This is a genomic window from Pseudomonas sp. FSL R10-2189 (genome assembly GCF_009600325.1).
Classification (GTDB): Bacteria; Pseudomonadota; Gammaproteobacteria; order Pseudomonadales; family Pseudomonadaceae; genus Aquipseudomonas; species Aquipseudomonas helleri.
In genome coordinates this window covers 1-54,812 of sequence record NZ_WIVZ01000035.1, presented here as the reverse complement: position 1 = coordinate 54,812, position 54,812 = coordinate 1, and the positions used below count along the sequence as shown (strand labels likewise).

Below are 54,812 nucleotides of genomic sequence, written 5' to 3'. Positions count from 1 at the left end.
ATATCACCGACAACTCACGCATCGTCATCATCGAAGCCGACAGGCAAGTGGTGGGCATTCTGGTCGACAGCGTGGCGGAAGTGGTGTATCTGCGTCAGTCTGAAATCGAAACGGCGCCGAACGTGGGCAACGACGAGTCGGCCAAGTTCATTCAAGGCGTGTGCAACAAGAACGGCGAGTTGCTGATTCTGGTTGAGCTGGACAAAATGATGAGCGAAGAAGAGTGGTCAGACCTGGAGAACATCTGATTGATCCTTGAGGTGGCGGTAATCGTGCTGGCCCTGCTGTGGGCCGCGAGCGTGTGTGCGTTTGTGCTCTACGTGCGCAAACAGCGCGTGGCCGCCGCACAGCAGGCCGAGGCCGACGCCCGCCGCGACCGCCGCCTCAAGGAGCTCAGCCGCCGCCTGGACACCTACCAGAACGGCAACGTGCAAATGGGCGAAGAGCTGCACGAAATGCGCTCGGTGGTGGCCCCCTTGCCAGAAAAACTCACCCGCCTTGAACAACGCGACCCCACCAGCCTGTCCTTCGACCAGGCCGCGCGTCTGGTCGGCATGGGCGCCAGCGTCGACGAACTGACCCAGTCCTGCGGCCTGACCCAGGCCGAGGCCGAGTTGATGAGCAAGATGCACAAGGGTTGAGCCCCTTTTTCGGGAACTCAACACAACCCCTGCACAAACTCCAGAAACGCCCGCACTTTGGCCGCCGGTAAATGCCGCGACGGGTAGAACGCGTACAGCGGAAAACGCTCATCGGGCCAGTCCGGGAACACGTCCACCAGTCGCCCGTCCTTGAGCGCGGGCGCCAGCCCCAGATCGAGCATTTGCGCCACCGCGTGGCCGTGCTCGCACACGCTGTACAAGGTGCTGGCGTCATTGATGATCAACCGGCCATTGGTGGGCACGATGAGTATTTGCCCGTCACGATGAAACTCCCACGCAAACGGCCGCCCGGTTTGTGTGTCGCGAAAGTCGATGCACACGTGCTGGCCGTGTTCAAGGTCCTGCGGCAGGGCAGGGCGCCCGTAGCGCTGGAAATACGCAGGTGCGGCAACCGTCAGTACGCGAACTTCCATCAGCTTGCGCGCCACCAGCGAAGACGACTGCGGGTGGCCAAAGCGAATGGCCAGATCAAAGCCGTCAGCCACCAGATCGCCCAATTGGTCTTTGGTGTGCAAGTCCAGTTGTAATTGCGGGTGGCGGCGCATGAACTCGCCCAATACCGGACCCAGTACCAGCCTTGAGAAATACGGGTCGATATTGACCCGCAAGCGCCCGCGTACGGTCAGCGCGCTGTCAGCCGCCGAGTTGGCCGCTTCTTCAAGCCCGGCCAGCAACGGGGCGACTTCCTGATAAAAGCGCCGCCCTTCATCGGTCAATTGCACCGAGCGCGTGGTGCGGTCGAACAGGCGAATGCCCAAGCGCTTTTCCAGCCGCGAAATCGCCCGGCTTACGCCCGAGGGTGTGATATCCAGCCTATCGGCGGCCTTGGCAAAACTGCCGCTGTCGACCACCGCGCTCAACACGCCCATGCCGCTGGCCAAACCCGGGTCAAAGCTCATTGGTGATTACCTGTCACGTATGCAATGACACTGATGCTATCGAAGTATCAAGCGTTCGCGCTGGATAATTTCTGCCAACACAACAGCCGTTGTTTGAGTTGAGGAGAGAAGCATATGTACGCAGTCACAGGCATTACCGGGAAAGTGGGTGGCGCTGTCGCGCGGGCATTGCTCGGTGCCGGGCAGCCGGTGCGTGCGGTGGTGCGCAGTGCCGAAAAAGGGCTGCCTTGGGCGCAACTGGGTTGTGAGGTGACGCTGGCAGAAGTCGACGATGCCCAGGCCATGGCGCAGGCGTTTAGCGGTGTCGACGGGGTGTTCATCATGTTGCCGTCCAACTTCGACCCTTCGCCGGGGTTCCCTGAGGCACGGGTGTTGGTCGACAACATTCGCCAGGCACTGCAATGCGCCCGGCCGGGCAAGGTGGTTTGCCTGTCAACCATCGGCGCTCAGGCCACACAGCCCAACCTGCTGAACCAGTTGCAGCTACTTGAACAGGCTTTGGGGTCGCTGGCCATGCCGGTGACGTTTCTGCGCCCCGGCTGGTTTATGGAGAACGCCTTGTGGGATGTCGCCCCGGCGATTGAGAGCGGGTTGATCCCAAGCTTTCTGCAGCCGTTGGACAAGCCGGTACCCATGATTGCCACGGCGGACGTGGGGCGGGTAGCTGCCGAGTTGTTGCAGGAGGCCTGGCAAGGGCAGCGCATTGTTGAACTGGAAGGCGCGCAGCGTATAACCCCTGACCAGATTGCCGAGACCTTCGCCCGCTTGCTCGACAAACCGGTGAGCATGCAGGTCGTGCCGCGTGATCGCTGGCAGGCGCTGTTTAGCGAGCAGGGCATGCGCAACCCGTTGCCACGCATGCAGATGATCGATGGCTTCAACGAAGGCTGGATCGAATTTGCCGGCACGCCGCGTAAAGGGCAGGTTGAGCTTGAAACAGTGTTGAAGGGGCTTTTGCTGTAGCTGTACCTGTAGCTGCAGCTCCGTCTTCGATGCCGCGCTGTCGCGCAGTAAACAGGCCACCGATAAACTTCAGCATCCCCCAATCAGTTCCCTCTCCTTCGGGAGGGCTAGGGGGCTCTTGATCTGGGTAGATAAAACCTGCGTTCGGCCAGCGTGATTTAACGGGGCCTCCTGGATCAACAGCCAGATCAAGATCAAAAGATCGCGAGGCAAGCTCGCTCCTACAGGTCGACAGTGCACTGAACGGTGGGCTTACGGCGGCGTGATGTCGCGCTCCACCGGCCCTGCATCCGGGTCAAATCCTTGTGGGTATTTGCCTTTTAGCTGCCAGGCAAAAGCAATGATTTCAGCCAGGGTTCGGTACAGCTCCTGGGGGATGCTGTCGCCCAGCTCCATGCGCGCCAATAATCTGACCAGCTCAGCATTCTCATAAATAGGCACTTCGTACTCGCGGGCCAGTGCGAGGATGGCTTCGGCCAGTGCGTCGTCGCCTTTGGCGGTCAGGGTGGGCGCCTGTTTGCCGTCGTACTTGAGGGCAATCGCCTGACGCGGTTCGGGGGGTGTGCTCATGCGGTTTCGTCGACCCAGCGTTGTTCAAGGGGAGTATGGCCATGGGCGGGCGGAGTGCCCTGATGGCAATCGAGATCGGTCACGCTGAGCCCCGCGTCCTTCAGGCGCTGGCGCAGCACGTCCAGTTGGCTGGCGATCAGTTCGGCGGTGGCGCTGTGTTGCGCCCACAACTGGCCGGACAGGTTGCCGCGCAGCAGTTGCGCCTGCACATGCAGCGGGCCCAGCGGCGTGAGGTCAAAGGCCAGTTCAACCCGCCACAGTTGATCTTTGCTTTCGCGGTGTTCGCGTTTGTCTTCAGGCCCTTGCTCGGGCGGATCTTCACGCTGGAACTTGACCTGCAACGGCACGATGTCGTGGGCGTTGCGCAGGGGGATTTCCAGCTGCCAAGTGGTCAGCAGGCTACCGTCGGCGGTGCGCCCGCTTTGCTCCAGGCTCGACAATTGATGGCTTTGCAGGCGCGAAATGGCGGCGGCGGCGAGCTTGAGCAGGTTTTCCAGGCTGTCTTCGCCTTCGCCCCGTTGCAGCAGGCGCGGCGGCAGCGGAAAACCGCCCGGCTGCGGTTTGGCGCTGACTTGCCCAAGCATGCCCAGCGCATTGCGCACAAACGTCGGCAGGGCTTGCGCCTGGGTGCTGGCGGCGACACCGGGGTTGAAAGTGGGGTTGGCCGGCACGCCGGGTACCATTTGCGCAATCAGCCGCAACAAGGTGGCTTTCATGTCGGGGGCGAGGTTCTGTAACTGCCCACCGAGCAGCTTGGCTTCGAGAAACGCGCCGCTGTTGAGCAGGGCATTACTGAGTGTGGCGGGGTTGCTCAGTTGTTGTGGCGTAGGCAAGCCGCTCAACAACTTGTCGATAGAGGCGCGCAAAGCGTCGGGCATGCTGTCGCTGGGTGGAAGTTTCTGCAGGGCGTTCAACAGGCCGTCGAGCGAGCCCTGGCGGCTTTGTTGGGCGGCCAGTTGCTGGGTAATCGCCAGTTGGTCTTGTCGGCCGCTCAGGGGCACGAAGTTCAGGCTCTGGCTCCCTTGCACTTGCGCGGTCAGCAAGCTGTCAACGCGCAAAGGTCGCGGGCTGTCGACGGTCAGGGTGCTGCCGCTCAAGGCGCTATTAAGCAAGGTCACCAGTGAGCGATAGACGGCCGGTTGCCCGGCAGCTTGCGCCAACACCTGGGTGCTCAGCACTTTGCCTTGTACTAACGTGCCCACCGGCAGTTGCTGCGGATCAAGGCGGGTGAGGGCGCTGGCATTGTTGCTCAGGGCTTGTTGCAGGCTGACCGCCAGGCTGGCGGGCGAAGGTTGTGTCACCGACAGCAGCGTGCCCAGCGGCAACGGCTGGTTGCTGCTGACCTGCACGTTGGTTTGGCGGCCGCTGTCCAGGGTCAGCTTGAGCAGCAGCTGAAACACCGCATCGCCCTGTTTAAGTGACAACACTTGCGCCTGGGCGCTTTGCCCCGGACTGATCAAACCCTCGAGCGGTTGCAGCAACTTGAGCACTTCACCGCCTGCTGCACCGGGGCGTACGGGATTGGACGCAGCAGGTGGGATGGGTGGAATATTCATGTCGCTTTTCATTGTTACAACCTTATGAATATGCCCTCTTTAGAGTAGGACATGGCATGTATAATGCTGCCCCATCGTTTAAGGTGCCTAAAAACAACACAATTCTTTGATCCAGCTCTCTTAAACAGGCCGCAAATGTATCTATCCTGCATCACTTTAACGGCCACGCCCGGGCCGACTTGAACCGTGAAGGCCTCAACGACGTGACCAGCCCTCTTTTAGAAACCGTATCGCTGACCTGTGAGCGTGACGGGCGTCTGTTATTTGAAAATCTCGAATTGCGACTCAGCGCCTGCGACATGCTACAGATCAGCGGCCCCAACGGCAGCGGCAAGACCAGCCTGCTGCGTTTGTTGGCGGGCCTGATGCAGCCGACCGAGGGCGAGATTCGGCTGAGCGGGCAACGGTTGAACGAGCAGCGTGCAGAACTGGCCAGCAACCTGCTGTGGATCGGCCATGCGGCCGGGATCAAAGATTTGCTGAGCGCCGAAGAAAACCTGCATTGGCTGTGTGCCCTGCATCGTCCGGCGAGCCGTGAGGCGATTTGGGCAGCATTGGCCGCCGTGGGGTTGCAGGGTTTTGAAGACGTGCCGTGCCACACCTTGTCGGCCGGGCAGCAGCGGCGCGTTGCTTTGGCCCGGTTGCACCTGGACAGCCCGGCGCTGTGGATTCTCGACGAGCCGTTTACTGCGCTCGACAAACAAGGCATAGCGGCCCTTGAAGAGCACTTGGCCAGCCACTGTGAGCAGGGCGGCATGGTGGTGTTGACCACGCACCATACCTTGACCCGCACACCTGCCGGTTATCGCGACATTGATCTGGGGCAGTGGGCCGTATGAGTGTGTTTGCATCGTTGTTGGCCCGTGAAGCGCGCTTGCTTTTTCGCCGCCCGGCCGAGTTGGCCAACCCGCTGGTGTTCTTCGCGATAGTGATTGCGATGTTCCCGCTGGCGGTTGGCCCGGAGTCTCAATTGTTGCAAACCTTGTCTCCCGGACTGCTCTGGGTGGCAGCGCTGTTAGCGGTTTTGCTCTCGCTGGACGGGCTGTTTCGCAGTGATTTTGAAGACGGTTCACTGGAACAGTGGGTCCTTTCGCCGCACCCTCTGGCGCTACTGGTGTTGGCCAAGGTGCTGGCACACTGGGCGTTTTCCGGGCTGGCACTGGTGATTTTGTCACCTTTGCTGGCGCTGATGCTGGGATTACCGGTGGCCTGTTTGCCGGTGCTGTTGTTGTCGTTGTTGCTCGGAACGCCGGTGCTGAGCTTGCTTGGCGCGGTGGGCGCCGCGCTGACCGTGGGGCTTAAACGCGGCGGCTTGCTGCTGGCGTTGCTAATTTTGCCCTTGTATATCCCGGTGCTGATTCTGGGCAGCGGGGCTTTGCAAGCAGCTTTGCAAGGCATGCCAGCAACCGGTTATCTGCTCTGGCTTGCCAGCCTGACCGTGCTGGCAGTCACCCTTACACCTTTTGCAATAGCGGCCGGCCTGAAGATCAGTGTCGGCGAATAAATAATGAGGTCTGGCCCTGCACAGGCCAGTAAAGACCCGCGCGTTGATGAGGCCGTGCACAGGCCGCGTCAAAGCACCGTGATGGAAACAGCGTGATGAACTGGACTTGGTTTCACAAACTCGGCTCACCCAAATGGTTCTATGCCATCAGTGGACGTTTACTGCCCTGGCTGAGCATTGCCGCCGTGCTGCTGATGATCGTCGGCGTGACTTGGGGCCTGGCTTTTGCGCCACCGGACTACCAGCAGGGTAATAGTTTCAGGATCATTTACATCCATGTTCCGGCCGCCATGCTGGCGCAGTCCTGCTACGTGATGCTCGCCGTGTGCGGGGTGGTGGGGCTGGTCTGGAAGATGAAAATCGCTGACGTCGCGCTGCAATGCGCCGCCCCCATCGGCGCGTGGATGACCGCCGTGGCGCTGGTGACCGGGGCCATCTGGGGCAAACCGACCTGGGGCTCGTGGTGGGTCTGGGATGCGCGTCTGACCTCGATGCTGATTCTGCTGTTTCTGTACTTCGGCCTGATTGCCTTGGGCAACGCCATTACCAATCGCGACAGCGCGGCCAAGGCCTGCGCGGTGCTGGCGATTGTGGGCGTGATCAACATCCCGATCATCAAATACTCGGTGGAGTGGTGGAACACCCTGCACCAGGGCGCCACCTTTACCCTCACTGAAAAACCGGCGATGCCGGTAGAAATGTGGCTGCCGTTGCTGCTCACCGTGCTGGGTTTTTATTGTTTTTTTGGCGCGGTGCTGTTGCTTCGCATGCGTCTCGAAGTGCTCAAGCGCGAAGCGCGCAGCAGTTGGGCCAAGGCTGAAGTGTTAAAAGCGCTGGAGGGTACGCGATGAGTTTTGCTTCTTTCAGCGACTTTGTCGCCATGGGCCAGCATGGCCTGTATGTGTGGTCAGCCTATGGCATTTGCCTGGCGGTGCTGGCGCTTAACGTGGCGCTGCCGCTGACGGCGCGTCGGCGTTATCTGCAACAAGAGGCGCGTCGTTTGCGCCGGGAGAATTCGAAGTGAATCCGCAGCGCAAGAAACGTTTGATCATCATTTTGGCGATTCTGGTGGGCATCGGCGCGGCCGTTGCCCTGGCCCTGAGCGCGTTGCAGCAGAACATCAACCTGTTTTACACGCCGACCCAGATCGCCAATGGCGAAGCGCCATTGGACACGCGTATCCGCGCGGGCGGCATGGTTGAAAACGGTTCGCTGAAACGCTCTGGCGACTCGCTGGACGTCGAATTTGTGGTCACTGACTTCAACAAGGGCGTGACCATTCAATACCGTGGCATCTTGCCGGACCTGTTCCGCGAAGGGCAGGGCATCGTTGCGTTGGGCAAGCTCAACGCCCAGGGTGTGGTGGTGGCCGACGAAGTGCTGGCCAAGCATGACGAGAAGTACATGCCGCCCGAGGTGACCAAGGCGCTGAAGGAGAGCGGTCAATCCGCCCCGGCACCGGCTAACGAGGTTAAGTGATGATGTCTGGACTGTTTATTCCTGAATTGGGCCACCTGGCCATGATTCTGGCGCTGTGCTTTGCCATCGTGCAGGCCATCGTCCCGCTGCTCGGCGCCTGGCGCGGCGACAAGCTGTGGATGGGCCTGGCCCAGCCAGCGGCCTGGGGGCAATTCGCCTTTATGCTGTTTGCTTTCGGTTGCCTCACCTACGCCTTTATGGCGGACGATTTTTCGGTCCGCTACGTGGCCAGCAACTCCAACAGCGCCTTGCCGTGGTACTACAAATTCAGCGCCGTGTGGGGCGCCCACGAAGGTTCGCTGTTGCTCTGGGCGCTGATTCTGAGCGGCTGGACATTCGCCGTGTCGGTGTTCTCGCGCCAGTTACCGCAAGTCATGCTGGCCCGCGTGCTGTCGATCATGGGCATGATCAGCGTCGGCTTTTTGCTGTTTCTGATCCTCACCTCCAACCCGTTCGCACGCCTGCTGCCGCAAATGCCTGCCAATGGCAACGACCTTAACCCGCTGCTGCAAGACATCGGTCTGATCGTGCACCCGCCGATGCTGTACATGGGGTATGTCGGTTTCTCGGTGGCCTTTGCCTTTGCCATTGCGGCCTTGCTCGGCGGTCGACTGGACGCGGCATGGGCACGCTGGTCGCGGCCGTGGACGATTGTCGCGTGGGCCTTTCTGGGGATCGGCATCACCTTGGGTTCGTGGTGGGCGTATTACGAGCTTGGCTGGGGCGGCTGGTGGTTCTGGGACCCGGTTGAAAACGCCTCTTTCATGCCATGGCTGGTCGGCACGGCGCTGATTCACTCGTTGGCAGTAACCGAAAAACGCGGTGTGTTTAAAAGCTGGACCGTGCTGCTGGCCATTGCCGCGTTTTCGTTGAGCTTGCTCGGGACCTTCCTCGTGCGTTCAGGGGTGCTGACGTCGGTGCATGCGTTTGCGGCCGACCCGGAGCGCGGCGTGTTTATCCTGATCTTCCTGCTGTTTGTGGTGGGCGGTTCGCTGACGTTGTTTGCGCTGCGTGCGCCCGTGGTGAAAAGCCATGTCGGTTTTAACCTGTGGTCCCGTGAGACGTTGCTGCTGGGCAACAACCTGATTCTGGTGGTGGCCGCGTCGATGATTCTGCTCGGCACCTTGTACCCGCTGATTGTTGACGCGGTGAGCGGGGCGAAAATGTCGGTCGGCCCGCCGTACTTCAATGCGCTGTTTATCCCGTTGATGGCCTTGCTGATGGTGGTCATGGCGGTGGGTGTGCTGGTGCGCTGGAAAGACACCCCGGTCAAATGGCTGCTGGGCATGTTGACCCCGGTGTTGCTGGGCAGCGCGGCGCTGTCGGTGATTGCCGGTGTGGCCTATGGCGACTTCAACTGGGCGGTGATCGCGACCTTTATGCTGGCGGCCTGGGTGTTGCTGGCCGGGGTGCGCGACATCGGTGACAAAACCCGTCACAAGGGCCTGGTCAAAGGCCTGCGCAGCCTGACCCGCAGTTATTGGGGCATGCAGATCGCGCACTTGGGTATCGCGGTGTGCGCGCTGGGTGTGGTGCTGTCGAGCCAAAACAGTGCCGAACGCGATCTGCGCCTGGCGCCGGGCGAGTCGATGGAACTGGCCGGTTACCAGTTCATTTTTGACGGTGCCAAACATTTTGAAGGGCCGAACTTCACCTCGGACAAAGGCACCGTGCGGGTGCTGCGCAATGGCAAGCAAGTGAGCGTGCTGCACCCGGAAAAGCGGTTGTACACGGTACAAAGTTCGATGATGACCGAGGCCGGTATCGATGCCGGTTTCACCCGCGACCTGTATGTGGCGCTGGGTGAACCGCTGGGCGATGGTGCTTGGGCGGTGCGGGTCCACGTTAAACCGTTTGTGCGCTGGATCTGGCTGGGCGGGTTGCTCACCGGCTTTGGCGGTTTGCTGGCGGCGCTGGACCGACGTTATCGAGTCAAGGTTAAAACCCGCGTGCGCGACGCGCTGGGCATGAAAGGAGAAACAGCATGAGACGCTGGCTAATGCTGGCCCCGCTGGCGGTGTTTTTGGGCATGGCGTGGTTTCTGTACAAAGGCTTGTACCTGGACCCGACCGAGCTGCCGTCGACCCTGATCGACAAGCCATTCCCGGCGTTCAGCCTGCCAGCGGTCGAGGGCGGCAAAACCCTGACCGAAGCCGACCTCAAAGGCAAACCGGCGCTGGTCAATGTCTGGGCCACCTGGTGCATCTCGTGCAAGGTTGAGCACCCGGTGCTGACCAAACTGGCCGAGCAGGGCGTGGTGATTTATGGCGTCAACTACAAGGACGTCAACGAAGACGCGAAAAAGTGGCTCAAGGAATTCCACAACCCGTACCAGTTGGACATCAACGATGAGGCCGGTTCGCTGGGCTTGAACCTGGGCGTGTACGGCGCCCCGGAAACCTTCCTGATCGACAGCCAGGGCATCATCCGCCACAAGTTTGTCGGCGTGATCGACGAGCGCGTGTGGCGCGAACAACTGGCCGGCAAGTATCAGGCGCTGGTTGATGAGGCCAAGCCATGAAGCGCTGGTTAGCAACCGTGGTGTGCGGGCTGGCCTTGACCGGCATCGCCCATGCGGCCATCGACACCTATGAATTTGCCAATGACGCCGAGCGCGCGCGTTTTCGCGAGTTGACCCAGGAACTGCGTTGCCCCAAGTGCCAGAACCAGGACCTTGCCGACTCCAACGCGCCGATTGCCACCGACCTGCGCCGCGAAATTTTCCGCATGCTGGGCGAGGGCAAGGACAACCAGCAGATCATCGACTTTATGGTCGACCGTTACGGCGACTTCGTGCGCTACAAACCGGCGTTGACCAGCAAGACCGTGGTGCTGTGGTTCGGCCCGCTGGCTTTGTTGGTGGGCGGTGTAGTGGTGATCGGGGTGATTGTGGTGCGTCGCCGTCGTACAGCGCGGGCCGAAGCTTCGAACACTCTTTCTGCCGAGGAGCGTCAGCGCCTCGATACCTTGCTGGATAAAAACAAAGATGATTGATTTCTGGCTTGCAGCGGGTTTGCTGCTACTGATCGCCCTGAGTTTTTTGCTGATCCCGGTGCTGCGTGGTCGTCGTGCCCAGCGTGAAGAAGATCGCACCGCCCTCAACGTGGCGCTGTACCAAGAGCGCGTGGCGCAATTGCAGGCCCAGCATGAAGAGGGCGTGCTGACCGAACAACAATTGCAAAGCGGTCGCGACGAAGCCGCGCGTGAGCTTCTGGCAGACACCGAAGGCGTGGCGCCGGGGCGCAGTTCCAGCTTGGGCAAGATAGTGCCGATACTGGCGGCGTTGATGGTGCCGGTGCTGGGTGTAGGCCTGTACCTGCACTTTGGTGCCAGTGACAAGGTTGAACTGACCCAAGAGTTCGCCACGCCACCGCAATCGCTAGAGCAAATGATCTCCCGTCTTGAGCGGGCCGCTGCTGCCCAGCCGGACTCGGCTGAGAGCTGGTACTTCCTGGGGCGTGCCTACATGGCACAAAATCGTTCGGCAGAGGCCGCCAAGGTGTTTGAACGCGCCGTAGCGCTGGCCGGGCGCCAACCTGAGCTGTTGGGCCAGTGGGCGCAGGCGCAGTACTTTGCTGACGATAAAAAGTGGAGCGACAAGACCCAGGCCCTGACCGACGAAGCCTTGAAAGCCGACCCCAACGAAGTCACCAGCCTGGGCCTGCTTGGCATTGCGGCGTTTGAGGGCCAGCGTTATCAGGAGGCCATCAATTACTGGCAGCGATTGCTCAATGAACTGCCTATAGGCGACCCGTCCCGCGAAGCGCTGGAGGGCGGCATCGAGCGCGCCCGCGGGCAATTGCTGGCCAGCGGCGGCAAGGTTGAAAGCGCCCCCGTGCCTGCGGCGCAGGCGTCGATCAAAGTCAGCGTCGATTTGGCTGATGCTGTCAAAGCCAGTGTGTTGCCGGGGGACAGCGTGTTCATCTTCGCTCGCGCCGTGTCGGGCCCGCCGGCCCCGTTGGCGGTCAAACGCGTGACCGTGGCGGACCTGCCGATCACCGTGGAACTGAGCGATGCCGACGCAATGATGCCGCAGTTGAAACTGTCCAACTTTCCTGAAGTCCAACTGGTTGCGCGCATCTCCCGTGCAGGCCAGCCCACCGCTGGCGAATGGGTAGGGCGCGGCAAACCGCTGCCCAACAGCACCCAGACGTTGCAACAGCTGACAATCGACAGCCCGGATAAATAAATTTATCAGGGCTTAATCTGTGGGAGCGGGCTTGCTCGCGATGAGATCGGCAAGGTGTAACAGATACACCGCGTCGTTTGCATCGCGAGCAAGCCCGCTCCCACAGGTCCTTAGGACTTGCACGAGACCCCGTTATGGCCGCACTTGCTCGAATCACCCTGCTTAGCCTGGCCATCGGCCTGAGTGCTTGCTCGGTTCATCAACCGTACGAATCCACGCCGCCTACGCCACCCAGTCCGATCCCGCAACCGCAACCCTCGGACAAGCCGCTGCCGGACATGCCCATCCCGCAGCCGCCCAAACCGTTGCCGCGCACCTCGGCCACCTTCGCCCCGCCACCGGGCGGCCCGAGCCACTGGGACGCCCGCTTGGGCGTGTATGTGCTGGATGACCAGAGCAACATATTCTATCGCCAGCGCACCTACTACCGCTGGGACAACGGCTGGAGCCGCGGGATCAGCCCGAACGGGCCTTGGGAAGAAACCGATACCAGCGGCGTACCGCCGGGGTTGAGCCGCCAGTTCAAGTAACGCCTCGGATTACCTACCTTTTGTAGGAGCTGCCCCCAGGCTGCGATCTTTTGAAAAAACGCGCCTGCATAGCGGTAGGATGGCCCCACTCACAACACAAGGAACCCGCCATGAGCCTCTTCGATTTCAAGCAAGTTGATGTGTTTAGCACGGTGGCCCTCAAGGGCAACCCGGTAGCGGTGGTGTTGAATGCCGACGGCTTGAGCGATGAGCAAATGGCCGATTTTGCGCGCTGGACCAACCTCAGTGAAACCACGTTTGTGCTGAAGCCACAAAACCCCGAGGCGGATTATCGGCTGCGGATTTTTACCACGCTGCGCGAGTTGCCGTTTGCCGGGCATCCTACGTTGGGCAGTTGTCATGCCTGGCTGGAAGCCGGTGGCAAGCCACGTGGTGAGGAGATTATTCAGGAGTGTGCGGTAGGCCTGATCCGGGTCCGCCGCAACGCTGGGCAATTGGCCTTTACCGCGCCGCCTCTGCTGCGCACTGGGGCGGTCGATGAGGCGTTGTTACAGCGTGTGTGCCAAGGCTTGGGCATTGAGCCGCACGCCGTGCAGCAAGCGCGTTGGGTCGATAACGGGCCGGGCTGGTTGGCGCTGCTGCTGGCGGATCGCGAGCAGGTGCTGGCGATTAAGCCGGACTACTCGCAATTACACGGTCTGGCCTTGGGTGTGGTGGCGCCTTGGTCGGCTGAGCGTGATGGCGCTGAGGCGCAGTTTGAAGTGCGGGCCTTTCTGGCGGGCGACGGGATGCAGGAAGACCCGGTCACCGGCAGTTTGAACGCAGGCTTGGCGCAATGGTTGATCGCTGACGGCCTGGCACCGCAGCGCTATGTGGCCAGCCAGGGCACGGCCCTGGGGCGGGCAGGGCGGGTGTTCATTGAACAGCTCGGCGAGGACATCTGGGTCGGTGGCGCGGCGGTGACGTGTATTTCTGGCACGCTGAGCCTTTGACCCTCGTCAGGCACTTTTAGCTTTTGTGACGCGCTTGGGTTTGGCCTTGCTGGCCGGGCTTTTGCGTTTTTTCTTCCAGGGCGGTGTGACGCCCGCCGGGCTGGCCGGGCCGCTGATGGTCATGCTCATACCGCTGCAGCGCTCGATGTGTTTGCTCATCCAGGCGGCCTGCTTGGCGACGAAGATCTCAAGGGGCATTTCGCCGCTTTGCACCATGTCCAGGGCCTGTTCCCAGATGGCGGTGGTGCCGGGGTCGGCGATGGCGCGGGGCACTGCGTCGATCAGGCTGAAGGCCGGGGGCGTGGCGGCCAGCGCCTTGCCGTTTTTGATCAGGTAGCCGCGGTCGAGCAAGCCTTGAATGATCCCGGCGCGGGTGGCTTCGGTGCCGATGCCGGTGGTGTCTTTGAGCTTTTGCTTGAGTCGCGGGTCCTGGACCAGTTTGGCGACGTTTTTCATTGCCTTGATCAGGTCACCTTCGGTAAACGGCTTGGGCGGTTGGGTCCACAGGTCTTTGAGGTTGACGTTGGCAACCGCGCAGTCGAGCCCTTCGCGCAAGACCGGCAAGGGTTGCGGGGCCGGGGCTTCGCGACCTTTGGCCGGGGCCAGTGCTTCGGGCAGGGCGCGCTTCCAGCCGGGTTCGACGATTTGCTTGCCGACTGCCCGCAAGTGCTGGCCCGCGCAGTCGAAATCAGCCTGGGTGCGGTCGTATTCATGGTTAGGCAGAAACTGCGCCAGGTATCGGGCACGAATCAAGGTGTACACAGCGCGGTGTTTGCCGCTCAGGCGTTCGAGGTTCTTCGCCGCTGCCGTGGGGATGATGCCGTGGTGGGCGCTGACCTTGGCGTCGTTCCAGGCCCGTGAACGGCGTTGCGGGTCGAGGTGCCCGGCCAGTGGCGCAAGGCTGGGGTCGGCCTGGCGCAGGGCGGCCAGTATGGAGGCCGCCTCGCTGTGCTGGCTGAGCGGCAGGTAGCCGCAATCGCTGCGCGGGTAAGTCACGACCTTGTAGGTTTCGTACAGCGCCTGGGCGACGTCGAGGGTTTCTTGCGCGCCGAGGCCGAGTTTTTTTGAACACACTTCTTGCAGGGTGCCGAGGTCGAAGGGCAACGGCGCGACTTCGCGCATGCGCTCGGTGTGCAATTTGCTGACCCGCGCGTGGCTGGCGTTGCTGATGGCGGCAGCTGCCTGTTGCGCGTGGACCTGGTTGAGGCAGCGGTCCTGATCGTCACAGGTGTCAGGGTCGGCCCGCCATTGCGCGGTGAACAGTTGCTCGTCGTGCTTGAGTTGCACGTCGATCGCCCAGTACGCCACCGGCACAAAGTCGCTGATGCTGCGATCACGGTCGACCACCAGACGCAGGGTCGGGGTTTGTACCCGACCGACCGGCAACACCCCCTGATAGCCGGACTTGCGCCCGAGCAGGGTGAACAGGCGGCTCATGTTCATGCCGATCAGCCAGTCGGCCCGCGAGCGGCCCAAGGCCGAGTGATAGAGATTAAAGGTTTCGGCGCCGGGCTTGAGTGCTGCCAGGGCTTTGCGAATGGAGGCGTCGTCCAGTGCGGATAACCACAGGCGCTGGATGGGCCCGCGATAGCGGCAATGCTCGACCAGTTCGCGGGCGATCATTTCACCTTCGCGGTCGGCGTCGGTGGCAATCACCAGTTCGCTGGCTTCACCCAGCAGGCGTTTGACGGCTTTGAACTGGCTGGCGGTTTTGGGCTTGACCCGCATCTTCCATTTGTCGGGGATGATCGGCAGGTCGGCCAGTACCCAGCGCTTGTAGCGCTCGTCGTAGGCGTCTGGCGGGGCGGTTTCGAGCAGGTGGCCAATGCACCAGGTGACGGTTGCAGTGGCGCCCACCCAGCAGCCATCACCGCGTCGGCTGGCGCCGAGCACGGCCGCAATATCTTTGGCCTGGGAAGGTTTTTCACACAGAAACAGCCGCATAGCTCCACTCATTCATGCATCGCAGAAGAGGTGCAGCATGGGCAGTCATTGGCTGGAGATCAAGCGTTTTTACTGTGTTTTTGTACAGGTGGTGAGGGCGGGCTTGCTTCGCGAGCTTTTAGAACGTCAAAAGATCGCGAGGCAAGCTCGCTCCTACGCGGGTGTGGGGTTATTGGCCGCTGTAAATCTGATCGAACACGCCGCCATCGCTGAAGTATTTTTTCTGCACTTCACGCCAGTCGCCGAAGGTTTTCTCAACCGACAGGAAGTCGACTTTCGGGAAGCGGTCGTTGTACTTGGCCAGGATCGCCTGGTCGCGTGGGCGCAGGTAGTTTTTGGCAGCAATTTCCTGGCCTTCTGGCGACCACAGGTACTTGAGGTATTCCTCGGCCACGGCGCGGGTGCCTTTTTTGTCGACGACTTTATCGACCACGGTTACTGGCGGCTCTGCTTCGGCAGAAACGCTTGGGTAGATCACTTCGAACTGGTCACGACCAAACTCGCGGGCAATCATTTCTGCTTCGTTTTCGAAAGTCACCAGCACGTCGCCGATCTGGTTGGTCATGAACGTGGTGGTGGCAGCACGGCCGCCGGTGTCCAGCACAGGCGCTTGCTTGAACAGTTTGCCGACAAACTCTTTGGCTTTTTCTTCATCGGCGCCGTGTTTTTGCGCATAGCCCCAGGCCGAGAGGAAGGTGTAGCGGCCGTTACCCGAAGTTTTCGGGTTGGGCACGATCACTTGTACGCCGTCCTTGAGCAGGTCAGGCCAGTCGTTCAGGCCTTTCGGGTTGCCTTTACGCACGATAAATACGGTGGCGGAGGTGAACGGTGCGCTGTTGTCCGGCAGGCGGGTGACCCAGTTTTCCGGGACCAGTTTGCCGTTGTCAGCGAGGGCGTTGATGTCGGTGGCCATGTTCATGGTGATCACGTCAGCCTGCAGGCCGTCGATCACTGCACGTGCTTGTTTGCTGGAACCGCCGAAGGACATCTGCACAGGCTGCTTTTCGTTCTTTTCTTTTTCCCAGTGCTTTTGGAACGCAGGGTTGTAGTCTTTGTAGAAGTCGCGCATCACGTCGTAAGACACGTTGAGTATCGGTTTGTTGTCGGCGTGGGCCAGGCTGCTGAGTGCAAGGCCTGCGACTAATAAGGAGGCGCTAAAGAGTTTTTTCACTGCGTATTCCTTGTTATAGGGAGCAAAAGAGGCAATATGCCAGCGACTATAGCGGGTGGCGCATAGTCCTTAAAAGATTAAAAAGCACTTTGTTTATACGTTTTTGACGAACAGCGCATTACCACACCGGGAACAAAAAGACGCCGAGGCCTCGTGCTGGGCTTTTTTGCAGGTGGTGCAGGTGTGCTCCAGTTGTTCGCCGCGCATGGCGTTGGCCAGTTCGGCGGTAAAAATACCGGTGGGCACGGCGATGATTGAGTAGCCGGTGATCATCACCATGGCCGAGATCACTTGCCCGGGTATGGTCTGCGGGACGATGTCGCCATAGCCGACGGTGGTCAGGGTCACGATGGCCCAATAGATGCTGACCGGAATGCTGGTAAAACCGTGATCCGGGCCTTCAACCACGTACATCAAGGTGCCGAACACGGTGACCAGGGTGGAAACCCCGACCAGGAACACGATGATTTTCTGCTTGCTGCCGCGCAAGGCCGAGAGCAGGTAGTTGGCCTGGCTCAAGTAGGGCAACAGTTTGAGGATCCGGAAGATCCGCAGCATGCGGATGACACGAATAATCAACAGGTACTGCGCGTCGCTGTAATAAATCGCCAGGATCCCCGGCACGATGGCGAGCAAGTCCACCAGCCCATAGAAGCTGAACGCGTAGCGCAATGGTTTGGGCGAGCAGTACAGGCGCAGGCCGTATTCGATGGCAAACACAAAGGTGAAGCCCCATTCGATATAGGCCAGCAGGTCGCCGTATTGCAGGTGAATGCTGTTGATGCTGTCGAGGATGACCACCACCAGGCTCGCCATGATGATCAGCAGCAGGGTGGTATCGAAACGGCGCCCGGCGGGGGTGTCAGACTGAAACACCATCACGTACAGGCGCTGACGCCAATCCTGATTATTCATGTAGATCGCTCGATACCCAAAACCCAGAAGATTCGGGTATTAACGTTCGATGCGCAACCTGCTTTGCGCTTCACTGTCGGCGGACTTGCGGCTTAACAGACGAACACCGCCACCGATAACCCAGCAACTGAGCACAAAGGGCGCGGTTAAAAGAGGCAGCCCCAGCGCACTGAAGCCTGGCGCCAGGGCCAAGGTCACGACGATGCCCAGCAACGGCTTGCAGATTCGCCCCCCTTGCTGGCTCAAGGCCAATGCTGCCAGCGCCGGGTTGTAGCCAGCCAGCCCGTTGAGTGCGGCGCCCGTGTCCTGTTGGTAGAGGCTCCATAGTAGCCCGGCGAGTGAGCCGGTCAGCGCCCACAGGGCCGCCCGCCAGTGGCTCAGGCACAAGCCGATGACAATCAGCAGCCCGGCGACCGGGTGATTTAGCAGCATGACTTGGCTGATCCCTTTGAACAGGGCTTGCAGCAGTGTCCAGGCGTTGAGGGCGTACGGTTCAACGCTGTACTCCGGTATTCCTTGCAGGGTGAGCAAGACCCAGCCGATGGCGACAAAGGGAGCGGTGTAAATCATCAGGCTATGGGGATGCGTGGCGCGTTTGAGCCATTGATGCACCACCATGCTGCTGAGCCCGGCGCTGGCGATGATCAGCAGTGGCAGCATGGCTGACCACGGCAATTGATGGCTCAGCAGCAGGCCCAGCAGCACACCGTTGTAGCTGTAGAGCCCGGCCTGACGTTCGGTTTTGGCGTAGCCGCGACGTTGTGCGGTCAGCAAACCTGCGACCGCACCGAGCAACGCCCCGCCGAGAAGCTCAGGTGCGCTGACGACAATGGCCAGCAGGCACAACACACCGCAGAGTGGGTGGCGTTGCAGGAAGATTTGGCTGAAACCATTGCACAGGGCCGTGGCCCAGTCGGGGCAATGAGTCATGGCGCAATCAACTTTTTTGAGGGTGAACGAATGCCCCGCAGGGACCACGGTATCGATACAGCCTTTGGGCTTTGCGACATCTGTGTAGTCGCTGACGAGGCACGAGGCTGCGAAGCGGACCGCTTCGCAGCCTCATTCTTCGTCAGCGACTACAACACGTTGCGTGCAGAGGTTATTTGTCGCGAATGGAGAAGTTGGCCATGTGTTCCAGGCCTTTGATCAGCGCCGAGTGGTCCCAGTTGCCTCCACCGAGAGCGGCGCAGGTGCTGAACACTTGCTGGGCGCTGGCGGTGTTGGGCAGGTTGATCCCCAGCTCACGGGCGCCAGCCAGCGCCAGGTTGAGGTCTTTCTGGTGCAGGCTGATGCGGAACCCCGGATCGAAGGTGCCTTTGATCATGCGCTCGCCGTGCACTTCGAGGATTTTCGAAGAGGCGAAGCCGCCCATCAAGGCTTCGCGAACCTTGGCCGGGTCTGCGCCGTTTTTGGCGGCAAAGACCAGGGCTTCGGCCACGGCCTGAATGTTCAGGGCGACGATGATCTGGTTGGCCACTTTGGCGGTTTGGCCATCGCCATTGCCGCCGACCAGGGTGATGTTTTTACCCATGTTTTGCAGCAGGGGCAGGGCGCGTTCGAAGGTTTTTTCGTCGCCGCCGACCATGATGCTCAGGGTGCCAGCCTTGGCACCGACTTCACCGCCAGACACCGGCGCGTCGAGGTATTGCGCGCCTTTGGCGTTGATTTTTTCGGCGAAGGCTTTGGTCGCTGTGGGCGAGATCGAACTCATGTCGATCACCACTTTGTTCGGGCTCAGGCCTGCGGCAATCCCGTTTTCACTGAACAGGACTTCGTCGACCTGCGGGGTGTCAGGCACCATGATGATGATGAATTCGGCTTCCTGCGCGACTTCTTTCGGGCTGGCCAGGGCGATGGCGCCAGCCGACAGCAGATCGCTAGGTGCTGCGCCGCGATGGGTCGACAAGAACAGGCTGTGCCCGGCCTTTTGCAGGTTGCTGGCCATAGGCGAACCCATGATCCCAGTGCCGATAAATCCGATTTTAGCCATGACAAATCCTCTTGTTTTTATTGGATAAACAATTCTTACATCGCGTTATGCGTCTTGAGCCACACCAGCCCGGCTTCGGTGCTGGTCAGCGGCTTGTACTCGCAACCGACCCAGCCCTGATAGCCGATGCTATCGAGGTGATCGAACAGGAAGCGGTAGTTGATCTCGCCGGTGCCCGGTTCATGGCGGCCGGGGTTGTCTGCCAGCTGGATGTGGTTGATGTGCGCCAGGTGCGTTTGCATGGTGCGCGCCAGGTCGCCTTCCATGATTTGCATGTGATAGATGTCGTATTGCAGGAACAGGTTGGCGCTGCCGACCTTGTCCTGAATCGCCAGTGCCTGCGCGGTGTTGTTGAGGTAGAAGTCTGGAATGTCGCGGGTATTGATTGCTTCCATCACCAGCTTGATGCCCACCGCTTGCAGTTTGTCAGCGGCGTACTTGAGGTTGCTGATGAAGGTTCTTTCGACGGTGGCGTCGTCTACGCCTTGTGGGCGAATCCCGGCCAGGCAGTTGATCTGCGTGTTGCCCAGTACTTTGGCGTAGGCGATGGCCTTGTCGACGCCTGCGTGGAATTCTTCGACCCGGTCAGGGTGGCAGGCAATCCCGCGCTCGCCCTTGGCCCAATCGCCGGCGGGCAGGTTGAACAGCACCTGGGTCAGTTTGTTGGCTTCCAGGTGATGTTTGATTTCTTCAGCGCTGTAGTCGTACGGAAACAGGTATTCAACGCCGTGGAAACCAGCGTTGGCAGCCGCTTGGAAACGGACAAGGAAATCCTGTTCGGTGAACAGCATGGACAGGTTGGCGGCAAAACGCGGCATGGTGAACTCCTGCTTTTTTGTTCCCTCTCCACGCAGGAGAGGGCTAGGGCTTAGGGGTTAATCGAGCATTGAGATGGCGGTCGGTGCATCGTTACCCACCAGCGCCAGATCTTCAAATTCATTGACGGCGTTGATTTCGGTGCCCATCGAGATGTTGGTCACGCGCTCCAGAATAATCTCCACGACCACCGGCACGCGGAATTCTTTGAGCATGTCTTGCGCCTTGCGCAGTGCAGGCTGGATTTGAGCCGGTTCGAATACCCGCAGCGCTTTGCAGCCCAGGCCTTCGACCACGGCGACGTGGTCGACGCCGTAGCCATTCAGTTCTGGGGCATTAAGGTTTTCGAAAGACAGCTGCACGCAGTAGTCCATTTCGAATCCACGCTGTGCCTGACGGATCAGGCCAAGGTAGGAGTTGTTCACCACCACGTGGATATACGGCAGGTTGAATTGCGCGCCCACGGCCAGTTCTTCGATCATGAACTGGAAGTCATAGTCACCCGACAGGGCTACAACGTTGCGGTTCGGGTCGGCCTTGACCACGCCTAGCGCTGCCGGAATAGTCCAGCCCAATGGCCCGGCCTGGCCGCAGTTGATCCAGTGGCGTGGCTTGTAAACGTGCAGGAACTGCGCACCCGCAATCTGCGACAAACCGATGGTGCTGACATAGCAGGTGTCTTTGCCGAACACCTGGTTCATCTCTTCGTACACGCGTTGCGGCTTGACCGGCACGGAGTCGAAGTGAGTCTTGCGGTGCAGGGTGGCTTTGCGTTGTTGGCAGTCTTGCAGCCAGGCGCTGCGGTTTTTCAGCTTGCCGGCGGCTTTCCATTCGCGGGCCACTTCGAGGAACACAGCGAGGGCTGCGCCTGCGTCGGAAACGATGCCCAGGTCCGGGGTGAAAACACGGCCGATTTGCGTCGGCTCAATGTCCACGTGGATGAATTTACGGCCTTCGGTGTACACCTCGACCGAGCCTGTGTGGCGGTTGGCCCAGCGGTTGCCGATGCCCAGCACGACGTCGGATTTGAGCAGGGTGGCGTTGCCGTAGCGGTGCGAGGTTTGTAGGCCGACCATACCGACCATCAGCGGGTGATCGTCGGCAATGCTGCCCCAGCCCATCAAGGTCGGGATCACCGGGATGCCGGTCAACTCGGCGAACTCCACCAGCAACGCGCTGGCGTCGGCGTTGATCACGCCACCGCCGCTGACCAGCAGCGGGCGTTCGGCCTGGTCGAGCATGGCCAAGGCTTTTTCGACCTGTACCCGGGTGGCCGAAGGCTTGGCCAGCGGCAGGGGTTCGTAGGCGTCGATGTCGAATTCGATTTCAGCCATTTGCACATCAAACGGCAGGTCAATCAGCACGGGGCCAGGGCGCCCGGAGCGCATTTCATAAAAGGCTTTCTGGAAGGCGTAAGGCACTTGGCCCGGCTCGAGCACGGTGGTTGCCCACTTGGTCACCGGCTTGACGATGCTGGTGATGTCCACGGCCTGGAAGTCTTCTTTATGCAGACGCGCCCGTGGTGCTTGGCCGGTGATGCACAGAATCGGGATCGAATCGGCAGAAGCGCTGTAAAGGCCGGTCACCATGTCAGTGCCCGCAGGGCCTGAGGTGCCGATGCACACGCCGATGTTGCCGGCCTTGGTCCGGGTGTAGCCCTCGGCCATGTGCGAGGCGCCTTCCACGTGACGAGCGAGGACGTGATCGATGCCGCCCACTTTTTGCAAGGCTGAATACAGCGGGTTGATGGCGGCGCCCGGAATACCAAAGGCGGTGTCAACGCCTTCGCGACGCATCACCAAAACTGCGGCTTCGATTGCTCTCATTTTGCTCATTTGATTGTGCCTCTTACGTTTTATAATTGTATACAAGTGGCTGGTTGCTGAGTTTATTCATGGTCCGGCCTGGAGGTCAATGGCTTTTGTTTAATCCATGGCAAGACGGTTAGGAGGCTCTATTTCAGGAGGTTTTAGGTTTTTTGGAATTTGTTATCTGAAAAACTGTATACAAATAAACGTATTTTTGTGTTCTATTGCTCTCATTGGTTCTGCCTGAAGCAGGCGGGGCAAGGCTTCCAATAACAAAATAAGGACGGCAACCATGAGTGCTTTAACCTTGAAAGTCGCTTTAACCCTGGCGGCTCAAGCCTTGAACGCGGGTCGCAGCATCAACGCATCCCCGCTGACGGTCGCGGTACTCGATTCGGGTGGGTATTTGCTGGCGTTGCAGCGTGAAGACGGCGCCAGCCTGTTGCGCCCCAACATTGCGATTGGCAAGGCCTGGGGGGCGATTGCCCTGGGCAAGGGATCACGTGCACTGGCGCTGGACGCGCAGCAGCGTCCGACGTTTTTCGCGGCGCTCAACGGCATGGGCCAGGGCGATATCGTGCCGGTGCCAGGTGGCGTCTTGATCCGCGATTCTCAGGGCAAGGTACTGGGGGCGATCGGTATCAGTGGCGATACCTCTGACATTGATGAGCAATGCGCCATCAGTGCGATAGAAGGGCAAGGGCTGCGCGCGGATGCGGGAGTGGTGGCTTAATCACGTTTGAGCGGGGTTGCTTGCGATGGAGATTAACCGGTCTCCCTTGGGTCGAGGGGGGATTCTTTCGCGAGCAAGCCTGCTCCTACGTTTTTATGTGCGATGAGTGTGGGAAAGAGTTGCGGATGGAGTCCTGGTAGGTCCCCGATAATCGACCTGATCCCAATCGATCCTTCATTGTTTACGAAGAGTCATCAACTTGAAAATGCATATAATCGAATTCTCTTGAACTTTTCGCTTTAAGTCTTTCTATGACTCGGTTTGTGCTGACACGAATATTTCTCACAGAGCACGTCACGATCATGAATATCTGCATGTGTCGCGTAATTTAGCATCCCCTGCAGAAAGCCTGCGTGAGGTCAGCGTAGTTTGACGTCAGATTCTTGGGTCTAAAGCCAGATCAGAAGTTTGCCAGACAAAATTGGTCTGCTTGGGAAAAATATAAGCTTAGTGTGTTGGTGCGAGTAATAAAGCTTTAGGAATCAAGAGTTTGTTTCATGTTTTTGTATTGTGTGATTTTTTTGATAGCTTTTTATTGTTGATCCGGTTTTTTTAAAATCAGAAGTTTCCTACGGCTTGGTAGGTTATCTCGCATTGCTAAGTATTGCTCGGGATGATTATCTGAATTTAATTTGCATTGTGCAAATGATTGATTGATTTTTCATCCCGGGAGGGTGTTATGAGTAACGGTATTACTTTGCCTGCATTGAATATTAGGGCTGTATCTTCGGCGTTTTCTTCATTTAATACGGGAGGGGCTCCGCCAATGCAGAGTCCTGCGGCTGTTTTGGTTGCTCTGCATCCACGTAGATTGCAACACTACGCGCAAGGTTATTGGAGGGAAATGATTATAATGCATATGGAGGAGGTGGTAAGGCAGACAGAGATTGGGTGGCGTTACGCTCCTACATGGGACTTGCAAGTAGATATGTTGAAAGTCTCACTTGCAGATAAATATATGAGTTCAAACCCTCATGCTTTAGCCGCGCAAGCAATATCTCAAGCATTGTCGGGGTGGGGGTACAGAAAGAAAATTTCAGATGCTCGTGAATTGTCTGGAGGTGTTCTTACGCCATTTGCTGCGTGGTCGCACTATATGACAGGAGGTGGTGCTGCAGTCACCACGAACCTGAATCGGCTAGGGTTGAAATTATCGAGCACAAAAATTCCAGCTCTAGAAAGCTTATTCGCCGCAGCAATAGTGGGTACTTCGCCAGTTTCGTTGCAGAGGGTTGTGTATAACACTGGATTGGATTCTCATATAACTTGGGCATGGCTAGGGCATATCACACTAAAAATTGAAGGTACTCTGCATAAAACGGGCGGTGGTCAAATAACGTTTGATGGTGTTGCGCGAGCATATCATGATACCTATGATTTTAATGCAAGTGCTCACCGCTCTGAGATTGGTGAGAAAGCCACTGCTGGAGGTCGACAGCTAGACAGGATTATAAAAGGAACACCTTATGAAATTATCATAGAAGGAGAACTTCCAATTAATATTCAAAGGTAATTGGTTGGCGTTATTTGTTATGTGGGGGTGGCTATGTCGGCGACTAATGGTTTTTCGTTGGATAAAACATTTGTAAGTTTTGTAATGTTGTTCTGTAGTGTCTCATTGATTCCTTGGTTGGCATTTTATTTTCATGGGCAGAGCGAAGAAGGTTCTGGAGATGGTCCTGTAGCGATATTTCTGTTGAGTGCTACGGCTACGGCAATTCTGCTCATTCTTCTGATCTACAGTCTGGCTGTATATTTGGTCAGGTTTATCCAAGTGATCCATTTTATTAAATGGGTCATTGTGGTCTTGTTGGCAGTTGTTGTTTTATTCTGTTTAAGTTGTACAGCTGTGTGGGCAAGTTTTCTTGAGAGGAGTTCCATTCTTTTTTTATGTGCCGCTTTAGGATATGTCGCCTTAGCGGTGCATTTGATGTGGCAGATAGCTTCGGTAATAAAAGTTAAACAGACCCTCCCCATGAAATGACTATGAAGAAGTTACGTATAAAATGGTAAAGACTCGTCCTAGGCATCGATGCTTAATTCAAAAGCATCGAACCCTTGAGCTTAGGTAGCCTTTAATCCGGCGCACAGCCTTTAAGCACCAGCCGAATAATAGTCTGCGTTGCAGCTTCGTAGTCGCTGTCGTCGAGCTTGGCCTTGCCGGTGATGGCGGAAATCTGCCAGTCGAAGTCGGCGTAGGTCTGGGTCGCTGCCCAGATGCTGAACATCAGGTGGTGCGGGTCGATCGGGGCGATCAGGCCGCGGTGGATCCAGGTCTGGATGCAGGCGATGTTGTGTTTGGCCTGGTCGTTAAGCAGTTCGACCTGTTTTTCACTGAGGTGCGGGGCGCCGTGCATGATTTCGCTGGCGAACACTTTCGAGGCAAACGGCAGTTCGCGGGAAATCATGATTTTGGAACGGATGTAGTTGCTTAACACCTCGTTCGGCTGGCCATCGGCGTTGAACGGCGTCGATACACGAAGGATCGGCTCGATGATGCTTTCGAGCACTTCGCGGTACAGGTTTTCCTTGGATTTGAAGTAGTAATAGACGTTGGGCTTGGGCACCCCCGCCTTGGCCGCGATGTCGCTGGTTTTGCTGGCGGCAAACCCTTTGTCGGCGAATTCCTCGCTGGCGGCTCGCAAAATCAGTTCTTTGTTGCGCTCGCGGATGCTACTCATAAACCCGGTATTTCCTTGCCTGTTTTGGCGGTCGGGCATGGTAGCACCGTGATTGCAAACGTCTCAAGACAGCTGCTTGCAGGTGGTCATGCGCCAGCCATCAGGCCAGCGCATTACCGGGCTGCGAGGTGCTGTTTTGCAACAGCCGGTAGCCCGCGACGGCAAACAGCAACATGCCCAAACCTGCGATCAATGACACCCTGAAGCCTGCCGGTGCACCGTAAGCGTCGATCACCCAGCCACCGACCACCGCGCCGAGGGCAACGCCCATGCCCAGACCGGTAATCATCCAGGTCAGGCCTTCGGTCAGCTTGGCCGGGGCGACGATGTTTTCGATCAGCGCCATGGCGGTAATCAGGGTGGGGGCGAAGAACAGGCCGGCGACAAACATGGCAGCGGCCAAGGTGATGATGCTGTTGGCCCACATCAGCGGCACCATGGTGATGGCCGTGGCCAACGCGCCCAGCAGGAACAGCCGGGGCAAGGGCATGTTCAATTTGAGGCTGCCAAACACCAGCCCGGCCAGGCATGAACCCAGCGCATACACCGACAGGACGATACTTGCGGCCGCCGGTTCACCCTGGTGTTGGGCAAAGGCCACGCTGACCACATCCACGGTGCCGACAATGGTGCCCAGGCCGATCAAGGCCATCATCAGCACCAGAACCGCGCCCTGACGCAAGACTGTGACGTCATTCTCCAGGGTGCGCGGATGCACGGGCGGCTCGGTTTTGTGTTGCATGACAAAGACCGTTACGCCCACTGCCAACAGGATCGCGGCCGCCAGTGGCCCGGCCTGGGGGAACAGGGCAACGCTCAGGCCCACGGAAATGGGCGGGCCGATGATAAAGCAGACTTCGTCCAACACCGATTCAAACGAGAACGCCGTGTGCAGCTTGGGCGAGCCGCGATACAGCTCGCTCCAGCGGGCGCGGACCATGGCCGGCATGCTGGGCATGCACCCGGCCAGGGCGGCGCAGACAAACAGTGTCCAGTCGGGCGCGTTCAGGTAGCTGCACAGCAGCAACGCAAGCATGGCGCACACGCCAACCGCCGCCACACCCGGCAAGATCCGGCGTTGCCCGTAACGATCAACCGCGCGAGAAATTTGTGGTGCCAGCAAGGCCATGGCCAGTGCAAAGGTGGCCGCCACCGCGCCCGCCAGCCAATACGAGCCGTGCAACTGCGAAAGCATGGTGATGATGCCGATACCTGCCATGGATATGGGCATTCGGGCGATCAGGCCTGCGGCGCAAAACGCTTTGCTGCCGGGGGCGCTGAAAATCTCGCGGTAGGGGTTGGCCATACAAGCTCCGTGACGTTGCAGGTAAGAAAGGTGTTTTGACATACATGGCGTATGCAGAAATATACGCATGCGCGGCGTATGTCAAATAAAGGTGGCCAGTGAGAGGAGGGTGCTGCTCAGGGAGGAGGGCTTCAGCCACGCGAATGCAGTGGCTGAAGCGGGTGCATCAGAAGTGGTACTTGACCAACAGGCTCGCGGTGTCCTGGTTGGTTTTGAAGGAACCGCTGTCTTCGATGCCGTACTTGTTTTTCCAGTAGTCGTATTCGATACCGACGTACAGTTGCTTCGCGCTCCAGTTCAGCGCCTTGCCCAAGTCATATTTGATCTGTGGGTTGAAGTGCAGGTTGGCGTGGTAGGTGCCGCGCGCGTTCTGGTCGTTGTCGACCACCCAGTCCATGTAGCCGTCGATGACCACATCGGAGTTGCCCACGGGCTGGGTCCAGGACCACACCGGGGTGATCTGCCAGACGCCACGGCCTGGGCGGTTGCCCTCTGGGTAGCGTTTGTAGAAGTTCAGCTGGAAGAAGTCGAAGCCGGGCACATTCAGGTCGAAACCCGGGCCGATCAAGTAGGAGTCTGAATCGCCTTCGCCAAACTCGTACGTAAGGGCCAGCAACACGTCTTTGATAGGGCCAAACTCAAACTTCTGGTCGAAGATCTTGCCGAACGACAAGCGCGGCGTGAACTCGCCGTAGTAAGTGTTGGTGCCGAAGTTACTGTCTTTTTTGCCGTTGTAAAAAATACGGTCGACGAACAGAAAGTTATCACCGTATTTCCAGCTGTCGGCGTGCTCGAAGGTCAAGGTCTGCTGGATCTTGGGATTGACCTGAAAGTCCTTGCCATACAAGTACGTCAAGCTGTTGGTTTGCCACTGCAGCAAGTCTTCTGCGGCTGCCGTTGTACCGCCCAGCAGGCTCCCCGCAAGCACCAGGCCGGTCAGAATGCGCTTCATTCGGTTGCTCCAAAAATTAATCAATGCTGCATGAGTAGAACTCGGCGCTCTGAGCGGCACCTTGGTTCTTTTGTTTTAAAACTTGTCTTTGTGGTCAACTTAACGTCGTTTGAACACCCTGTTTTACGGCAAAGAGACATCGCTCGGCTGTCCGTGGACAGTTGAGTGGCGGGAGACTAATGCAGGCCGTAAACACTTGAGTTGAACGATAAAGTTGGCTTCAGAGTCAGCTTTAAAACAGCGCCCGTCTTTGAGCGGCCGCGCAGAGTACTGACTCTGGCGTCGGTACTCAAGCGCGCTGTTGTTGCCCGGGCGCAGCAAGGCTTAAAAGTGGACTTTGATCAGGGCGCTGGCCGTGTTTTGGTTGGTGTCCAGACGGCTGCTGCTTTCGATGCCGTATTTGTTTTTCCAGTAGCTGTATTCAAAGCCGACATACAGCTGCTTTTCGCCCAGGTTGAGGGCTTTGCCCAGGTCATATTTGACCTGCGGGTTGAAGTGCAGGTTGGCGTGATACGTACCGCGTGAGTTCTGGTCGTTATCGACCACCCAGTCCATATAGCCATCGATAAGCACGTTGGAGCGGCCCACTGGAATGGTGTAGGAGAACGACGGTGTGATCTGCCAAACCCCCGTGCCAGGGCGTGGCCCTTCGGTGTGGCGGCGATAGAAGTTGAGGGTGAAGTAGTTAAAGCCGGGCACCGCCAAGTCAAAGCCCGGACCAATGAGGTAGGCCTCGCTGTCGCCTTCGCCGTACTCGTAAGTCATGGCCAGGAGCACGTCTTTGATGGGGCCGTATTCGAGTTTTTGGTCGAAGATCTTGCCGAACGACAGACGTGGGCTGAACTCGCCGTAATAGGTGTGCGGGCCTTTATTGGGGTCGGCTTTACCGTTGTAGAAAATGCGGTCGACAAACAGGAAGTTGTCGCCGTATTTCCATTTGTCGGCGTGTTCAAAGGTGATCGTTTGCTGGATCGAAGGGTTGATCGCGAAGTTCTTGCCGTACAGGTAGGTGAGGCTGTTGGTTTGCCACAAGAACAGATCACCGGCCATGGCCTGACCTGCAGCCAAAAGCCCACCCGCGAGCGTGACGCCCCAGTGTTTGCAGTGCATGGGATGCTTCCTTTTTTATTATTGTTTTGATGCTGTTCAGAGAATCAAAAGCCCCTCACCCCAACCCTCTCCCGCAGGGAGAGGGGGGATGATTGAGGGCATGATCAATGCTGATGCACGTGACCGCTCATGGCTGCACGCTCGGCGCCGCCCAGTACGTTGAACAGCAGGTTCAGGGACACGGCGCTGACTGCCGCCATGGCGATGCCGCTGTGGGTGATCGGGCCCATCCAGAGGGGCAAGTGCGCGAAGAACTCGGGGCGCACCACCGGGATCAGGCCCATGCCGATGCTGACGGCCACCAGCAGTTGATTGCGGCGGTCGGCAATGTCGGCTTCCTGGAGGATTTTGATCCCCGTGGCGGCAACCATGCCGAACATCGCAATGGCTGCGCCGCCCAATACCGCAGGCGGAATAGAGGCCACCAGGTACGCGGCTTTAGGCAACAGGCTGAGGGTGATCAGGAAGATCCCGGCCATGATTGTTACCGAGCGGCAACGCACGCCGGTCATTTGCACCAGACCGATGTTCTGGGCGAATGAGGAGTGGGTGAAGGTGTTGAAAAAGCCCGCCAGAAACGAAGCTCCGGCGTCGCACAGCAAGCCGCGGCGGAGCATGCGTGGGGTGACTTCCTGGTCGGTGATCTTGCCCAGCGCCAGAAACATCCCGGTGGACTCGACAAAAATGATCACTACCACCAGACACATCGACAGGATCGGTGCCAGATGAAACTCAGGCATGCCGAAGTGCAGCGGCGTGACGATCTGGAACCACGGCGCCAGACCGATGCCCTGCAAGTTGACCATGCCGATGGCACCACACAGGGCATAGCCCAGCGCCATGCCGATCAGCACCGAAACGTTGACCCAGAAACCGCGCATAAAGCGATTGATGAGCAAAATGGTGGCCAGTACCAGCGCGGCAATAAACAGGTAAATCGGTGAGCCGAATTGCGCTGCTGTACTGCCGCCGCCCGCCCAATTGACGGCGACCGGGAACAGTGACAGGCCAATGGAGGTAATCACGGTGCCGGTGACCAGCGGCGGGAAGAAGCGCACCACCTTGGACATGAACGGCGCAATGATCATCCCGAAGAAACCGGCGGCAATGGTTGCCCCGAAAATACCGGTCATGCCGATGCCCGGCATCCCGGCCATCGCCACCATGCTGCCAACGGCGGCAAAACTGGCGCCCATCATCACCGGCATGCGAATGCCCATGGGGCCGATGCCCCATGACTGGACGATGGTTGCCACGCCTGCCACCAGCAGGTCGGCGTTGATCAGAAAGGCAATTTCTTCACGATTCAGACCGGCTGCCTGGCCGATGATCAGGGGTACGGCGACAGCCCCCCCGTACATCAGCAGCACGTGCTGCAGACCGACCAGAATCAATTGCAACAACGGTAGCCGCTGGATGGGTGGTGGTGCGGTTACTGCGGGTATGCGCGGTTCGGTTAAGTCGGACATGCAACACCTCGGTCATTTTTATTGTTGTGAGCTAATGGTGTGGTGGGTGGCCGCCCACGGTTTGCGACCACCCGTGTGCGTCAGTTGATGTGGGCTCCTGAGTTGACCCAGGCACCGACCAGATCGCGTTCTTGCTGGGTCATCTGAGTGATGTTGCCCAGCGGCATGATCGGTGTGGCGACGGCTTGCGCTTGAATGCGCGGGGCCATCAGTTGGATTTGTTGTGCGGTGTCAAACATCACCCCGGCCGGGGCCACGCTGAACAGCGGGCTGGTAGGGGAGGCGGAATGGCAAACCGTGCAGCGTTCCTGGATTACTGCGTGGACTTTTTCGAAGTCAACGCCGGCCACCGGGGCGGCGGGAGCGGCAGGGGCGGGCGCTGCTGCTGGCGGGGCATCTGCTGCTTTAACACCGCCCACAGCCGTTTCTGGCAGCGGTTGGTATTTGATGACCTTGGCCACGTCAGGCGTCGCAGGTGCTGGTTTGGGGCCAGTGACATACGCCAGGCAGACCATGCCCAATGCCGCGACCGGTAAGGTCCAGGCATATTTGTGGCTGTCGTGGCGGGTGTTGAAGTAATGGCGTACCAGCACCGCGAGTACCGCAATCCCGGCCAGGATCAGCCAGTTATATTGGCTGCCGTAGGTGCTCGGGAAGTGGTTGCTGATCATGATGAACAGCACCGGCAAGGTGAAGTAGTTGTTGTGACGCGAACGCAGCAGGCCTTTGGCTGGCAGCGTTGGGTCAGGTGTGCGGCCTTCTTTGATGGCCGCAACCAGAGCACGCTGGGCGGGCATGATGATGCGGAACACGTTGCCGACCATGATGGTGCCGATAATGGCGCCGACATGCAGGTAAGCGCCACGCCCGCTGAACACTTTGCTCAGGCCGAACGCTGCGGCAACCAGCAGCAAAAAGAGGATAAAACCGAGCAGTGCCGGGCGTTTGCCCAAGGCAGAGTCGCACAGGAAGTCGTAGACAAACCAGCCGGCAATCAGCGAACCAATACCGATGGCAACCGCTTCGGGGCCGCTCATGCTGGAGCCGGGAGCGATCAGGTACAGCGCCGGGTTGAAATAGAACACCAGGCATAGCAGGGCGATGCCGGACATCCAGGTGAAGTAGGCTTCCCATTTAAACCAGTGCAGGTTCTCCGGCATGGTCGGTGGGGCCAGCTTGTATTTTTCGAGGTGGTAGATACCGCCCCCGTGAATGGCCCATAAGTCGCCAGACAGGCCGTCTTTGGGGTTGGCTCGATTGAGGTTGTTCTCAAGCCAGACAAAATAAAACGACGCGCCAATCCAGGCCACACCGGTAATCATATGAATCCAGCGCACGCCCAGATTCAGCCATTCAATCAGATGTGCTTGCACAGTCTTTACCTCTCGCCTGTCACTCTTGAGTGAATGAGCAGACCTTCTCTTATTGGTGGGGGGCGAGGACTAAATACTCATCCTCTTTAAAGAAATGCTCATCGCAGTTATTGCCTGAGCCACTGCGATCAACCACCAGGAAGTCATCCCGCTTTTCGATCGTCAGCACCGGGTGGTGCCAGACGCCGCGATGGTAATTAATGCCCTGCCTGCCATTACTGACAAAGGCGCGGACCAAGCCTGATACAGGTGCATCGCCAACGGGCGCGACCACGATCAGAAAGGGGTTGCCGAGCAGCGGAATAAACGCCTGGCTGCCCAGCGGATGGCGCTCCAGCATGCACACAGTGAACGGCATGTCCTGCGCCTCGGCGCGGAAGATGCTGATGATCGCCTTGTCTTCTGGCGTAGCCGTTTCGACCTCGGCCAGACGATGAAAGCGCATGGTTGAACCGTTGTTGATCATGAAGTGGTCGCTGCCATCGGTTTCAATCACGTCACCGAACGGGGCGAAGGCTTCTTTGGTCAGCGGTTCAATCTGTAATGTGCGCATGTTGGTCTTCTTATCTGGATTGCTGTGGTGTTTGTGGTGTTGCTATCGCGGGCAAGCCCGTTCCCACATTTGAAATGCATTCCCTGTGGGAGCCGGGCTTGCCCGCGATCGGGTTTTCCTTATTTAGCGACCTTGCCCAGTACACGCAGGCGGCTTACACCGCCGTCCGGGAACAGGTTGAGGCGGATGTGGGTGATCGGGCCCAGCGCTTTGATCTGCTCGCTGAAGCTGTGCTCGGCGTGCATTTCGAGTTTTTGGCTCGGCAGCAATTCACGCCAAAACAGGCTCTGGGTTTCGATCTGGCTGTCGGTACCGCCTTTGACGAACGCGCCCTGGATCGAGCAGCTGTCCGGGTAGTTGCCTTTGAAGTGCAGGGTGTCGACGATGATTTTTTCAACTTCACCGGCGTGACCCAGCGCGACGATGACCCAGTCATTGCCAGGGGTACGGCGACGTGCGGTTTCCCAGCCATCGCCCATGTTGATGCCACGGCCCGGGTTAAGAATGTTGCTCATGCGGCCGAAGTGTTCGTCGGAGCAGGCGAGGGCGCGGCCACCATTGAGGGCGGCGGCCAGATCGACCTGTTCGTTGTCACCCAGCGCAGACCAGTCACGGAACGGCACGCCATATACACGCAGACGCGCTACGCCGCCGTCCGGGTAGATGTTGAAACGCAGGTGGCTGAACGCCTGGTCGTTAGTGATCTCGTGGTAGTGGTGGCTGTTGCCTTGCAACTCGACCGCCGACAGCACTTCAACCCACTGGGTGTTTTCAGTCGGCTCGCCTTCAGCCAGGAAGCAGGCTTCGAGGGAGGCCGATGGCGGGAAGTTGCCGGTGAAGAATGAAGTGTCGATGTCGACGCCCTTGATAGAGCCCGGTACGCCGAGGCGGATGACGGCACTGTCATAGCCTTCAAAGCGCTTGCGGCGGGACTCCCAGCCGTCCATCCACTTGCCGTTGTCATCGAAAACGCCCTCCTTCCACACGGCCGGGGTCGGCTGGAACAGGCGGTTGGCGTCTGCGAACCAGTCATCGGTCACCGAAACAATTTTGGTGCCTAGACGGGCGTCGGCCAGGTTGACGAACTTCTCGAACGGTACGGCGTAAGCTTTCATTCTTCTGGTCTGCCTTTAAATAAGTGGCTGGAGATACGTCACCGGCACCTGCCGGCTCGGCTTAGAGCTGGCCTAATCGGAACAGGGCTATTTTGTTGATTTCTGCCAACGCGCATTTGAACTCGACGTCTGCCGGGTTATGGATGCGGGTTTCGAACGCGGCGAGGATCTGGTGCCGGTCGCTGCCTTTTACCGCCATGATGAAGGGAAACTTGAACTTGGCTTTGTAGGCCTCGTTCAGCTCGGTGAAGCGCTGGAACTCTTCTTCCGTGCATTGGTGAATACCGGCGCCGGCTTGTTCATGAGTGCTGGCTTCGGTCAGTTGACCCTGGACGGCAGCTTTGCCGGCCAGGTCCGGGTGAGCGTTGATCAGTGCCAGTTGGCGGTCGTGATCAGCGCTCAATAACAGGTCGCTCATGCGCTGGTGCAGGGTGTCGATCTGGTCGACGCTGGCGTCCAGGCCCAGGTCGTAAGCCTTTTCGGCCACCCAGGGTGAGTGCTCGTAAATGTCGGCAAAGGCTGCGACGAACTCTTCACGGCTCAGGGTTGACGGTTTGAGGGTCTTGAAAGCGCTCATCGGTCGATCTCGGCAACAAAAGGGTGGGTGGCGTGCCAGTGCCGGGCAATGTCCACGCGGCGGGTAAACCAGACCTGTTCGTGGCCTTTGGCGTACTCGATGAAACGCTTGAGGGCGGCGAGACGCGCAGGGCGGCCAATGAGGCGGCAATGCAGGCCGATTGAAAGCATTTTCGGCGACTCTGCGCCTTCGGCGTACAGCACATCGAAAGCATCCTTGAGGTACTGGAAGAATTGCTCGCCGGTGTTAAAACCCTGCGCCTGGGTAAAGCGCATGTCATTGGTGTCCAGCGTGTACGGGATCACCAGGTGCGCTTTGCCGGTCGGGTTGTTGGGTTCCCAGTAGGGCAGGTCATCGTCGTAGGTGTCGCTGTCATACAAAAATCCGCCTTCTTCCATCACCAGCCGACGGGTGTTCGGGCCGGTGCGGCCGGTGTACCAGCCCAGCGGACGTTCGCCGGTGATTTCGGTGAGGATGCGGATCGCTTCGAGCATGTGCTCGCGTTCCAGCGCTTCATCCATGTACTGGTAGTCGATCCAGCGATAGCCGTGGCTGCAAATCTCGTGGCCGGCGGCGACCATGTGGCGGATCACGTCTGGATGACGCTGCGCGGCCATGGCCACGGCGAAGATCGTGAGCGGAATGTCGAATTCCTTGAACAGCTTGAGCACCCGCCATACGCCTGCGCGGCTACCGTATTCGTACAAGGACTCCATGCACAGGTTGCGCTCGCCTTGCAGCGGCTGGGCCGAGACCATCTCCGAGAGGAAAGCTTCCGACTCTTTGTCGCCATGCAGAAGGCTGCGTTCGCCGCCTTCTTCGTAATTGAGCACAAAAGACAGGGCGATACGGGCGTTGTCCGGCCAGTGCGGATGAGGAGGGTTTGGACCGTAACCAATCAGGTCGCGTGGGTAGTCAGCGCTCACTACAGTCTTCCTTATTGTGGGTGTTAACAGTCGACTGGCCAGACTTGGCGTCTCTGCGATGGCTTGATTGTATACAACTTAATAATAAATTTGTAACCCTGAATTTGTGCATTTTTATCATGCTTTGTGCTTAAAGGGTACTTGCAAAAAACTTGCCTGATTGGTCAGCTTCTGAATACAAAGTCTCTAAATGGCGCGTCTTTCAACGTTGATAGCCTCCAAAGCTCAGGTTAGACGTGTCGCGGAAAATAGCATTTTTAATTGTGTACAATTTTTTGAATAAGTGTCTTAATCTTCGCATCACCGTGTCTTTCGGGACTTCTCTGAAGGCACGGCAGCCGAATTTATTTACCGAGTCGGGGAGGTCGCACACTCAATGGGACGTTTGACTACACACGTTTTGGATGCCGCACACGGATGTCCGGGCAGTTCGATCAAGGTCGAGCTTTACCGCGTTGAAGGTGCCCAATTGACCTTGGTGGCGAGTGCCTTGACCAACGAAGACGGGCGCTGCGACGCACCGCTGTTGCAGGGCGACGACTACCGTTCAGGGGTTTATCAGGTGCAGTTCAGTGCCGGTGATTACTACCGCGCACGGGGTGTGAAATTGCCGGAGCCGGCGTTTCTGGATGTGGTGGTGCTGCGTTTCGGGATCAGTGCCGAGCAGGATCACTACCATGTGCCGTTGCTGATCTCGCCGTACAGTTACTCGACGTACCGTGGTAGTTAGGGTTTAAAAGTTCGCATCGTGGTAGATGATTTGCCCGCTCACACTGCGGGCTTTTTTTTGCCCGCGATTTAAGCAAAACCCTGTAGGAGCTAGCTTGCCTCGCGATCTTTTGACCTTTTAAAAGATCGCGAGGCAAGCTCGCTCCTACAGTGGCGGTGTGATTTAACGGCTCAACAGCGAGGCCGTGCCCGCCACGCTGAACAAACCGGCGCTGACCTTATTGAACCAGCTTTGCCCCTTGCCGCTGCGCAGGTAGCTCGCCGCGCCGTGGGCGCCCAGGCCGTAGGCCAGCTTGCAGAGCAGGTCGAGCACGGTCCAGGTGGCGATCATCACCAGCAGTTGCCCCAAAAAGGGTTGGTTGGGGTCAAGAAACTGCGGCAAGAACGCGGCAAAGAACAAAATGTCTTTCGGGTTGCTGGCCCCGAGCACAAACGCGCGCCCAAAGAGTGCGCGAAAGCGCGGTTTTGGTGCGGCGTCCGGCACTGTAGTGGCTCTTGCCGGTTGGCGCGATTGCTTCCAGCTTTGCCAGGCCAGGTAGAACAGGTAGAGCGCGCCGACGATTTTAAGGGCGCTGAACAATTGCTCCGACGCCAGCAACAAGGCGCCCAAGCCCAGTGCCGACGCGCTGAGCAAGCAAATCGAGGCAATCACCCCACCCAAAAATGCCGGGTAAGAACGGCGCAAGCCGTAGTTCAGGCTGTTGCTGATCATCAATAACGACAGTGGCCCTGGAATCAGGATCACGACCAAGGCGGCGCTGCTGAACAGCAGCCAGGTTTCCAGACTCATCACTTTCTCCATATACCCGTACAAGCGTTTCCCGTTGCACGATCGGGGTCAGCTGATTTATGCGTTTGTATACAAATAAAGCAAGTATTGTTTTCAAATTTACAGGTTTGTCAGCTTGAACGGCTTTGCCCCAGTGCCTGATTGATCGTCAGCCAGCCGTTCACCGCTTCTTCACCGGCGTGTTCGAACACCCGCTGCAGCAATTTAACCTGTTCGCGGCGCAGGCTGGCCTCAAAGCGGACACCGTCGGCGGTCAGTTCCAGCAAGCGTTTGCGCTTGTCGGAGGGCGGCACCACGCTGACGACCAAGTCCATTTCGATCAATTGGCGCAACGGCGTATTGAGGGCTTGCTTGCTCACGCCGAGCAAGGTGAGCAGTTCCTTGACGCTGACGCCGGGGTAATGAGCGATGAAAAACACGATGCGTTGATGAACCCGGCTTAGCCCGCGCCGGGCGAGCATCTCGTCGGCCTTGGCCGTGAACGCCTGGTAGCCAAAGAAGAAGGCTTGCATGGCTGCACGCTGGGTGGTCGGGTTTTTAAGGTCAAGCATATTGACGTATCCAGTCGCTGAGGCGTAATTTCGGTCAACCAGTTTGACTTATTTCCAATGATTTCTGCTACGGGTGACCTCAATGGCTTTCTCCGAACGTGTATCGCGCCTTAAAAGTTCTTTGATCCGTGAAATTCTGGCAGCTGCTCAGCGTCCGGAAGTCATGTCCTTTGCCGGCGGGCTGCCGGCAGAGTCGATGCTGCCTAAAGTCGACTGGACCGAAATGCCTGTCGCTCTGGGCCAGTACGGCATGAGCGAAGGCGAACCGGCCCTGCGTGAGGCGCTGGCCGCAGAGGCCCGTGCGTTAGGAGTCAACTGTGAGGCGAGCCAGGTGCTGGTGCTCAGCGGTTCGCAACAGGCACTCGACCTGGCAGCCAAGCTGTACATCGACAAGGGCACCGAAATCATGCTCGAGGCGCCGACCTATCTGGCAGCGCTGCAAATCTTCCAATTGTTCGGCGCCGAGTGCCTGACGTTCCCGCTACAGGCCGATGGCCCGGACTTGGCAGCGTTGCGTGTTCAGTTGGCTAAACACCGCCCGGCCTTTATCTATTTGATTCCGACCTTTCAGAATCCGTCTGCCGTACGTTACAGCGAAGCCAAGCGCGACGCCGTGGCCGCGCTGCTCGACGAGTTCGGTGTCACCCTGATTGAAGACGAGCCGTACCGCGAACTGACGTTTGATGGCGGCAGCGCGACGCCGATTGTCAGTCGCTTGAAAACAGCCAGCTGGATCTACACCGGCACCGTGTCGAAAACCCTGTTGCCGGGCCTGCGCGTGGGCTTCTTGATTGCCAGCCCGGATTTGTTTCCGCATTTGCTGCGGCTTAAGCAATCGGCGGATTTGCACACCAACCGTATTGGCCAGTGGCAGGCGTTGCAGTGGATCGGCACCGAGAAAATGGCCAACCATTTGGCGGTGCTGCGTGATTTTTACCGCGTGCGCCGTGACGGCTTTCAGGCCGCGCTGGAAGAACATTTTTCGGACCTGGCGGATTGGCAGGTGCCGCAGGGTGGGCTATTTTTCTGGCTGACCCTCAAGCAGCCGCTGGATACCCGCACCTTGCTCAAGCCAGCGCTGGCTCAAGACGTCGCGTTTATGCCGGGTGAGCCGTTCTTCGCCGACCCGGACCAGAACGTGGGGAGTCTGCGTTTGAACTTCAGTCACATTGACCCAGAACGCTTGCACGAAGGTCTCAAGCGTCTGGCAATGGTTATCCGTCAAGCACACGCCGCAGAGGCGGCTTAGGAGTTGCGATGCTCAAGGTTTATGGCGATTACAACTCGGGCAACTGCTACAAAATCAAACTGATGTTGCACCTGCTGGGCCTGGAATATGAGTGGCAGTCGGTCGACATTCTCAATGGCGACACACAAACCCCTGAGTTCCTGGCAAAAAACCCGAACGGCAAAGTGCCGGTGCTGGAATTGGAAGATGGCACCTGCCTGTGGGAGTCCAACGCGATTCTCAACTACCTGGCAGATGGCAGTGACTACTTACCCACCGAGCCCCGCTTGCGCACCCAGGTATTGCAGTGGCAGTTTTTTGAACAGTACAGCCACGAGCCATACATTGCGGTGGCGCGGTTTATCCAGTTCTATCTGGGCTTGCCCGAAGAGCGGCTTGAGGAATACCGCAAGCTGCAAAAGCGCGGTTACAGGGCGCTGGAGGTGATGGAGCAGCAATTGCAACGCACGCCGTATCTGGTGGGTGAGCACTTCTCGATTGCTGACGTGACGCTATATGCCTACACCCACGTGGCGCATCAGGGCGGGTTTGATCTGAGCAGGTTCCCGGGGATCCAGGCCTGGATACAGCGCGTGGCGAGCCAACCGCGCTATGTCGGGATGCTGAATTAAGCTGGAGCTGCCGCAGGCTGCGATGGGTTGATCTTAAACATCAATACATCGCAGCTTGCGGCTGCTACTGGCGGTTAAACGCTGGCAAACCGCGTGTTCAGGTACTCAATGATCACTTTGGAGTCATACATCCAGGTGGTCTTGCCGTCTTCTTCGATCCGCAGGCAAGGCACTTTGATCTTGCCGCCTTGCTCCAGCAGGGTCTGGCGATCTTGCTCGTTGTTTTTCGCGTCGCGCAGAGCCACCGGCACGTTCAGGCGGCGCAGGTTGCGGCGGGTTTTGACGCAAAACGGGCAGGCGTGGAACTGATACAGGGTCAGGCTTTTGGCTGCCTGGTCAACTTTTGCCTGGTCAGCAGCAGGGCGCTGTTTTTTGCTGGGGCGGGTAATGAAATCCCCGGCGATGATCAATTGGCCCAAACCGATGCGAAGCGCTTTGATAAACACAGTAGAAAGCCTCATGGGCAATTAAATAAAGGATGGAGCTTAGCCGAAACAATCAGGCGAAAAAAAACCGGCGATGAACGCCGGCTCTTTTATGCCCGGATTACTTGATCAGGCTGAGAAACTCGCTGCGTGTGGCCGCGTTTTCGCGGAACTCACCCAGCATCACCGAAGTGATCATCGACGAGTTTTGCTTCTCGACACCGCGCATCATCATGCACATGTGCTTGGCTTCAATCACCACGGCAACGCCCAGGGCGCCAGTGACTTGCATCACCGCGTCGGCGATCTGACGGCTCAGGTTTTCCTGAATCTGCAGGCGACGTGCATACATGTCGACGATACGTGCGACTTTCGACAAGCCCAGCACTTTACCGCTTGGAATGTAAGCCACGTGCGCCTTGCCGATAAAAGGCAGCAGGTGGTGTTCGCACAACGAGTACAACTCGATGTCCTTGACCAGCACCATTTCGCTGTTGTCAGAGCTGAACAAGGCACCGTTGGTGACTTCTTCGAGGGTCTGCTCATAACCGCGGCAAAGGTATTTCATGGCTTTGGCGGCACGCTTGGGCGTGTCCAGCAGACCTTCGCGGGAGACGTCTTCGCCAAGCTGACCGAGGATGGCGGTGTAGTTTTGTTCCAGGGACATTAATCTACCTGTGGGATTTTTCGCAAAGGGCAAGGGTACGGGGGCTGACTCGGCGCTGCAAGTGTGGCGATGCGCGGTTACTCGTCGCGGCCTTCCATCATGGTGCGTTTGAGCATGACGTAAACGGCACCGGCGCCGCCATGTTTGGCCTGGCAGGAGCAGAAACCCAGGACTTGGGCATGTTGGCGCAACCAGGTGTTGACGTGGCTTTTGATCATGGGTTTTTTGCCGTCCAGACGCACGGCTTTGCCATGGGTGACGCGTACGCAGCGGACTTCAAGGCGGGTGGCTTCGCCGAGGAACTCCCAGAGTGTTTCGCGGGCCTTTTCGACGGTCATGCCGTGCAGGTCCAGGCTGCCGTCGAAGCTGATCTGGCCCAGCTTGAGTTTGCGCATCTGGCTTTCTTGCACGCCATCGCGGGCCCAGTGCAGTTGATCTTCGGGGCCGACATCAATCACAAACTGGTCAGACAAACCGTCAATGATCGTGGCATTGCTGCGCACAATTGCGTTTTGCCGCAGTTTGGCCAGTTGCGCACGGTCAGTCTTGGGTTTGCCAGTGTCGGCGCGATCATGCTTGATCGGTTTGACACCGCGAATCTCGTTTTTGAACAGGGAAAAGTCGTCGTCTTGCATGTCAGCCTCCGCGAAGGGCGCACAGTTTACCCAAGTAGACGACATTCGGCAGGCCGATGTGTATTAGTCGCGCTTTTTCATCAGGTGCGGCGCCATGTTCAAGCCAAACGGTGCACGCATACGCCGACGGCTGCGGCGCCATAGCCAGATGCCCAGCCAACTGACCAGTAGCCCGGCGATCAGCACCAGCGCCGCAGCGGTGGGGTTGGCGTTCAGGTCGCCCAGAGCTGCCGGGTGGCCGATCAGGCTGCTGGCGCCGGTCAACAGTAATGCTATCCCTGCCAGTGTCAGCAGGGTAGCGAGGGTCAGAATCAGCCATGCGCGCCAGTTTCGGTGTTCTTTAGGGCGTAAGCGTCGTGCATCAAAACCATCGGAGATCTTCATTCCGATCTTTCCTTATAGGGTATCGGCCCTTCAGACAGGAACATGGGCGGGTTGTTCCTGAGGTGCTCCGAAATCGGAGTTCAAGCTGGCGCACAGCAAGGGTGCAGATAGGCGGTCAAAGGGCGCCGCCTATCGGTGGCAGGCTCAGATCAGGTTTATGGTTTGGGCCAGGGTGGCGAAGTTGTCATTCATGATCGCCATTTCGGTTCGCTGCACGTCTGCCGCGCTGATGACGCCGTTGGCGGTGGGCAGGTCGCGGGTGGCGCAGGCATCTTCGACCAGGGTGCAGCGAAAGCCGTAGTCTTTGGCGGCGCGCACGGTGGTGCTGACGCTGGAGTGGCTCATGAAGCCGCAGACGATCAGGTCCAGGGGGCCCAGTTTTTCGAGGGCGCTTTGCAGGCCGGTGTCGTTAAAGGCATTGGGCATGCGCTTTTCGATAATCACTTCATCGCCTGTCGGCTCAAGCCCGGCGATGAATTCGCCGCGTGGGCCTTGCGGGTCGAACATGCCGCCGACCGTGCCCAGGTGGCGAACGTGCACCACCGGGCGCTTGGCCTTGCGGGCGGCTTCGAGGAGCAGGGCGATGTTGGCGGTCGCGGCTTCCATCCCGGCCAGGGCCAGCGGGCCGCTGAGGTATTCGTTTTGCGCATCGATGATCAGCAGGCTGGCATTGCTCAGATTAGCTGCGGCATAACCACGCCCAGTGAGTTGAAACATCGTCTTTAAAGCGGACATTCGGGGGCTCCTTTGAGTGGGGCTTTTGCGACATTCTCCACTGGCCGAGCGTTTATGTGAATGGGCAGTCGTGTAAGCCACGCCGTTGTTGGCCTACAGCGATGTCAAGAAACATTGCAAACGTGCATAAACCTACGAAATGTAACGTTTTTAAGTTTTTTGTAACGGATTCAGACGCGTACAAATGAGTGCCCCGTATCACCGTCGGGCACAACTTTGGCCGCGTCGGAATTTGGCTGTTAGAATCGTGGGTCGATTTTGAGGAGTAAGACCGTTGATCACTTCCCGACTGCGCACACTGCGCGACCATATTCGCTGGGCTGTTAGCCATTTTCACAGGGAAGATCTATTTTTTGGTCATGGCACCGACAACGCTTGGGACGAGGCTCGTCAACTGGTGTTGGGTGCGTTGAACCTGCCGTGGGAAATTGCCGACAGCTACCTCGATTGCCGCCTTGAAGACGATGAACTGGTGAACCTTCAGCATTTGCTCAAGCGCCGCATCGAGGAGCGCGTGCCCACGGCGTACCTGTTAGGCGAAGCCTGGTTCTGCGGCATGTCGTTTATTGTCGACGAGCGGGTGTTGATTCCGCGTTCACCGATCGGTGAGTTGATCGAAAAACGTTTCGAGCCATGGCTGGGCGCTGAACCGGCGCGCATTCTCGACTTGTGCACCGGCTCGGGCTGCATCGGTATCGCGTGTGCCGATGAGTTCCAGAATGCCGAGGTAGTGCTGGCGGACCTGTCGTTTGAAGCGCTGGAAGTGGCCAATCAGAACATTGAGCGCCACGGCGTCGATGAGCGTGTGTACACGGTGCAGGGCGACGGCTTTGATGGCTTGCCGGGCCAACGCTTTGACTTGATCGTGTCGAACCCGCCGTATGTGGATGCCGAGGACTTTGCCGACATGCCTGCCGAGTATCAGCACGAGCCCGAGCTGGGCCTGGCCTGCGGTGATGACGGTTTGAACCTGGTACGGCGGATGCTGGCCGAAGCAGCGGATCACCTGACCGAAAAAGGTTTGTTGATTGTCGAAGTGGGCAACAGCCAGGTGCATGTTGAAGCGTTGTACCCGGAAGTGGATTTTGCCTGGCTCGACTTTGAACATGGCGGCCACGGCGTGTTTATGCTGACCGCTGAGCAGTGCCGCGAGCATCAGGCGCTGTTTGCTGCAAAGGTTTAAGGGGTAAAACCCGGCAGGCCCTGCAAGGGGGCCTGCCTTCAGCGATGGGTGGCAATCCAGATCAGTAAGGCGGCCTGAAACACGGCGAACGCCACCAGACAGGTGATGGTGAAGCGCAAACCGGTGTCTTCACGCTTGAACTTGCTGATCTTCTCGTCTTTTTCACGCAGCTTCAGTTCTTGTTCCTGCAAGTTCTGTTCAGCCTGCTGGAGCATCTGCGCTGCTTCGAGAATCTCGACAAACTGGATTTTTTCACTGTTCCAGGTGTTGTACAAATCCGCCGCAAGCCCCGCTTCAATCCGCGCCTTGCGATGCAGGGCGTCTTCATAGATCACGTCAAAGCCTTGGGTGCGCAAGCAATGATCGCGGCGCAGGCGCATGTCTTCGTGCAGGGCGTCCTTGGTCGGCAAGTCGAAGCTTTCATAGCGATAGCGGGACCACTTTTTCTGTACCCACTGCGCGCCCTGGGCCATGAGAAAGCGCCCGATGCCCCGGTTCAGCGGCTCAACCAGCACGCCGCGTTCGGGGCTGATGCTAGCAAGTTGGGTGGTGTGATCAAGCCAGATATCGAGCTGGTTTTGCTCTTTGCGGACCTGTTGGCCGGGCAGCGAAATGCTCAGGCGCAGCAAGCTCAGCTCTTTGTTATGACGCTCCGCATAACCAAACTGGACGAAGCGCAAAGGCCGCGCGCCGGTGCTGCGATCGGTGGGCAATGGCGCCAGGCGCAGCATTTTGAAATGCTCGGGCTGCACGTCAGCCCAAGGTCGCGGGGGCGCCTCGGGCGTGGCCGGCTCTGGCGAGTCGGCGGGTTGTGAAGGGGTGTCGCTCATAACGGCAAAATCCTGTGCAAGCACGATATGTCGGCTCAATGAAGACGGCCGACAATGTTTTATCGGCCGTTATGCGCAGGACTGGAGGGCTGAGCGGCATTCACTTTTGCGATAAAGCGCACAATCCGGTCACCGACTTCACCCGCGAGGCGCTGGTTAGGGTCGTTGTAGGACAGCACTTGGCGTTTGATGTCCATCGGCACAATGCGCATGACGTGGTTCATGCCGTGTACCAAAGTCAGGGACGCGTCTGGCTTGGCGGCTTTAAGAAGACGCGCATCTTTGACCTCGACCTGAATATCGTGGGTGCCCTGAATAATCATCGCCGGCATCTTCAGTGCAGCGAAGGCTTTGGCCGGGTTATAGCGCAGCAGGCTGATCAGGTAAGGCTGCACGCTTGGGCGAAAGATTGCTTCAAGGGCCGGCGGCACGTTGTCGTCGGTGTGCCCGGCTTCGAGGCTGGCGATCAGCTCAAAGCTGCGTTTGAGCAGGGCCGGCGGCAAGTTGTTGCGCTGCAATTGTTCACGCAGCAACTGACCAATAGGGCGCCCGGAACCGGCAATCGAGATAACCCCGGCGGCGTCGATGCGCGGGGCGGCCAGGACAGCAATCAGTGCTCCCTCGCTGTGACCGAGCAAAAATACTTTGCCAAAACGCGGGTCGGCCTTGAGCTTGTCGCCCCAGGCCACGGCGTCGCTGACGTATTGATCGACGCTCAGTTGGCGCTCATCCGGGGCGGCCGGCTGGCTTTGCGCAATGCCGCGCTTGTCAAAGCGCACGCTGGCAATGTTGTTTTGCGCCAGACGCCAGGCGAGTTTTTTCAAACTGTCGTTGCGCCCGCCAATCGGGTTGTTGCCATCGCGGTCGGTTGGCCCGGAACCGGCAATCAGCAAGACCACCGGCACTGGTTTGTCACTTTTTGGCAACACCAGCGAGCCATACAGAGTACCGGAGCCGGTATCCAGCTCGATGGGGCGCAGCAAGACGTTGGACTGAGTCGCCGCAAAGGCCTGAGTACCAAACAGGGTTAGAACCAGAAGGAGTATTCGCAGCATCATCACGCCATCATTGTTGAAAGTGCCGGTTACACAACACCGGATGAGTAAGGTTGGAGGATGAACTACAGAGGCAGCCTGCGTATACTGGCGCGCTTAGTTATCCAAGCTTAGTTTTTAGGCTGATTTTCACGGAGCGCCCTGAATGTCCGGCAATACCTTCGGCAAGCTGTTCACTGTTACCACCGCAGGCGAAAGCCATGGTCCGGCGTTGGTCGCTATTGTAGATGGCTGTCCACCCGGGCTCGAGCTGTCTCTTGAAGACCTGCAACGTGACCTGGACCGCCGCAAACCGGGCACTAGCCGCCACACCACACAGCGTCAGGAAGCCGACGAAGTCGAGATTCTATCCGGTGTGTTTGAAGGCCGCACCACCGGGTGCGCCATTGGTTTGTTGATTCGCAACACCGATCAGAAGTCCAAGGACTACTCGGCGATCAAGGACCTGTTCCGCCCGGCCCACGCCGACTACACCTACCACCACAAATACGGCGAGCGCGATTATCGCGGAGGTGGGCGCAGTTCTGCACGTGAAACTGCCATGCGGGTAGCCGCCGGGGCGATTGCCAAAAAGTATTTGGCGACCCAGGGCATTGTGATTCGCGGCTATATGAGCCAGTTGGGCCCGATTGAAATCCCGTTCAAAACCTGGGATTCGGTCGAAGAAAACGCCTTTTTCAGCCCCGATCCGGACAAAGTGCCAGAGCTTGAAGCCTACATGGACCAACTGCGCCGTGATCAGGACTCGGTTGGGGCCAAGATCACCGTGGTGGCTGAAGGTGTGATTCCGGGGTTGGGCGAGCCCATTTTCGACCGTCTGGATGCCGATTTGGCGCACGCCTTGATGAGCATCAATGCGGTCAAGGGCATCGAAATCGGCGCCGGCTTTGCCAGCGTTGCCCAGCGCGGCACCGAGCACCGTGATGAACTGACCCCGCAGGGCTTTGTGAGCAACAATGCGGGTGGCATTTTGGGCGGTATTTCGTCGGGCCAGCCCATCGTGGCGCACCTGGCGCTCAAGCCTACGTCAAGCATCACCACGCCGGGCCGCTCGATTGATAAAGACGGCAACCCGGTCGACGTCATCACCAAAGGTCGTCATGACCCGTGCGTTGGTATTCGGGCGACCCCGATTGCCGAAGCCATGATGGCCATCGTGCTGATGGACCACCTGTTGCGTCATCGCGGGCAAAACGCCGATGTGCGTGTGACGACGCCTGTGCTGGGCCAATTGTGATTCAGCGGTCGTTGAGCGCCATGGTCTGATGGCAATGGCGCCTCTTCCTTACTGGCGTTTGTCAGGGTTTTACCTTTTTTACTTCGCTTTGCTCGGTGCTACAGCGCCTTTTCTGGCGCTGTACTTCCATCACCTCGGGTTCTCCAGTGCACGGATCGGCGAGTTGGTCGCCATTCCCATGCTGATGCGCTGCGTGGCCCCCAACTTGTGGGGCTGGCTGGGTGATTACACCGGCAAGCGCCTGCTGATCGTGCGGCTGGGTGCGTTGTGCACCTTGCTCGGCTTCAGCCTGATCTTTATCAGCAAGAGCTACGCCTGGCTGGCGCTGGTCATGGCGTTGCATGCGTTCTTCTGGCACGCCGTGCTGCCGCAGTTTGAAGTCATCACCTTTGCCCACCTGCGCGAACAACCTGAGCGTTACAGCCAGGTGCGTTTGTGGGGTTCGATCGGTTTTATCCTAACGGTGGTGATTCTGGGTCGCCTGTTTGAATGGCTGAGCCTGGATATTTACCCGGTGGCGCTGGTGGTGATCATGGGCGGCATAGTCTTGTGCAGCTTGTGGGTGCCCAATGCCCAGCCTTCGAATCAGGGGCGAAAACCTCACGAGGGCGGTTTTTTCAAGCAATTGCGCAGCCCCGGCGTGATTGCGTTTTATGTGACTGTTGCACTGATGCAACTAAGCCATGGCCCGTATTACACCTTCATCACCTTGCACCTTGAAAGCCTGGGTTACAGCCGTGGCGTGATAGGTATGCTGTGGGCGTTGGGGGTTGTGGCTGAAGTCCTGATGTTTTTGGCCATGCGCCGCATCCTGCTCAAGTTTTCGTTGCGTCGCGTATTGATGGCCAGCTTTGCCTTGGCCGCCTTGCGCTGGCTGTTGCTGGGATCATTTGCCGAATATCTGTGGGTGTTGCTGTTGGCGCAGTTGATGCACGCGGCAACGTTTGGCAGTTTTCATGCGTCGGCCATGAGTTTCGTGCAGCGCAGTTTTGGCCCCGGTCAACAAGGGCAGGGGCAAGCGCTCTACGCCACCCTGGCCGGTATGGGCGGCGCAGCGGGAGCGCTTTATGCCGGTTACAGCTGGAACACACTCGGGCCGACTATCACCTTTAGTATGGCAAGCCTCGCAGCACTGGCTGCAGCCGTTATCATCGCTACTCGATTGCAAGAGGACAGGGCATGAGCCTTACCCGTGAACACTTGAGCCTGGAAATCATTGAAGCCGGGCGTTTTTTATATGGTCGCGGCTGGTCGCCGGCCACCAGTAGCAACTATTCGGCCCGGCTATCGGCCACCGAGGCGCTGCTGACGGTGTCTGGCAAGCACAAAGGCCAACTGGGCATTGATGATGTGCTGGCCACGGATTTGTCAGGCAACAGTCTGGAACCGGGCAAAAAGCCTTCTGCGGAAACTCTGCTGCACACCCAACTGTACAGCTGGCGCCCGGAGATCGGCGCGGTGTTGCACACGCACTCGGTGAATGCCACGGTGTTGTCGCGGCTGACGCCGGGTGACAGCATCGAATTTGAAGACTACGAACTGCAAAAGGCTTTCAGTGGTGTGTCGACCCATGAGTCGACAGTCCTGGTGCCGATTTTTGACAACGATCAGGACATCGAGCGACTGGCCGCCAAGGTTCAGCCCTGGCTTGAGGCGCACCCTGACTGCGTGGGTTACCTGATTCGTGGGCACGGTCTGTATACGTGGGGTGCGCGCATGAGCGATGCCTTGCGTCAGATCGAAGCCTTTGAATTTTTGTTTGAATGCGAGTTGAAAACCCGCGCTGTGCTTAACCGTTAACGCTGACTTCACGTCGAAGAAGCCCATCGCCTGATTTCAACGGTCTGCCTGAACGGCCTGGAAAAGCCGAAAGTGCACGCCGAAGCTGAGGAACTACCCCCATGAGCAGCCTTTCTGTTTACCACGTTTCAAGCCCGGAAATACCCAACAAGGTATTGACCCACCTTGAAGACATCACCTCAACGCTGGCCGAGCAGGGCGTGCGCTTTGAGCGCTGGCAGGCGGCTGCGCCGATCCAGCCGGGCGCCAGCCAGGACGAAGTGATCGACGCCTATCGCACGCAGATTGATCAATTGATGACTGAGCAGGGCTACGTCACCGTTGATGTCATTAGCCTCAACAGCGACCACCCGCAAAAAGCCGAGCTGCGCGCCAAGTTCCTCGATGAACACCGTCATGGCGAAGATGAAGTGCGTTTTTTCGTGGCGGGCCGTGGGCTGTTTACTCTGCACATTGGTGACTATGTGTATGCCGTGTTGTGCGAAAAAAACGACCTGATCTCAGTGCCAGCGGGCACCCCGCATTGGTTTGATATGGGCGAGCACCCGCACTTTGTGGCTATCCGGTTGTTTAACAACCCTGAAGGCTGGGTGGCCAACTTTACCGGCGAAGACATCGCCAGCCGCTTCCCGCGCCTCGAAGACTAAGGACACCGTATGCCGATCAAAGCCATCCTCACTGACATTGAAGGCACCACCAGCGCCGTCAGCTTTGTGTTTGACGTGTTGTTTCCGTTTGCGGCCAAACACCTGCCTGACTTCGTCCGTGATCATGCCGAAGACCCTGAGGTTGCGGTGCAACTGGGGGCGGTGCGCCTGGACAGCGGCGAGCCCGAGGCGGACGTTGAGCGGGTGATCGAGATCCTCCAGCAGTGGATCGCCGAAGACCGCAAAGCCACGCCGCTTAAGGCGCTGCAGGGCATGATCTGGAAGCAGGGTTACGAGGCGGGCGAGTTGAAAGGGCACGTCTACCCGGATGCGGTTGAGGCCCTCAAGGCCTGGCATGAAAAGGGCTATGACTTGTACGTGTACTCGTCAGGTTCGATCCAGGCGCAACAGCTGATTTTTGGCTGCTCGGAGGCGGGCGATCTGAGACCCTTGTTCAGCGGCTACTTCGACACCACTTCCGGGCCCAAGCGCGAAGCCCAATCGTACCGGCACATCACCGAAGCCATCGGCTGCCCGGCGGGGAAAATCCTGTTTCTATCGGACATCGTCGAAGAGCTGGACGCGGCGCAACAAGCCGGCATGCAAACCTGTGGTCTGGCGCGAGAAGGCGGGAAGAAGTTGGGTGATCATCTGACGGTCAGCAGCTTTGCCGAGATCGATATTTAATCTTTGAACGCGAAGAAGCGAGCTTGATTGCGATCTTTGATGTTGTAAAGATCGCGAGGAAAGCTCGCTCCTACGGTTGGATCGCTTACATCCTGTAGTCGCTGACAAGGCACGAAGGCTGCGAGCGAACACCCCCGTAGCAGTTGACGAGCTTTGCGAGGCTACGTCCGGGCGCGCAGCGGCCGTAAAAATAGCCAAGACCAAAAGATCGCGAGGCAAGCTCGCTCCTACAGTTTGATCAGGCTTTTATCAGCGTGTGTGATAGGTCGGCAGGGCAAAGCGATGCTGGCTTTGCAGCAGTGAAATGGTCGGCAGTTCGCTGGCCGTACCTGCCAGATCACGACGAATCGCGCTGATCACCCAAGTCAGTTGCTCGGCGGTGTGCAGCTGCGCGTATGAAATGACCCGCTGAGTCTGCTTGCCTTCGCTGTCACACAATGTCAGCAATACACCACCATCCGGGCGGGGCTTAACGTTGACGGTGTAGTTCGAAAACAGGGACGCGAATTTTTCTTGGATCAGGCTCATGTCAATCAGCTCCATTAGCTCATCTGTGCTTGCATGGAGAGGTAGTTGCAGTGATTGTGCCAGTACGCCAATCTAATAAAATCCTTCTAAATCAATGGCTTATATTTTTATAGTGATGCGGGGTTCGTGCATTTTGCATGAATGGCCATCATGCATCCTGCATTTTGCCCAGTCACACAGTTTGTTGGCGTTTTTGTACAAGAGTCGTTTTTCTGATTGATTGTCTCTATGACGCTCTTGTGTAAAAAGGGGATGACACCGTTGGCCGCTCTCGGGAAACTACGGCTTTCTGTAGTCAACCTGGAGCCTCATATGTCAGACAACAAGCCAGCCGACCAACAACGGCAGATGACCACCGAGGAAGCGGCTGAGTTTGCCGAGCAGGTTTTCAATAAAGCCCGCGAGGGTGACGCCGCCATGCTGGCGGCTCTGATGAGCAAGGGCTTGCCGCCGAATCTGCGTAACCACAAGGGCGACACCTTGCTGATGCTGGCCAGCTATCACGGGCATGTCGACGCTGTGAAGGTGCTGCTTGAGCACAAGGCAGACCCTGAAATTCGCAATGACAACGGTCAAAGCCCGATTGCTGGTGCGGCGTTCAAAGGCGACCTGGAGATGGTTAAAACCCTGATCGAGGGCGGGGCGCAGGTTGAAGGCGCTTCGTTTGACGGCCGTACCGCCTTGATGATGGCTGCGATGTTTAATCGCACCGAAATCATCAAATATCTGGTCAGCAAAGGCGCCGATCCAAAAGCCAAGGATGCCAATGGGATCACCGCACTGGATGCTGCCAAGACCATGGGCGCAAACGATAGCATCGCGCTGTTGAACGAGTTGTTGGGCTGATTACATGCCCTTGAGGCGCGCAATTGATATATCCTGCGCGCCCTCAATTTTCCTTGTGACAGGCCTTGCCCATGAAAAACACTCTCGTTGAACTCATCAGCAAAATCAGCTCTGGGTGCATGGGCGACGAAGAAATTGCAAAAATCGCTGATGAAGCAGCGCAAGCCTACGCTGATCAAGACGCCTTTCTGGCGGCAAACCCGGACATCAACTACGACGACACTTACCCTATTGCGTTGGGCGAGTGGGTCGTCATTGGCAGCCTGCCGGAAACCGTCCTGTTCCAGGCTGACACCTATGTCGACCTGTTCACCCAGATCGTTGCCTCGTTTGGTCCTGGCGTGCCTTTCAACATCAAGCCCAAGCAATTGGCCAAAACCGAAGCGCTGACGGCGTTGAACCGTATCCAGATCCAGATGGGCAGCATGAACCCGGAGAACGGCGGCTATGTGCTGCTGAACCTGAGTCAGCCGCTGGATGATGAACTGCAAATGGTGTTGGTGTACGGCAATGACGTGCCGCGGGTGCTGGCCTTGTGTGCCGAGGTAGGTATCAGTGCTGCGCCTGCGCTGGAAGCATTGAAGGTCGCTGTTCACGTTTGATGTCCGGCCTGCAATAAAAAACGGAACCCTCGCCGTAGCTGACTATCCTAAGTAAACACGCACTCACTCAGGAGCATCACCATGGGGTCGACGTTTAATGGTCTGGTAGGTCTGATTATTCTGGCGCTGGATATTTGGGCCATCATCAATGTGCTCAAAAGTAACGTCGGAACCGGGATGAAAATCCTTTGGGTGCTGTTGATTATCTTCTTGCCGGTGCTCGGCCTCATTATCTGGGCCATCGCCGGGCCGCGAGGCAATGTGCGCATTTAAATCGTCGGCCAGCGGGTGGCGACGGCTTTATTTGTCGCCACCCGCTGAGTTTGTCTGAGTCAAGGTTCGACCTGTCATGCTCGTCGTCGTAGAATGCGCGCCTTTCTTGGGCAGTTGAACGCGTGTACCGCAACAGTGGTAAACGCTCAAGCTGCCGATCATGGGCGGGTGACCGTCCGTTGCCATCTGCATTCAAAGGGACTTCCCATGACTGAAGTACTTAGCACCGACTATCTCGAAACCCTCTACGAGGGTTATGGTCAGCGTTTTCGTATGGACAAGCTGCTGCACGAAGTGCGCACTGACCACCAGCGCCTGGTGATTTTCGAAAACCCGGTGATGGGCCGGGTCATGGCATTGGATGGCGTGATTCAGACCACGGAAAAGGATGAGTTCATCTACCACGAGATGCTGACTCATGTGCCGATTCTGGCGCACGGCACGGTCAAGCGCGTGCTGATCATTGGCGGCGGCGACGGTGGCATGCTGCGCGAAGTGACCAAGCATGTGGGCATTGAGCACATCACCATGGTTGAGATCGACGGCACCGTGGTTGAAATGTGTAAAGAGTTCTTGCCGAACCACTCGAAAGGGGCCTACGACGATCCGCGCCTGAATCTGGTGATCGATGACGGCATGCGCTTTGTGGCGACCACTGAAGAAAAGTTCGATGTGATCATTTCTGACTCCACCGACCCGATCGGCCCGGGTGAAGTGTTGTTCTCTGAAAACTTCTATCAAGCCTGCCATCGCTGCCTGAATGAAGGTGGTGTGCTGGTGACGCAAAACGGCACGCCGTTCATGCAACTGCAAGAAGTTAAAACCACCGCAGAGCGCATGCGTGGTTTGTTCGCCGATTGGCACTTCTATCAAGCGGCCGTGCCGACTTACATCGGCGGTTCGATGACGTTTGCCTGGGGTTCGACCAACAGCGATTACCGCAAGTTGCCGCTGGAGACGCTGCGTCAGCGTTTTATTGGCAGTGGCATTGTTACCCGCTATTACAACCCTGAAGTTCACCTGGGTTCGTTTGCTTTGCCGCAATACGTTTTGCAGGCGATTAACAAGCCAGGCAACGTTTAACCCGCAATGACTTCCAGAAAGGGCCGAAAGGCCCTTTCTTATGTTTCAAATTATGCGTTTGCACAAAATTTTCACGTGCCGTCCATGACAATTTGCGTGCAAAATTTCGGCTCGGCTGCTTCTCAGAAGCCATTCACCTGGATGTCCAGTTCAGGTGTCGAGCCAAACCCTGTGCATTAAAGGGTGCAGTATCAGTGGTAAATCACCGGTGATCGTGCAACATTTGCCCGCCCGCGCATGACCTCCCTGCACGTGTGCCCTATAGGCGCAGGTGCTGGCCGTGCACAGAAAAGCCACTTCAACTTGAATCAATTGGGTCCTAAAACGACATGGCAAACCCGGACGCCTTAAAACAACAGAACGCTGCCCAGCGAATGTTGCAACCGACCGTCAAATCGCATCTGGCGTTTACGCTGCTCAGCGCCTTGATCATGATGCTGATGTTTACCCTGTTGCGGGTGGCATTGCTGGTTTACAACCGGGAAATGATCCTGGATACCCCGGCCTCAACGTTCCTTGAAGCCTTTTTCAATGGTCTGCGCTTTGACCTGCGCATCGTCGTTTATCTCAGCATTCCTTTGCTGCTGTCATTGCTCAGTGCGCATGCGATGCGACTGCGCGGCACCATGCGTTTCTGGCTGACTGCAGCCTCCAGCCTGGCGCTGTTCCTGGGCCTGATGGAGATGGACTTCTACCGTGAATTCCACCAGCGCCTCAACGGTCTGGTCTTCCAATACGTGAAGGAAGACCCGAAAACCGTCATGAGCATGCTCTGGTACGGTTTCCCGGTGGTGCGTTACCTGCTGGCCTGGGCTGTCGGGACGGTGATCCTGTACTTTGCATTCAAAGGTGCAGACCGCGTAACCCGTACCCGTGCGACATCGGCTGCTGCCGCGGCTACTCAACGTGCCGTCGCGCCATGGTATGCGCGCATTGCCGTGTTCATGGTGATTCTGGTGGTGTGTGTAGTCGCTGCTCGCGGCACGCTGCGTCAAGGTCCTCCACTGCGCTGGGGTGATGCCTACACAACGGATTCCAACTTCGCTAACCAGTTAGGGCTCAATGGTTCCTTGTCGCTGATTTCAGCAGCGCAGAGCCGCTTCTCTGATGAGCGCAGCAATATCTGGAAAGCCAACCTGCCGCAGCCTGAGGCTCAGCAGACCGTGCGCGATATGCTGCTGACCCCGAACGACAAGCTGGTCGATGCGGACACCGCGCCTGTGCGCCGTGATACCACGCCACCAGAAGAAAAAACCCTGCCGATCAAGAACGTTGTCGTCATCTTGATGGAAAGCTTCGCTGGCCACTCGGTGGGTGCGCTGGGGCGTCCAGGCAACGTCACGCCTTACTTTGACAACCTGGCTAAAGAAGGCCTGTTGTTTGAGCGCTTCTTCTCCAACGGTACGCACACGCACCAGGGCATGTTCGCCACCATGGCGTGCTTCCCGAACCTGCCAGGTTTCGAATACCTGATGCAGACCCCGGAAGGCAGCCACAAGCTGTCCGGTCTGCCGGAGCTGTTGAGCGCCCGTAAATACGATGACGTGTATGTGTACAACGGTGATTTTGCCTGGGACAACCAGTCTGGTTTCTTTAGCAACCAAGGCATGACCACGTTCGTTGGCCGTAATGATTTCGTGAACCCGGTGTTCTCTGATCCTACGTGGGGCGTGTCCGACCAGGACATGTTCAACCGTGGCCTGGAAGAGCTGAAAAAGCGTGAAGGCAAAGAGCCGTTCTATGCCTTGCTACAAACCCTGTCCAACCACACGCCGTATGCCTTGCCGACCCCATTGCCGGTTGAGCGGGTGACCGACCGTGGCTCGTTGAACGAGCATTTGACCGCCATGCGCTATTCGGACTGGGCGCTGGGTCAATTCTTTGAAAAGGCGCGTAAAGAGCCGTACTTCAAGGAAACCTTGTTTGTGATCGTGGGCGACCACGGTTTTGGTAACGAGCAGCAAATCTCCGAGATGGACCTTGGGCGTTTCAACGTTCCATTGCTGTTGATCGGGCCGGGCATCCAGGAGAAGTTTGGCGCGCGGGTTGACACCGTGGGTACGCAGATCGACATCGTACCGACCATCATGGGTCGTCTGGGTGGTGAGTTCCGTCAGCAATGCTGGGGCCGTGACCTGCTGAACCTGCCGGAAGGTGACAAAGGTTCAGGCGTGATCAAGCCATCTGGCAACGATCAGACCGTGGCCATCATCAGCGGTGATCATCTACTGGTTCAGCCTAAAGACATGCCAGCCAAGGTATGGCAATACAACTTGGGCCCTAACCCGGAAGCCAAAGTGGTGACTGACTCGCCAGACGAGGCTGAACTGAAGAAGAAGCTTGAATCCTTCTTGCAGACAGCAACCAAAAGCTTGTTGGATAACACTGCGGGTGTAGTAGATCCGAAGTAAACCAGCGTAAAAAAGAAGAGGCCTCAGGGCTAATGCCAGTCAGTTAAGCTGACTGGCATTTTTATTTTCGGGTCGGATATTTTGCTGGGCGCTGCTTCACTGCTCGC

61 protein-coding genes (1 of these 61 running past the window's edge) are annotated in these 54,812 nt (G+C 58.0%); 31 read left to right on the top strand and 30 right to left on the bottom strand.

The window, feature by feature from the left end; genetic code table 11:
* Together GHO32_RS21135 and GHO32_RS21130 are read left to right on the top strand one after the other, a co-directional pair.
* Positions 1–248, top strand: the 3' portion of a protein-coding gene (locus GHO32_RS21135) for a chemotaxis protein CheW (protein WP_153336952.1). The gene continues 232 nt to the left of window position 1, outside the view; 248 of the gene's 480 nt are visible here — the last part of the coding sequence; its start codon lies off the left edge, out of view; it ends in the stop codon at positions 246–248.
* Positions 249–641: a DUF2802 domain-containing protein gene (locus GHO32_RS21130; RefSeq protein ID WP_123752212.1), complete on the top strand. Its 393-nt coding sequence runs from the start codon at positions 249–251 to the stop codon at positions 639–641.
* 17 nt (positions 642–658) lie between these two features.
* On the opposite strand, the gene GHO32_RS21125 is transcribed toward GHO32_RS21130, so the two are convergent.
* Complete coding sequence (locus GHO32_RS21125; protein ID WP_153336723.1) at positions 659–1,561, bottom strand: LysR family transcriptional regulator; 903 nt, start codon at positions 1,559–1,561, stop codon at positions 659–661.
* Positions 1,562–1,675: 114 nt separating this feature from the next.
* Here GHO32_RS21125 and GHO32_RS21120 point away from each other — a divergent pair, with 114 nt between their 5' ends.
* Positions 1,676–2,524 (top strand): NmrA family NAD(P)-binding protein, encoded by an 849-nt coding sequence (locus GHO32_RS21120; protein ID WP_153336722.1) that lies wholly within the window; start codon positions 1,676–1,678, stop codon positions 2,522–2,524.
* A gap of 252 nt (positions 2,525–2,776) precedes the next feature.
* Here the strand turns inward: GHO32_RS21120 and GHO32_RS21115 are convergent, their stop codons facing one another.
* The gene (locus tag GHO32_RS21115; RefSeq protein ID WP_123751615.1) at positions 2,777–3,094 is read right to left on the bottom strand and encodes an EscU/YscU/HrcU family type III secretion system export apparatus switch protein; all 318 of its coding nucleotides are present in this window, start codon (positions 3,092–3,094) and stop codon (positions 2,777–2,779) included.
* The gene (locus GHO32_RS21110) at positions 3,091–4,662 is read right to left on the bottom strand and encodes a flagellar hook-length control protein FliK (protein WP_153336721.1); all 1,572 of its coding nucleotides are present in this window, start codon (positions 4,660–4,662) and stop codon (positions 3,091–3,093) included. Before GHO32_RS21110 ends, GHO32_RS21115 begins: the two co-directional genes overlap by 4 nt.
* Positions 4,663–4,853: 191 nt before the next feature.
* On the opposite strand from GHO32_RS21110, the gene ccmA reads away from it, so the two are divergent.
* From ccmA to GHO32_RS21055, 11 genes are all read left to right on the top strand, one after another.
* On the top strand, positions 4,854–5,489 hold the full coding sequence (gene ccmA, locus GHO32_RS21105) for a cytochrome c biogenesis heme-transporting ATPase CcmA (RefSeq protein ID WP_368668491.1): 636 nt from the start codon (positions 4,854–4,856) through the stop codon (positions 5,487–5,489).
* Entirely contained in the window at positions 5,486–6,154 is a 669-nt protein-coding gene (gene ccmB, locus GHO32_RS21100) for a heme exporter protein CcmB (RefSeq protein WP_048390373.1), read from the top strand. Before ccmA ends, ccmB begins: the two co-directional genes overlap by 4 nt.
* A gap of 92 nt (positions 6,155–6,246) precedes the next feature.
* Complete coding sequence (locus tag GHO32_RS21095; RefSeq protein WP_368668492.1) at positions 6,247–7,005, top strand: heme ABC transporter permease; 759 nt, start codon at positions 6,247–6,249, stop codon at positions 7,003–7,005.
* Positions 7,002–7,178 carry a heme exporter protein CcmD gene (ccmD, locus tag GHO32_RS21090; protein WP_048371340.1) on the top strand — a complete coding sequence of 59 codons (177 nt, stop codon included), beginning with the start codon at positions 7,002–7,004 and terminating at the stop codon, positions 7,176–7,178. The genes GHO32_RS21095 and ccmD overlap by 4 nt, the downstream gene beginning before the upstream one ends.
* The gene (ccmE, locus tag GHO32_RS21085) at positions 7,175–7,633 is read left to right on the top strand and encodes a cytochrome c maturation protein CcmE (RefSeq protein WP_178110195.1); all 459 of its coding nucleotides are present in this window, start codon (positions 7,175–7,177) and stop codon (positions 7,631–7,633) included. Before ccmD ends, ccmE begins: the two co-directional genes overlap by 4 nt.
* Complete coding sequence (locus GHO32_RS21080) at positions 7,633–9,621, top strand: heme lyase CcmF/NrfE family subunit (RefSeq protein WP_153336718.1); 1,989 nt, start codon at positions 7,633–7,635, stop codon at positions 9,619–9,621. Before ccmE ends, GHO32_RS21080 begins: the two co-directional genes overlap by 1 nt.
* Complete coding sequence (locus GHO32_RS21075; RefSeq protein WP_123751613.1) at positions 9,618–10,154, top strand: DsbE family thiol:disulfide interchange protein; 537 nt, start codon at positions 9,618–9,620, stop codon at positions 10,152–10,154. The genes GHO32_RS21080 and GHO32_RS21075 overlap by 4 nt, the downstream gene beginning before the upstream one ends.
* Positions 10,151–10,627, top strand: a complete 477-nt coding sequence (locus GHO32_RS21070) for a cytochrome c-type biogenesis protein (RefSeq protein WP_153336717.1) — start codon at positions 10,151–10,153, stop codon at positions 10,625–10,627. The genes GHO32_RS21075 and GHO32_RS21070 overlap by 4 nt, the downstream gene beginning before the upstream one ends.
* Positions 10,620–11,822 carry a c-type cytochrome biogenesis protein CcmI gene (gene ccmI / locus GHO32_RS21065; RefSeq protein WP_153336716.1) on the top strand — a complete coding sequence of 401 codons (1,203 nt, stop codon included), beginning with the start codon at positions 10,620–10,622 and terminating at the stop codon, positions 11,820–11,822. The genes GHO32_RS21070 and ccmI overlap by 8 nt, the downstream gene beginning before the upstream one ends.
* A 134-nt stretch (positions 11,823–11,956) precedes the next feature.
* A complete protein-coding gene (locus tag GHO32_RS21060; RefSeq protein ID WP_153336715.1) occupies positions 11,957–12,352 on the top strand; it encodes a hypothetical protein in 396 nt (131 codons plus the stop codon).
* Between the two features lie 110 nt (positions 12,353–12,462).
* Positions 12,463–13,305 (top strand): PhzF family phenazine biosynthesis protein, encoded by an 843-nt coding sequence (locus tag GHO32_RS21055; protein ID WP_153336714.1) that lies wholly within the window; start codon positions 12,463–12,465, stop codon positions 13,303–13,305.
* A gap of 6 nt (positions 13,306–13,311) precedes the next feature.
* On the opposite strand, the gene GHO32_RS21050 is transcribed toward GHO32_RS21055, so the two are convergent.
* The 7 genes from GHO32_RS21050 to gcl form a co-directional block, all read right to left on the bottom strand.
* Complete coding sequence (locus tag GHO32_RS21050) at positions 13,312–15,249, bottom strand: DNA topoisomerase III (protein WP_153338303.1); 1,938 nt, start codon at positions 15,247–15,249, stop codon at positions 13,312–13,314.
* Between the two features lie 169 nt (positions 15,250–15,418).
* The gene (locus GHO32_RS21045) at positions 15,419–16,420 is read right to left on the bottom strand and encodes a sulfate ABC transporter substrate-binding protein (RefSeq protein ID WP_048390364.1); all 1,002 of its coding nucleotides are present in this window, start codon (positions 16,418–16,420) and stop codon (positions 15,419–15,421) included.
* A gap of 93 nt (positions 16,421–16,513) precedes the next feature.
* On the bottom strand, positions 16,514–17,335 hold the full coding sequence (locus GHO32_RS21040) for an ion transporter (protein WP_048390362.1): 822 nt from the start codon (positions 17,333–17,335) through the stop codon (positions 16,514–16,516).
* Positions 17,336–17,374: 39 nt separating this feature from the next.
* Positions 17,375–18,265, bottom strand: a complete 891-nt coding sequence (locus tag GHO32_RS21035) for an urea transporter (protein WP_153335607.1) — start codon at positions 18,263–18,265, stop codon at positions 17,375–17,377.
* A 172-nt stretch (positions 18,266–18,437) separates the two neighbouring features.
* A complete protein-coding gene (locus tag GHO32_RS21030) occupies positions 18,438–19,328 on the bottom strand; it encodes a 2-hydroxy-3-oxopropionate reductase (protein WP_153335608.1) in 891 nt (296 codons plus the stop codon).
* Positions 19,329–19,363: 35 nt separating this feature from the next.
* Positions 19,364–20,146 carry a hydroxypyruvate isomerase gene (gene hyi, locus GHO32_RS21025; RefSeq protein ID WP_153335609.1) on the bottom strand — a complete coding sequence of 261 codons (783 nt, stop codon included), beginning with the start codon at positions 20,144–20,146 and terminating at the stop codon, positions 19,364–19,366.
* A gap of 57 nt (positions 20,147–20,203) precedes the next feature.
* Positions 20,204–21,979, bottom strand: a complete 1,776-nt coding sequence (gcl, locus tag GHO32_RS21020; protein ID WP_153335610.1) for a glyoxylate carboligase — start codon at positions 21,977–21,979, stop codon at positions 20,204–20,206.
* A 265-nt stretch (positions 21,980–22,244) separates the two neighbouring features.
* Here gcl and GHO32_RS21015 point away from each other — a divergent pair, with 265 nt between their 5' ends.
* The 3 genes from GHO32_RS21015 to GHO32_RS21005 all read left to right on the top strand — a co-directional run bounded on the left by GHO32_RS21015 (position 22,245) and on the right by GHO32_RS21005 (position 24,669).
* The gene (locus GHO32_RS21015) at positions 22,245–22,685 is read left to right on the top strand and encodes a heme-binding protein (protein WP_153335611.1); all 441 of its coding nucleotides are present in this window, start codon (positions 22,245–22,247) and stop codon (positions 22,683–22,685) included.
* 679 nt (positions 22,686–23,364) lie between these two features.
* Positions 23,365–24,198: a lipid II-degrading bacteriocin gene (locus GHO32_RS21010; RefSeq protein WP_153335612.1), complete on the top strand. Its 834-nt coding sequence runs from the start codon at positions 23,365–23,367 to the stop codon at positions 24,196–24,198.
* Between the two features lie 33 nt (positions 24,199–24,231).
* Entirely contained in the window at positions 24,232–24,669 is a 438-nt protein-coding gene (locus GHO32_RS21005; RefSeq protein ID WP_153335613.1) for a hypothetical protein, read from the top strand.
* Between the two features lie 91 nt (positions 24,670–24,760).
* Here the strand turns inward: GHO32_RS21005 and GHO32_RS21000 are convergent, their stop codons facing one another.
* The 10 genes from GHO32_RS21000 to puuE all read right to left on the bottom strand — a co-directional run bounded on the left by GHO32_RS21000 (position 24,761) and on the right by puuE (position 34,747).
* Positions 24,761–25,366 carry a TetR/AcrR family transcriptional regulator gene (locus GHO32_RS21000; protein WP_153335614.1) on the bottom strand — a complete coding sequence of 202 codons (606 nt, stop codon included), beginning with the start codon at positions 25,364–25,366 and terminating at the stop codon, positions 24,761–24,763.
* Positions 25,367–25,466: 100 nt separating this feature from the next.
* Complete coding sequence (locus GHO32_RS20995) at positions 25,467–26,672, bottom strand: MFS transporter (RefSeq protein WP_153335615.1); 1,206 nt, start codon at positions 26,670–26,672, stop codon at positions 25,467–25,469.
* 166 nt (positions 26,673–26,838) lie between these two features.
* Positions 26,839–27,624, bottom strand: a complete 786-nt coding sequence (locus tag GHO32_RS20990) for an outer membrane protein OmpK (protein ID WP_153335616.1) — start codon at positions 27,622–27,624, stop codon at positions 26,839–26,841.
* A gap of 324 nt (positions 27,625–27,948) precedes the next feature.
* Complete coding sequence (locus GHO32_RS20985; protein ID WP_048371304.1) at positions 27,949–28,734, bottom strand: outer membrane protein OmpK; 786 nt, start codon at positions 28,732–28,734, stop codon at positions 27,949–27,951.
* Positions 28,735–28,838: 104 nt separating this feature from the next.
* On the bottom strand, positions 28,839–30,203 hold the full coding sequence (locus GHO32_RS20980; RefSeq protein ID WP_153335617.1) for a nucleobase:cation symporter-2 family protein: 1,365 nt from the start codon (positions 30,201–30,203) through the stop codon (positions 28,839–28,841).
* Between the two features lie 80 nt (positions 30,204–30,283).
* A complete protein-coding gene (locus GHO32_RS20975; RefSeq protein ID WP_372239833.1) occupies positions 30,284–31,576 on the bottom strand; it encodes a urate hydroxylase PuuD in 1,293 nt (430 codons plus the stop codon).
* A 49-nt stretch (positions 31,577–31,625) separates the two neighbouring features.
* A complete protein-coding gene (locus tag GHO32_RS20970) occupies positions 31,626–32,129 on the bottom strand; it encodes an ureidoglycolate lyase (RefSeq protein ID WP_153335618.1) in 504 nt (167 codons plus the stop codon).
* A 119-nt stretch (positions 32,130–32,248) separates the two neighbouring features.
* A complete protein-coding gene (alc, locus tag GHO32_RS20965) occupies positions 32,249–33,244 on the bottom strand; it encodes an allantoicase (RefSeq protein ID WP_048391549.1) in 996 nt (331 codons plus the stop codon).
* 61 nt (positions 33,245–33,305) lie between these two features.
* Positions 33,306–33,821, bottom strand: a complete 516-nt coding sequence (gene uraD / locus GHO32_RS20960; protein WP_153335619.1) for a 2-oxo-4-hydroxy-4-carboxy-5-ureidoimidazoline decarboxylase — start codon at positions 33,819–33,821, stop codon at positions 33,306–33,308.
* A complete protein-coding gene (puuE, locus tag GHO32_RS20955; protein WP_368668493.1) occupies positions 33,818–34,747 on the bottom strand; it encodes an allantoinase PuuE in 930 nt (309 codons plus the stop codon). The genes uraD and puuE overlap by 4 nt, the downstream gene beginning before the upstream one ends.
* Before the next feature lie 376 nt (positions 34,748–35,123).
* Between puuE and uraH the strand changes: the two genes are divergently transcribed.
* Complete coding sequence (gene uraH, locus GHO32_RS20950; protein ID WP_048371291.1) at positions 35,124–35,477, top strand: hydroxyisourate hydrolase; 354 nt, start codon at positions 35,124–35,126, stop codon at positions 35,475–35,477.
* Between the two features lie 162 nt (positions 35,478–35,639).
* On the opposite strand, the gene GHO32_RS20945 is transcribed toward uraH, so the two are convergent.
* Positions 35,640–36,266 carry a LysE family translocator gene (locus GHO32_RS20945; RefSeq protein ID WP_048391137.1) on the bottom strand — a complete coding sequence of 209 codons (627 nt, stop codon included), beginning with the start codon at positions 36,264–36,266 and terminating at the stop codon, positions 35,640–35,642.
* 110 nt (positions 36,267–36,376) lie between these two features.
* Entirely contained in the window at positions 36,377–36,817 is a 441-nt protein-coding gene (locus GHO32_RS20940) for a MarR family winged helix-turn-helix transcriptional regulator (protein ID WP_153335621.1), read from the bottom strand.
* A gap of 82 nt (positions 36,818–36,899) precedes the next feature.
* Here GHO32_RS20940 and GHO32_RS20935 point away from each other — a divergent pair, with 82 nt between their 5' ends.
* Positions 36,900–38,066 (top strand): PLP-dependent aminotransferase family protein, encoded by a 1,167-nt coding sequence (locus GHO32_RS20935; RefSeq protein ID WP_048371284.1) that lies wholly within the window; start codon positions 36,900–36,902, stop codon positions 38,064–38,066.
* Between the two features lie 8 nt (positions 38,067–38,074).
* Positions 38,075–38,677, top strand: a complete 603-nt coding sequence (locus GHO32_RS20930) for a glutathione S-transferase family protein (protein WP_153335622.1) — start codon at positions 38,075–38,077, stop codon at positions 38,675–38,677.
* Positions 38,678–38,751: 74 nt separating this feature from the next.
* On the opposite strand, the gene GHO32_RS20925 is transcribed toward GHO32_RS20930, so the two are convergent.
* The 5 genes from GHO32_RS20925 to GHO32_RS20905 all read right to left on the bottom strand — a co-directional run bounded on the left by GHO32_RS20925 (position 38,752) and on the right by GHO32_RS20905 (position 41,523).
* Entirely contained in the window at positions 38,752–39,123 is a 372-nt protein-coding gene (locus tag GHO32_RS20925; RefSeq protein WP_048391129.1) for a glutathione S-transferase N-terminal domain-containing protein, read from the bottom strand.
* 100 nt (positions 39,124–39,223) lie between these two features.
* Complete coding sequence (folE, locus tag GHO32_RS20920) at positions 39,224–39,769, bottom strand: GTP cyclohydrolase I FolE (protein WP_048371280.1); 546 nt, start codon at positions 39,767–39,769, stop codon at positions 39,224–39,226.
* 77 nt (positions 39,770–39,846) lie between these two features.
* Complete coding sequence (locus GHO32_RS20915) at positions 39,847–40,404, bottom strand: Smr/MutS family protein (protein ID WP_153335623.1); 558 nt, start codon at positions 40,402–40,404, stop codon at positions 39,847–39,849.
* A 63-nt stretch (positions 40,405–40,467) separates the two neighbouring features.
* A complete protein-coding gene (locus tag GHO32_RS20910) occupies positions 40,468–40,788 on the bottom strand; it encodes a hypothetical protein (RefSeq protein WP_153335624.1) in 321 nt (106 codons plus the stop codon).
* Between the two features lie 144 nt (positions 40,789–40,932).
* A complete protein-coding gene (locus GHO32_RS20905; RefSeq protein WP_153335625.1) occupies positions 40,933–41,523 on the bottom strand; it encodes a cysteine hydrolase family protein in 591 nt (196 codons plus the stop codon).
* Between the two features lie 274 nt (positions 41,524–41,797).
* Here GHO32_RS20905 and prmB point away from each other — a divergent pair, with 274 nt between their 5' ends.
* Complete coding sequence (gene prmB / locus GHO32_RS20900; RefSeq protein ID WP_153335626.1) at positions 41,798–42,706, top strand: 50S ribosomal protein L3 N(5)-glutamine methyltransferase; 909 nt, start codon at positions 41,798–41,800, stop codon at positions 42,704–42,706.
* Between the two features lie 38 nt (positions 42,707–42,744).
* On the opposite strand, the gene GHO32_RS20895 is transcribed toward prmB, so the two are convergent.
* The gene (locus GHO32_RS20895) at positions 42,745–43,536 is read right to left on the bottom strand and encodes a hypothetical protein (protein WP_153335627.1); all 792 of its coding nucleotides are present in this window, start codon (positions 43,534–43,536) and stop codon (positions 42,745–42,747) included.
* Positions 43,537–43,595: 59 nt separating this feature from the next.
* Complete coding sequence (locus GHO32_RS20890; protein WP_153335628.1) at positions 43,596–44,594, bottom strand: alpha/beta hydrolase; 999 nt, start codon at positions 44,592–44,594, stop codon at positions 43,596–43,598.
* 142 nt (positions 44,595–44,736) lie between these two features.
* Here GHO32_RS20890 and aroC point away from each other — a divergent pair, with 142 nt between their 5' ends.
* The 5 genes from aroC to mtnC all read left to right on the top strand — a co-directional run bounded on the left by aroC (position 44,737) and on the right by mtnC (position 48,962).
* Complete coding sequence (gene aroC, locus GHO32_RS20885; RefSeq protein ID WP_048371267.1) at positions 44,737–45,828, top strand: chorismate synthase; 1,092 nt, start codon at positions 44,737–44,739, stop codon at positions 45,826–45,828.
* Positions 45,829–45,862: 34 nt separating this feature from the next.
* Entirely contained in the window at positions 45,863–47,011 is a 1,149-nt protein-coding gene (locus GHO32_RS20880; protein ID WP_048371265.1) for an MFS transporter, read from the top strand.
* Positions 47,008–47,628, top strand: coding sequence for a methylthioribulose 1-phosphate dehydratase (locus GHO32_RS20875; RefSeq protein ID WP_153335629.1), 621 nt, complete (start codon positions 47,008–47,010; stop codon positions 47,626–47,628). Before GHO32_RS20880 ends, GHO32_RS20875 begins: the two co-directional genes overlap by 4 nt.
* Before the next feature lie 101 nt (positions 47,629–47,729).
* On the top strand, positions 47,730–48,275 hold the full coding sequence (locus GHO32_RS20870; RefSeq protein ID WP_153335630.1) for an acireductone dioxygenase: 546 nt from the start codon (positions 47,730–47,732) through the stop codon (positions 48,273–48,275).
* A gap of 9 nt (positions 48,276–48,284) precedes the next feature.
* Positions 48,285–48,962: an acireductone synthase gene (gene mtnC, locus GHO32_RS20865; protein ID WP_153335631.1), complete on the top strand. Its 678-nt coding sequence runs from the start codon at positions 48,285–48,287 to the stop codon at positions 48,960–48,962.
* Positions 48,963–49,211: 249 nt separating this feature from the next.
* On the opposite strand, the gene GHO32_RS20860 is transcribed toward mtnC, so the two are convergent.
* Positions 49,212–49,490: a DUF3509 domain-containing protein gene (locus GHO32_RS20860; protein ID WP_048371628.1), complete on the bottom strand. Its 279-nt coding sequence runs from the start codon at positions 49,488–49,490 to the stop codon at positions 49,212–49,214.
* Between the two features lie 312 nt (positions 49,491–49,802).
* Here GHO32_RS20860 and GHO32_RS20855 point away from each other — a divergent pair, with 312 nt between their 5' ends.
* The 5 genes from GHO32_RS20855 to GHO32_RS20835 all read left to right on the top strand — a co-directional run bounded on the left by GHO32_RS20855 (position 49,803) and on the right by GHO32_RS20835 (position 54,705).
* Positions 49,803–50,336, top strand: a complete 534-nt coding sequence (locus tag GHO32_RS20855; RefSeq protein WP_153335632.1) for an ankyrin repeat domain-containing protein — start codon at positions 49,803–49,805, stop codon at positions 50,334–50,336.
* A 71-nt stretch (positions 50,337–50,407) separates the two neighbouring features.
* Complete coding sequence (locus GHO32_RS20850) at positions 50,408–50,938, top strand: hypothetical protein (protein ID WP_048371256.1); 531 nt, start codon at positions 50,408–50,410, stop codon at positions 50,936–50,938.
* An 81-nt stretch (positions 50,939–51,019) separates the two neighbouring features.
* The gene (locus GHO32_RS20845) at positions 51,020–51,211 is read left to right on the top strand and encodes a PLDc N-terminal domain-containing protein (protein WP_048371254.1); all 192 of its coding nucleotides are present in this window, start codon (positions 51,020–51,022) and stop codon (positions 51,209–51,211) included.
* A gap of 207 nt (positions 51,212–51,418) precedes the next feature.
* Positions 51,419–52,294: a polyamine aminopropyltransferase gene (gene speE / locus GHO32_RS20840; protein WP_153335633.1), complete on the top strand. Its 876-nt coding sequence runs from the start codon at positions 51,419–51,421 to the stop codon at positions 52,292–52,294.
* Between the two features lie 329 nt (positions 52,295–52,623).
* Complete coding sequence (locus GHO32_RS20835; RefSeq protein WP_153335634.1) at positions 52,624–54,705, top strand: LTA synthase family protein; 2,082 nt, start codon at positions 52,624–52,626, stop codon at positions 54,703–54,705.
* Positions 54,706–54,812: the final 107 nt, after the last annotated feature.

Bases quoted from the DNA above. Each gene is read 5' to 3' on its own strand.
- GHO32_RS21125 (WP_153336723.1), bottom strand. From the start codon at position 1,561: ATGAGCTTTGACCCGGGTTTGGCCAGCGGCATGGGCGTGTTGAGCGCG.
- GHO32_RS21120 (WP_153336722.1), top strand. From the start codon at position 1,676: ATGTACGCAGTCACAGGCATTACCGGGAAAGTGGGTGGCGCTGTCGCG.
- GHO32_RS21115 (WP_123751615.1), bottom strand. From the start codon at position 3,094: ATGAGCACACCCCCCGAACCGCGTCAGGCGATTGCCCTCAAGTACGAC.
- GHO32_RS21110 (WP_153336721.1), bottom strand. From the start codon at position 4,662: ATGAAAAGCGACATGAATATTCCACCCATCCCACCTGCTGCGTCCAAT.
- ccmB (WP_048390373.1), top strand. From the start codon at position 5,486: ATGAGTGTGTTTGCATCGTTGTTGGCCCGTGAAGCGCGCTTGCTTTTT.
- ccmD (WP_048371340.1), top strand. From the start codon at position 7,002: ATGAGTTTTGCTTCTTTCAGCGACTTTGTCGCCATGGGCCAGCATGGC.
- GHO32_RS21080 (WP_153336718.1), top strand. From the start codon at position 7,633: ATGATGTCTGGACTGTTTATTCCTGAATTGGGCCACCTGGCCATGATT.
- GHO32_RS21075 (WP_123751613.1), top strand. From the start codon at position 9,618: ATGAGACGCTGGCTAATGCTGGCCCCGCTGGCGGTGTTTTTGGGCATG.
- GHO32_RS21070 (WP_153336717.1), top strand. From the start codon at position 10,151: ATGAAGCGCTGGTTAGCAACCGTGGTGTGCGGGCTGGCCTTGACCGGC.
- ccmI (WP_153336716.1), top strand. From the start codon at position 10,620: ATGATTGATTTCTGGCTTGCAGCGGGTTTGCTGCTACTGATCGCCCTG.
- GHO32_RS21060 (WP_153336715.1), top strand. From the start codon at position 11,957: ATGGCCGCACTTGCTCGAATCACCCTGCTTAGCCTGGCCATCGGCCTG.
- GHO32_RS21055 (WP_153336714.1), top strand. From the start codon at position 12,463: ATGAGCCTCTTCGATTTCAAGCAAGTTGATGTGTTTAGCACGGTGGCC.
- GHO32_RS21050 (WP_153338303.1), bottom strand. From the start codon at position 15,249: ATGCGGCTGTTTCTGTGTGAAAAACCTTCCCAGGCCAAAGATATTGCG.
- GHO32_RS21040 (WP_048390362.1), bottom strand. From the start codon at position 17,335: ATGAATAATCAGGATTGGCGTCAGCGCCTGTACGTGATGGTGTTTCAG.
- GHO32_RS21035 (WP_153335607.1), bottom strand. From the start codon at position 18,265: ATGACTCATTGCCCCGACTGGGCCACGGCCCTGTGCAATGGTTTCAGC.
- GHO32_RS21030 (WP_153335608.1), bottom strand. From the start codon at position 19,328: ATGGCTAAAATCGGATTTATCGGCACTGGGATCATGGGTTCGCCTATG.
- hyi (WP_153335609.1), bottom strand. From the start codon at position 20,146: ATGCCGCGTTTTGCCGCCAACCTGTCCATGCTGTTCACCGAACAGGAT.
- gcl (WP_153335610.1), bottom strand. From the start codon at position 21,979: ATGAGCAAAATGAGAGCAATCGAAGCCGCAGTTTTGGTGATGCGTCGC.
- GHO32_RS21015 (WP_153335611.1), top strand. From the start codon at position 22,245: ATGAGTGCTTTAACCTTGAAAGTCGCTTTAACCCTGGCGGCTCAAGCC.
- GHO32_RS21010 (WP_153335612.1), top strand. From the start codon at position 23,365: ATGAGTAACGGTATTACTTTGCCTGCATTGAATATTAGGGCTGTATCT.
- GHO32_RS21005 (WP_153335613.1), top strand. From the start codon at position 24,232: ATGTCGGCGACTAATGGTTTTTCGTTGGATAAAACATTTGTAAGTTTT.
- GHO32_RS21000 (WP_153335614.1), bottom strand. From the start codon at position 25,366: ATGAGTAGCATCCGCGAGCGCAACAAAGAACTGATTTTGCGAGCCGCC.
- GHO32_RS20995 (WP_153335615.1), bottom strand. From the start codon at position 26,672: ATGGCCAACCCCTACCGCGAGATTTTCAGCGCCCCCGGCAGCAAAGCG.
- GHO32_RS20990 (WP_153335616.1), bottom strand. From the start codon at position 27,624: ATGAAGCGCATTCTGACCGGCCTGGTGCTTGCGGGGAGCCTGCTGGGC.
- GHO32_RS20985 (WP_048371304.1), bottom strand. From the start codon at position 28,734: ATGCACTGCAAACACTGGGGCGTCACGCTCGCGGGTGGGCTTTTGGCT.
- GHO32_RS20980 (WP_153335617.1), bottom strand. From the start codon at position 30,203: ATGTCCGACTTAACCGAACCGCGCATACCCGCAGTAACCGCACCACCA.
- GHO32_RS20970 (WP_153335618.1), bottom strand. From the start codon at position 32,129: ATGCGCACATTACAGATTGAACCGCTGACCAAAGAAGCCTTCGCCCCG.
- alc (WP_048391549.1), bottom strand. From the start codon at position 33,244: ATGAAAGCTTACGCCGTACCGTTCGAGAAGTTCGTCAACCTGGCCGAC.
- uraD (WP_153335619.1), bottom strand. From the start codon at position 33,821: ATGAGCGCTTTCAAGACCCTCAAACCGTCAACCCTGAGCCGTGAAGAG.
- uraH (WP_048371291.1), top strand. From the start codon at position 35,124: ATGGGACGTTTGACTACACACGTTTTGGATGCCGCACACGGATGTCCG.
- GHO32_RS20945 (WP_048391137.1), bottom strand. From the start codon at position 36,266: ATGAGTCTGGAAACCTGGCTGCTGTTCAGCAGCGCCGCCTTGGTCGTG.
- GHO32_RS20940 (WP_153335621.1), bottom strand. From the start codon at position 36,817: ATGCTTGACCTTAAAAACCCGACCACCCAGCGTGCAGCCATGCAAGCC.
- GHO32_RS20935 (WP_048371284.1), top strand. From the start codon at position 36,900: ATGGCTTTCTCCGAACGTGTATCGCGCCTTAAAAGTTCTTTGATCCGT.
- GHO32_RS20930 (WP_153335622.1), top strand. From the start codon at position 38,075: ATGCTCAAGGTTTATGGCGATTACAACTCGGGCAACTGCTACAAAATC.
- folE (WP_048371280.1), bottom strand. From the start codon at position 39,769: ATGTCCCTGGAACAAAACTACACCGCCATCCTCGGTCAGCTTGGCGAA.
- GHO32_RS20915 (WP_153335623.1), bottom strand. From the start codon at position 40,404: ATGCAAGACGACGACTTTTCCCTGTTCAAAAACGAGATTCGCGGTGTC.
- GHO32_RS20910 (WP_153335624.1), bottom strand. From the start codon at position 40,788: ATGAAGATCTCCGATGGTTTTGATGCACGACGCTTACGCCCTAAAGAA.
- GHO32_RS20905 (WP_153335625.1), bottom strand. From the start codon at position 41,523: ATGTCCGCTTTAAAGACGATGTTTCAACTCACTGGGCGTGGTTATGCC.
- GHO32_RS20895 (WP_153335627.1), bottom strand. From the start codon at position 43,536: ATGAGCGACACCCCTTCACAACCCGCCGACTCGCCAGAGCCGGCCACG.
- GHO32_RS20890 (WP_153335628.1), bottom strand. From the start codon at position 44,594: ATGATGCTGCGAATACTCCTTCTGGTTCTAACCCTGTTTGGTACTCAG.
- aroC (WP_048371267.1), top strand. From the start codon at position 44,737: ATGTCCGGCAATACCTTCGGCAAGCTGTTCACTGTTACCACCGCAGGC.
- GHO32_RS20880 (WP_048371265.1), top strand. From the start codon at position 45,863: ATGGCGCCTCTTCCTTACTGGCGTTTGTCAGGGTTTTACCTTTTTTAC.
- GHO32_RS20875 (WP_153335629.1), top strand. From the start codon at position 47,008: ATGAGCCTTACCCGTGAACACTTGAGCCTGGAAATCATTGAAGCCGGG.
- GHO32_RS20870 (WP_153335630.1), top strand. From the start codon at position 47,730: ATGAGCAGCCTTTCTGTTTACCACGTTTCAAGCCCGGAAATACCCAAC.
- mtnC (WP_153335631.1), top strand. From the start codon at position 48,285: ATGCCGATCAAAGCCATCCTCACTGACATTGAAGGCACCACCAGCGCC.
- GHO32_RS20860 (WP_048371628.1), bottom strand. From the start codon at position 49,490: ATGAGCCTGATCCAAGAAAAATTCGCGTCCCTGTTTTCGAACTACACC.
- GHO32_RS20855 (WP_153335632.1), top strand. From the start codon at position 49,803: ATGTCAGACAACAAGCCAGCCGACCAACAACGGCAGATGACCACCGAG.
- GHO32_RS20850 (WP_048371256.1), top strand. From the start codon at position 50,408: ATGAAAAACACTCTCGTTGAACTCATCAGCAAAATCAGCTCTGGGTGC.
- GHO32_RS20845 (WP_048371254.1), top strand. From the start codon at position 51,020: ATGGGGTCGACGTTTAATGGTCTGGTAGGTCTGATTATTCTGGCGCTG.
- speE (WP_153335633.1), top strand. From the start codon at position 51,419: ATGACTGAAGTACTTAGCACCGACTATCTCGAAACCCTCTACGAGGGT.
- GHO32_RS20835 (WP_153335634.1), top strand. From the start codon at position 52,624: ATGGCAAACCCGGACGCCTTAAAACAACAGAACGCTGCCCAGCGAATG.